Source organism: Streptomyces sp. NPDC104831, assembly GCF_055583025.1.
Genome location: NZ_JBVJOT010000011.1, coordinates 56,633 through 114,303 on the forward strand (window position 1 = coordinate 56,633; position 57,671 = coordinate 114,303).

A 57,671-nucleotide genomic window follows, 5' to 3' on the forward strand; every position below is an offset into this window, starting at 1 on the left:
GGAGACGCGCGTGTAGACGCCGGGGTGTTCCGGCTGCCCGCAGCCGCTCCCCCACGACACCAGGCCGATCAGCCGCCCCTCGGCCACGAGAGGGCCACCGCTGTCGCCCTGGCAGCCGTCGGGCCCTCCGGCGAGCTCGCCGGCGCACAGCATCGTGGTGGCCTGGTAGGCGCCCTCGGGGCCGCCCGGGTAGGCCTTGGCGCACACGTCGTCGGGCAGTACGCGTACGCGTGCGGCACGCAGTCGCCGCGCATAGGCTCCCTCACCGGTCGTGTCGCCCCATCCGGACACCAGCGCCTCCGCGCCGGGCCGATAGGCCGCGTCCCCCGCGCGGGCCATGGCGATGACCGCGCTCCCCGGCAGCGGCCTGGCCAGCACGGCGATCGCGTAGTCCCCGGAGTTGGTCGTGCGGTCGAACCGGGGATTGAGCCGGATCTCCCGTACGGCGATCTCCTCGCCCTCCGATGACAGCAGGTCGGTGCGGCCGGCGATGACCTTCAGGTCGCGCACCCGGTTCGGCGGCACCCCGAGGGCTTCTTCGCTCAGGCAGTGGGCCGCCGTGAGCACCGTGGTCCGTCCGATGGCCACGGCGCCGCAGAACTGCCCCGCCCGGGTTCCGCCGAACAGGTCACGGCTGGCCAGTGCGACCGTCCACGGCGCCTGGGAGACGTCGATCGGGAAGCCCCCGACGACCACGCTGCCTGCGGCCGGGTGGGCCGGGCCCACCAGGGGTACGGCGGCCATGGCGGCCGCCAGCGCCAGTGGCCGGATCAGTGCCCGGGCAAGGGAACGGCGCATGCGGGCTCCTCACTCCAAGGTCTTCCTGGGGCACCCAGAGTGATCCACCGCGCCGGATCGCGCAGCACGAAGGCCCGGCTCCCGCGACGGGAGCCGGGCCTTCGGCGTCGTACGGCCGTGACCTAGTCGAGGTAGTCGCGCAGCACCTGGGAGCGCGACGGGTGGCGCAGCTTCGACATGGTCTTGGACTCGATCTGGCGGATGCGCTCACGCGTCACGCCGTAGACCTTGCCGATCTCGTCGAGGGTCTTCGGCTGGCCGTCGGTGAGACCGAAGCGCATGGAGACGACGCCGGCCTCGCGCTCGGACAGGGTGTCCAGCACGGAGTGCAGCTGCTCCTGCAGGAGTGTGAAGCTGACCGCGTCGGCGGGCACGACGGCCTCGGAGTCCTCGATGAGGTCACCGAACTCGCTGTCGCCGTCCTCGCCCAGCGGGGTGTGCAGGGAGATCGGCTCACGACCGTACTTCTGGACCTCGATGACCTTCTCCGGGGTCATGTCGAGTTCCTTGGCCAGCTCCTCCGGGGTGGGCTCGCGGCCCAGGTCCTGGAGCATCTGGCGCTGCACGCGCGCGAGCTTGTTGATGACCTCGACCATGTGCACCGGGATACGGATGGTGCGGGCCTGGTCGGCCATGGCGCGGGTGATCGCCTGACGGATCCACCAGGTGGCGTACGTGGAGAACTTGTAGCCCTTGGTGTAGTCGAACTTCTCGACCGCGCGGATCAGACCGAGGTTGCCTTCCTGGATGAGGTCCAGGAAGAGCATGCCGCGGCCGGTGTAGCGCTTGGCCAGGGAGACCACCAGACGGAGGTTGGCCTCCAGGAGGTGGTTCTTGGCGCGGCGGCCGTCCTCGGCGATGATCTCCAGCTCGCGCTTGAGCTTCGGGGCGAGCTTGTCGGAGTTGGCGAGCTTGTCCTCGGCGAAGAGACCGGCCTCGATGCGCTTGGCCAGCTCGACTTCCTGCTCGGCGTTGAGGAGGGGGACCTTGCCGATCTGCTTCAGGTAGTCCTTGACCGGGTCGGCGGTGGCGCCGGCCGCGGCGACCTGCTGCGCGGGCGCGTCGTCCTCGTCCTCGTCGGACAGGACGAAGCCGGCGCTCTCGGTGCCCTCGGGCTCGTCGGCGACCTTGGTGTCCTCGAGAACCTCGTCCTCGAGAAGCTCGACGTCGTCCTTCTTGGCGGTGGTCTTCTTGGCGGCCGTCTTCTTCGCGACGGTCTTCTTGGCGGTCGCCTTCTTGGCGGCCGTCGTCTTCTTCGCGGCGACCTTCCTGGTGGCGGCTTCCTCGGCGGAATCAGCTGCGGGCGCGGCGGTGGGCGCCGCGGGGGCGGCCGTGGTGGCGGTGGCCTTCCGGGTGGTCACCGTCTTCGCCGCGACCGTCCTGGTGGCGGTGCGCTTGGCCGGGCTCTTCGCTGCGACGCTCTTGCGGGTGCGCTTGGGCTCTGCGGCACTGACCATCAGCGTCACACCCTCTTCCTCAAGAATCTGGTTGAGGCTGCGCAATACGTTCTTCCACTGAGTGGCCGGGATCTGGTCAGCTTCGAAGGCCCGACGCACATCGTCGCCGGCGATCTGCCCCTCAGCCTTTCCCCGCTCAATGAGCGCCATGACAGAGACGGACTCGGCGATCTCCGGCGGGAGCGTACGGGATGTGCTGGCCGACACGAACAACCTCTCGGAACGTTGGAAAACGGCTTCCGGCACCGTCCACTGCGGACAGGAGCCGACCACCGGCCTGGGGATGGGCCGACGGCGCGGGCGGGGGCCGGGGAGATGCACAGCGCCATGCATGGCGTCCGTATTCCCTCCGCGGCTGTCACCTCTTAGGTCATCGCGCTGTCCCCGCGAGCGTTACGCCCATTCTGCGTGGCCCGAGTCACACCCCGTAAGTAGTCAAAAGCGGTCAGATACGCGCAGATGAGATCATCGGTGGCCTTTGCCCCGGTCGCCCCTCAGACCGGGGGCCTGTCGCACGGCCGGACGCCGCCGGACAGAAGGTCCGGCGAGGTCCGGCGGCGGCCGGTACCCGGGCCCGGCGCCGCCGCGAGCACCGCCAGGACGCCGCACACTGGCGACCGCACCACGTCCCTCGCGGGTCAGTGCTCGCGCGGGGCGGGCACAACGCGCTCCACCTCGGGGTGGACCGTGAGCAGCTGGCGCATCGCCGTCTCCGCCGCCGTGCCGTCACCGGTGCCGAGGGCGTCGACGATCCGCGCGTGCTGGGCGAGCGACGCCTCACTGGGGCGGTCACATGCGGTGACCGGGCCGCCGGAGACGTGGAGTGCCGCCGAGACGATGCCGGAGAGGTGCTCCAGCATGCGGTTGCCGGCGATCTGGATCAGCATCGCGTGGAACTCGGTGTCCGCGCGCGCGTAGGTGAGCGCGTCGCCCTGCGCCATGGCGTGGCTCATGATCTCGACCATGTCGCACAGGCGCTGCTGCACCTCCTCACGCCCGTGGCCGGCGGCGAGGCGGGCGGCCAGCGGCTCGATCGTCCAGCGCAGCTCGCTGAGCTCCCGGCGCTGGTCGTCGCGCTGCGGCCCGAAGGCCCGCCACTCGATGATGTCCGGGTCGAGGAGGTTCCAGTCGCTGACGGGACGCACGCGCGTGCCGACGTTCGGGCGGGCGCTGACCAGGCCCTTGGCCTCGAGGACGCGGAGGGACTCGCGGACGACGGTGCGGGAGACCTCGAAGCGCTGGCCGATCTCCTCCGGCACCAGCGGGCGGTCCGCGCCCAGGTCGCCGGAGACGATCATCTGTCCCAGCTGCTGGACGAGTTGGCCGTGCAGTCCGCGTCCGCGGCTGGCCGCGGCCCGCCGGCCGACACGGCCGAGTTCGGGTTCCCCGGCGTCCCAGGCGGACGTGCCGACGCGGTCGGCCGCCGGGCCTTCGGCGTAGGGGTAGCGGTCGAGTTCGCCCGGGCCGACCAGACCTGAGTCTGCGGAGCGGGCGGCGGTCATCATGGTGTGCGCAAGGGTACTCACGGATCCTTTGTCGGCGTCGCCTCCAACTCCCTTGAGGTCTTTGGTGAAAAGCACACGAAAGGGTGATCGCTCACCCCGTCGCAATTGACGCCTTATCGGAAATAAATGTGCTTTCTGCGAGGAGTTGTGAGCAGAGCAGGGTCGGAAGTGCGCGAAGCACGGTCAGCGAAGCCGGGTCCGCAGCGCCGTGAGCAGATACGCGCAGAGGAGCGCCGCGAGCGACAACGCCAGTGCTCCGGCGAAGGGTTGGGCGAGGATCCGCGCGGCGGCGAGCAGGTACCGGTCGCCTCCGAAGGGCCACTGCAGCAGGAAGAGCTCCCGCATCCGCACGGGAAAGTCCGCCGCCAGGCGCACGGCCGGGCCCTGGAACGCCTTGTGGACAAGGGGTACGAGGAGGACGGGCACGGCCAGCACGGCGGCCAGCCCGGCCGTGGTGGACCGGAACACGCCGGCCGCCAGCACACCGGCCCAGGCGCAGCCCACGATCAGCCCGAACCAACTGGCGGTCAGCGGGAGCCAGTCCGGGGGAGCTTCCGTCAGCTCCCGCCCGTAGACGAGGTAGAGCACTTCGGCGTCGCAGCCCAGGGTGAGGAAGGCGAGCAGCCACGCGGTGGCTCCGCTGACGAGCAGTTTCGCGGTGAGCAGCCCCAGTCGGCGGGGGACGGTGCCGCGGTCCGCCGCCAGGGCGGGGTGACGGAACTCGTCTCCGAAGGCCAGCGCGCCGAGCAGCCCCGCTCCCAGCGCCGCGGGGGGCAGCGGCAGCCCACGCGGCCAGGCCGCGAACAGGCGTGCCTGCGGGGTGTGGCCGGTGCGGGCCAGGAGTACGGCGGTGAGCGCGGACACGACGAGTACGGCGCCGCAGGTGAGGAAGCCGGTGCCGACGCCGGCGGCGCGCCGGATCTCGTAACGGAGCGGGCGGAGGGGGCTCGGGGCGGGGCGGACGGAGATGGGGGGCGGGAGGGGGGAGGAGGTGAGGGGCGCGCGGTCGTCGGGGCGGCCCGCCGGGCCGGCCGCCTGCCGGGCGCCGGGGCTCCTCGCCCCCGGCAGACGGAGACGGGCCCCGAGGATGGCCGTCGCGGGGATGGACGTGCCGTCGGTCCGCGGCTTGGAGGGGGACGCGTCCGCGCCACGCCCGGTCTCCTGAGTGGTCGTCGCGTCGGCGGGCCGGCCGCCGTCGCGCTTGCCCGCGGACTCGGTGCGGCGGTGCCACGGTCGTGCGGTACTTCCCGGCGCCTCGGCGGACGGGCCGTTCGCGCCGGGCGCGGTGCCGGGGTGCGCCGGGCCGTCGGCCGGGGAGGCGGCGGTGGCCGGGGCCGCGTCGCGGGGCGGAGTGCTGGAGACGGCCGCGGAGTGGTCCCATTCGGTGTGCCGTGCGGCGGACCCGGAACGCCCGCCGCCGGTGTCCCGCGCCCACTGCGGGGCCGAACGGCCGGGGGCCGTCCGCCCTTCGGCCATCGGGGACAGGCCGGCCATCACCCGCTTCGTCTCCGATGCCGGCGGTTCGGACGGGGCGTGTTCCCGCGTCCCGGCCTGGCGGCGGGATGCCGTCGCGTCTCCCGGCGAGGGTTCCTGGACCGGGGCGTGCGGCCCGGACACGCCGCGGTCGAAAGCCGTTGAGCGGGGGGCAGCCGGGTCCTGTTCCGGGCGGGGCCGCCGGTCGTGATACGCCGAGTCCGGTCCGGCCGGCCGGCCGTCGGGGTGTCCGCCCTCGCCTCTGACGGCGCCGGCTCCGGGGCCCATGTCGCCGACCTCGTCGGCCAGTTGGTGGACGAGGATGCCGTGGCGGAAGGCGATCTCACCGATGTCGGCGGTCGTGCTGCCGTACACCGACAGGCGGTTGCCGCCCTCGCGTACGACTTCGACGGAGCGGCGGGCGGTGCGGGCGTCCTTGGCGAGCAGGGCCGCGAGGCGGGCCGCGTGGGGGCTGCGGACGGCCACTCGCCGACGCAGCCTGGTACGGGCGAAGGCCCTTGCCTCCTGGTCGGCGACGAGCCTGCCGCCGTCGAGCGTGACGACGCGGTCGGCGGTCCGTGCGGCCTCCTTGGGCACGGCCGTGGTGAACAGCACCGTGCCGCCCTGGTCGGCGTGGGCCCGCAACATGCCGTGCAGCCACTGGGCCTCCCGGGCGGGGAGGCCGTCGGCGGGCTCGTCCAGGACGAGCGTGTGCGGGTCGGGCAGCAGGGCGCAGGCGAGACCGAGTCGGCGGTCCATGCCGCGCGACAGCGTGCCGAGGCGTTCCTCGCGGAAGCTGACGAGGCCGACCACTTCGAGCACCTCGTCGGCCCGTCGTGCGGGAACTCCCGCCGCCGCGCACAGCATGCGCAGATGGCCGCGGACCGAGCGTGCCGGATGACCGGGCACGTCGCCGAGGAGTACGCCGACTTCACGCGACGGGTGGGCGATCCGGTGCAGGGGCCGGCCTCTGAAGCAGGTGATACCGCGCCCCTGTTGGAGCTCAAGCATCAGTTTGAGCGTCGTGGTCTTCCCCGCGCCGGCGCGTCCGAGGAGCGCGGTGACTTGCCCGGCACGCGCTTCGAAGGAGACGTCGTCGACGGCGGGCGGATGCGCCTTGCGGGAATTGCTGGTCAGTCCGAAGGCCTGGATCACCTGCAGCAAGATAGCGCGACATGTCTGGTTTTTCGGGTATAAGGCGATTTACGGGAAGGTGCCGCGCGACCTGACCCCCGCTTTGTCCGCCGTTCGAAGGAGCCCGCGGTCGACGCGAACACCCCACGGCTGACGGCTGACGGCTGACGGCTGACGGCTGACGGCTGACGGCTGACGGCTGACGGCTGACGGCTGACGGCTGACGGCTGACGGCTGACGGCTCAGGAGATCACCGTGCCGCTTTCCCGTGGGTCAGACCTCGGGGCGCAGCATCGGCGGGTTGAGCAGCGTGGCGCCGCCGGCCCGGAAGAGCTGCGCCGGCCGGCCGCCCTGGCGCGTGGTCGTCCCTCCGGTGGGGACGAGGAAGCCGGGGGTCCCGGTCACCTTGCGGTGGAAGTTGCGCGGGTCCAGGGCCACGCCCCACACCGCCTCGTACACCCGTCGCAGCTCGCCGACGGTGAACTCGGGCGGGCAGAAAGCGGTGGCCAGCGACGAGTACTCGATCTTGGAGCGGGCGCGTTCCACCCCGTCCGCGAGGATCCGGGCGTGATCGAAGGCGAGGGGTGCCACGGGCTCGCCGTCGCGGCCGTAACCGCCTTGTTCGAGCAGTTCCTCGACCGGGGCCCAGCGGGCGTTGCTGGCGTCGCCGCCGGCCCGTGGTGCGGGCAGGTCGGGTGCGAGCGCGAGATGCGCCACGCTGACGACGCGCATGCGCGGATCCCGCTCCGGGTCGCCGTAGGTGGCGAGCTGCTCCAGGTGGGCCCCGTTGTCCTGCGCCGGGGCCGCGGGGTCGTGGGCGCAGAGCCCGGTCTCCTCGGCCAGCTCGCGCGCCGCCGCCTGGGACAGATCCTCGTCGGCCCGCACGAAGCCTCCGGGCAGTGCCCAGCGCCCCTGGAAGGGAGGCTCCCCCCTGCGTACCGCCAGCGCGCACAGGGCATGGCGGCGCACGGTCAGCACGACCAGGTCCACGGTGACGGCGAAGGGCGGAAACGCTGACGGGTCGTAGGGCATGCCGCGATCATAGTCGTCTTCCTGACGATAAACACTCCCCGCGATGGCCGCACCGGTGCCGTTCCGCTTCCTTGCGGTGCGGGCGCGGGACCGGGTCGCCCTTCGCCGGCCGGGTGGTCCTGCGCGCGGTCGTCCTCCTCCCCTGCGAGGTCACGCGCCCGGTTGTGAAGGGAGCGCCGATGGCACCCGACCCGCTGAGGCCGTGTTGCCGCCCCTGCTTGACGCCGCGCGCGGGTTCACGCCAGCCCGTGTTCGTCACCGGGACGCCGATCGACTGGTCGAGGTGTTCGCGCGGACCTTGCCGGGCGCCCAGGGCGAGCCGGTGGACGGAGCGGGCCGGTGCCGAGGAGGTGGACGGCGGTGGTGGTCAGGCGGGGCACGGCGCGCACCGGCCGGCGGTCATGCGTCGCCCTCGGGCCGTGGGCGTACGCCGTTCGAGGGGGCGCCGCCGGTCGCGGTGTCTTCGGGGCGGGTGGCGCGCGTGCGCCCGATGCTCGCTCCGCGGGTGCCGGGCCGGGTCGGTCCGGCCGGGGCCGACCGGGGGCGGGAGTCGGCCGGCCTGCGCCGGTCGGCCTTGGTCCGGGCTGCGTGACGGTCGTCGTCACGGGCCGCGCTGCGCGACCGGCGCCTGCGCTGCCCGCCCGGCCGGGAACCGCAGCCGTGGCCGTCCGCCGGGGTCCCGGGTGCCGGAGCCGGGTCCTGAGCGGGCTCGGCGGGCGCCTGCCGGGATTCCGGAGCCTGGAGGGGCTCGGCGAGTGCCTGCCGCGGTGCCGGGTCCGTCCGGCCGGTGGCCGGCTCCGGTGGGTCCGACGGGTTCTGGGCGCGCAGGCAGCGGCGGACCGCTTCCGGGTCGAGTCCTTCGTTGCACGCCTGGTGCAGCAGGCGTGCGAAGAGGTAGTCGGGGTCCGCGCCCAGCGCCATGGCCAGTGCCTCGCGCGCCTCCAGTTCGTCGCCCGTGGACCATGCCACCCAGCCCGCGAGGGTCAGCGGCGCGGCGGCGTGCTCGCTGTAGGGGCCGACGCAGCGGCGGGCCAGGGCGCGCCAGAGCCGCAGTGCGGGGCCTGCCACGTCTCCTTCCATCCAGGCGGCGGCCCTGTCGCGGGTCATGCGGTCCTGGAGCCCGAGGATCAGGGCCGCCGCCTCGTCGGCGTCGAGGAGGCCGTCGTCGCGGACGTCCGCCGGGTGGGTGCCGGACACCGGGGTCGTCGCGGCCAGGCGGTGGATGACCCGCTCGGCGAGGAGGAGGGTCTCCTCCGCCACGCCCCGGCGGGTCGTCTCGTCCAGGATGCGGGGCACCAGGCTCATGCCCGCCGCGTCGAGGGCGATCTCCTGGTCCAGCGCCGCGGTGGACTCCCAGGGCTGCAGCCGGGCGCGCAGTTCCTTCAGCGTGCCGCGCACCTGGAGGCCGGCGTAGGTGGCCGCCGCGGCGAGTACGGAGGTGCCGGGCAGGCCCATCGGCGAGCCTTCCTCGGGGCAGCAGCCCGTGACCGGGCAGCAGTACGACCAGAAGCGTCCGTCCGAGACGCACAGGGCCTCGACGACCGGCACGTCGAGGCTGCCGCACTCGGTGCGCATCAGCTGGGCGAGCCTCGTGAGCCGTTGTTTGACCTCCCGGCCGGTCTCTCCGGGGCCCGGTTCCTGGCAGACGTAGGCCACCATGCCCTCGGGCCGGGCGCCGCGCCGCTCACTGCCGGTCACCAGTCCGCGGGCCAGCTGCCGGGCGGCGGCCTCCCAGTCCTCCTCGCTCGCGGGGATGCCGAGCCGGGCCCGGCCGCCGAACCTGCCGCGGCCTTGCCGGTCGTGCAGGGCGACGAGCACCATGCTGTCCTCGGGGCGGTAGCCGAGCAGGTAGGGCAGGGCGTCGGCCAGTTCGGCGGGGGTGCGCAGGGTGACCTGCGCGGTGTGGTCGACGGGTCCGGCGGACGGGTCGTGCCCGGAGATGTCGTCGTTTCCGAAGGGTCCGGCGGTTTCGCTGTGATTCGTCATGCGCCGACGATCTCGCGGATCCTCGGATTCCGCTTGACCCTGTGGATAACTCGGATCAGGGACACGACAACGCCGTCCTGGTTGTCCACAGCCCCGGCCCGGGCCCGCCCGGTTGTCGGTCCCGTCCTGTTGTATGGAACGCATGGAACACACGAGCAACGCGGATCTCCGAGCAGAGGCCGATGCCGTTCTCGCCCGGCTCGTCGGGGATGCCACGGGCGCCGCCCGGCTGCGCGAGGACCAGTGGCGCGCGATCGAGGCGCTGGTCGCCGACCGGCGCCGGGCCCTGGTCGTCCAGCGCACGGGCTGGGGCAAGTCCGCGGTGTACTTCGTCGCGACCTCGCTGCTGCGGGCAAGAGGCAGCGGTCCCACGGTGATCGTCTCGCCGTTGCTCGCGCTCATGCGCAACCAGGTGGACGCGGCGGGCCGGGCCGGCATCCACGCCCGGACGATCAACTCGGCCAACACCGAGGAGTGGGACGCCGTCCAGGCGGAGATCGCGGCGGGCGGGGTCGACGTGCTGCTCGTCTCGCCGGAGCGGCTGAACAACCCCGACTTCCGCGACCAGGTGCTGCCCAAGCTGTCCGCCGCCACCGGTCTGCTGGTCGTGGACGAGGCCCACTGCATCTCCGACTGGGGCCACGACTTCCGCCCCGACTACCGCCGGCTGCGCACCATGCTCGGCGAGCTGCCCTCCGGCGTGCCCGTGCTGGCGACCACCGCCACGGCCAACGCCCGGGTGACCGCGGACGTCGCGGAGCAGCTCGGCACGGGCGGCGCGTCCGACGCGCTGGTGCTGCGCGGGCCGCTGGACCGGGAGAGCCTGAGCCTCAACGTGCTGCGGCTGCCGGACGCCGCGCACCGGATGGCCTGGCTCGCCGACCACCTCGACGACCTGCCGGGTTCCGGCATCGTCTACACGCTCACTGTGGCCGCCGCCGAGGAGGTCACCGCCTTCCTGCGGCAGCGCGGGCACACCGTCGCCTCGTACACGGGCAAGACGGAGAACGCCGAGCGGCAGCAGGCGGAGGACGACCTGCTCGCCAACCGCGTCAAGGCTCTGGTGGCCACCTCCGCGCTCGGCATGGGTTTCGACAAGCCGGACCTCGGTTTCGTCGTCCATCTCGGCTCGCCCTCCTCCCCCATCGCCTACTACCAGCAGGTCGGCAGGGCCGGGCGCGGCGTCGCCCACGCCGAGGTGCTGCTGCTGCCGGGCAAGGAGGACGAGGCCATCTGGGAGTACTTCGCCTCGCTGGCCTTCCCCTCCGAGGACCTGGTCCGGCGCACCCTCGACGTCCTCTCGCGGGCGGACGGGCCGCTGTCGCTGCCCGCCCTGGAACCGCTGGTCGAGCTGCGCCGTTCCCGTCTGGAGACGATGCTGAAGGTCCTCGACGTGGACGGTGCGGTGCGGCGGGTCAAGGGCGGCTGGACGGCCACCGGGCAGCCGTGGTCGTACGACGCCGAGCGCTATGCGTGGGTGGCCCGGCAGCGCGCGGCCGAGCAGCAGGCGATGCGCGAGTACGCGACGACCACCGAGTGCCGGATGGAGTTCCTCCAGCGCCAGTTGGACGACGAGGGCGCCAAGCCGTGCGGCCGCTGTGACAACTGCGCGGGGCCGCGCTTCACCTCGGGCCTGTCCCCGGCGGCCCTGGAGGCGGCGCGGAGCGACCTCGGCCGGGCCGGGGTGGAGGTGGAGCCCCGGCGGATGTGGCCGACCGGGCTCCCGGCCATCGGTATCGCCCTCAAGGGGCGCATCCCCGCGGGCGAACAGGCCCTGCCCGGACGGGCCCTCGGGCGCCTGTCGGACATCGGCTGGGGCAACCGGCTGCGTCCGCTGCTCGCGCCGCAGACGCCGGACGCGCCGGTGCCGGACGACGTGGCGCGAGCCGTGGTCGACGTGCTGGCCGACTGGGCGCGTGGGCCCGGCGGCTGGGCCTCCGGCGCGTCCGACGCCCCGGCCCGGCCGGTGGGCGTGGTCACCATGGCCTCGCGCGGCCGGCCCCGGCTGATCCACTCCCTGGGCACGCACATCTCCGAGGTCGGTAGGCTGCCCCTGCTCGGCTCGGTGGAGTACGCAGGGGACGCGCCCCGCATGCCGCGCAGCAACAGCGCACAGCGGCTGAAGGCCCTCGACGGGGCGTTGACGGTGCCGCCCGCCCTGGCGGCTGCGCTCGCCGCGGGCGAGGGTCCGGTGCTGCTGGTCGACGACTTCATGGAGACGGGCTGGACCCTGGCGGTCGCGGCCCGTCTGCTGCGCAGGTCCGGAGCGCGTGGCGTGCTGCCACTGGTCCTCGCCGTCCAGGGGTGAGCACCGGATCAGCGCTGGTCCGGGCCGCCGCGTGCCGTTCGCGGCGGCCCGCCGGCGCGGGGGCGGACGGCGCAGGCGTCGACGGTCCGGCCTTTGGGTAGGGATATAAGCCACGCACTACCAGATAACCCTCGGCGGCACCAATTGCTCGTTGCCGCAACCCAGTTCGACAGGAAGAATTGAAGTCCGCCACCTGCACGACTCACCCGTGATCCGGTTGGGCTCCGCTGCGGTGCGCGCTCCCCCGCATCCACCTCGCCCGCAGCACGGGCGCGTAGCCGAAGGGAGGAACGTGACCTTCGGATTCGCATCGTCCTCGGCGGCCTCGTTGTCGACGCCCCCGTCCGCCGCTTCCGCCAGCCGTCTGCTCGAACCTGCGGAGTGGGCCGCCGCCGGAATCCCTCTGCTGCGCAACCCCCGTGAGGTCGTCAGCGGCCTGCACACCCGCCACCACCCGAAGCCGCTGACGGCGGTCGTGGCCGTGCTCGACCCGGACGAGCGGCTGCGGGCGAGCGCCTCGTTCACGCGCCGGACCGCCCCGGCCGACGGCTGGATGTTCCGCAACGCGCTGCTGGCCCAACTGCGCAGGGTGATCCCGCACGACCTGCGTCGCCGCACCCCCGTGCGCACGGCCGTCCTGCTCTACTGCCGTGAGGGCGACGCGCGTTGGACCGAGGAGGACGGTGCCTGGATGTGGGGGCTGCGCGACGCCTGCACCCTGCACGGGTTGCGCTGCGGCGCGTACATCACGCTGACCCACGACGGCTGGCAGGTGCTCGGCGAGGGACGCGGCGGGCGCCGGCCCAACGCGCACTCGGCGCCGGAACCGTTCGCCGCGTCGCAGTCCCCGCCGCTCGCGCCGCGTACCGGCGGTCCGGTCTCCGACGTCCTGCGCCGGGCGGCGGCCCGCTGACCGGCGCGGTGCGGGCGGTACGACGAAGCGTGCCGCCGACCGGCCGGATGCCCGTGCGGCCGTCCGGCCGGTGCGCGACGACCGGGCCGCGCAGCGTGCGCGGGAAGTCTCAGCAAGGGGCACCCTGTGGGTACACCTGTCCCGGCTCCGGCCCCTGCGGGTCCTGTGCCTGTCGGAGGGCGCACCGGTCGCCACGGCCCCCGGTCGTCCGCCGGGATCACGCCGCGGAGGCACCCGGCGACCGTTGCCGGTCGCACCGGCGGGGCGCGCGTCCGGTCCGGCAGGCACCGCCGTGACGGCCCGGATCACTGCCCGGCACGACCGCTGCCGGCGCTTGCCGGGCCGCCCGCGGAAGGGCAGCCCCTACCGTCACGGCCCGTTGTCCGGGCACGCCGAAAGCCGCGCCGTGCGGATCCCGCCCGAGCGGCCCCTTCGGCACCTCGGTGTCCCGAGGTGCCGGACGCGCCTCAGACGCCCGCGCCCAGCACCGAGTTGATCTGCTGCGGGTCGCCGCAGACGATCAGCAGTGCACCGGCACGGGCGTGGGCCAGCGGGAGGGCGGTGGCGGCCACGGAGGCGGGGCCTCCGTTGACGGCCACGACGACCACCGGGCGGGAGGCGGCACGGGAGGCGACGGCGGCGTCCGCGTAGAAGACGTCGTCACCTGCGTCGTGCTGCGCCCAGTAGGACGTTTCACCGAAGGACAGTTCGTGTTCGGCCCACGGGTGCTGGGCACCCGTGGTGATCACGAGCACGTCGCCGGGGGCGCGGCCCGAGTCCAGGAGCAGGTCCACCGCCTCCTCGGCGGCGTCGAGCGCACCCTCGGCCGAAGCCGGGATCAACTGGATCTGCGGGCTCGCCGCGGCGGCGGGAGCGGCCGGGCCGGAGGGGCCGGGCTGGGCCGGAACCACGTCTCGCGGTGTGCGCTGCGCCGGCGGCGTGGGCCGCAGAGGGCCGGGACGACCGGGGCGGGACGGAGCCGCGGGGCGGGGGCCGGGTACGGGGCGGGGGGTCGGCGCGGTGCGGCCACTGGCCGGAGTGGCGCGGGGACCCTGGGCACTCTCGTGAATCTGAGGCTCCTCGGGAATGAGAGGCATGAGCTGATTTTTATCAAACGTTGGTGCGGTGCGGATGACCGGGTGGCACATCAGTGCGAGCGGAACCGTCAGAAATCGAAGCCGAGCTGACCCTCAATTTCCGGAACGCTTCCGTCCGCCCAGTTGCGGACCTTCTTGAGGTGCCGCCACTGAGGCAACGCATCAAGATACGCCCATGACAAACGGTGGTGCGGGGTGGGCCCCCGCTCCGCCAGCGCGGCCTTGTGCACGGGCGACGGATACCCGGCGTTGTCCGCAAATCCGAAGTCTGCATGGTCGACACCCAGTTCGGCCATCATTTTGTCGCGCTGAACCTTGGCGATCACCGACGCCGCCGCGACGGCCACACACGACTGATCGCCCTTGATCACCGTGCGGACCTGCCAGGGAGCGCCGAGGTAGTCGTGCTTCCCGTCGAGGATCACGGCGTCGGGGCGGACCGGCAGGGCGTCCAGGGCGCGCACCGCGGCCAGCCGCAGCGCTGCCGTCATCCCCAGGTGGTCGATCTCCTCGGGGGAAGCATGCCCCAGCGCGTAGGCCGTCACCCATGCCCGCAGGGTCTCGGCGAGTTCGGTGCGCCGTTTGACCGTGAGCAGCTTGGAGTCGGTCAGGCCCTCGGGCGGGCGGCGCAGTCCGGTGATCGCCGCGCAGACCGTGACGGGACCGGCCCACGCGCCGCGCCCCACCTCGTCGACACCGGCAATGACCTTCGCTCCGGTCGTGGCGCGCAGGGAGCGCTCGACGGTGTGAGTAGGCGGTTCGTACGGCATGGCGCCCTTAGCGTACGCTCCCGGGATCGTCGCGCGACACCCCGGTCTCCCCGTGGGCGCGAGGGGTCCCGGCGCGGGCCGTCAGGCTCCGTAGGGCCGCAGCAGCGGGAGCATCAGCAGGTCGACCATCTCTTCGAGATCTTGATCGTCCCATTCGCTCGCGCACACCTTCGACCGGTACATCATCATGGCCGGGATGGCGTCGAAGACATAGCCGTTGGCCGCGTCATCCCGGACCTCTCCCCGCTCTATTCCGCGGACGATGACCTGGCGCACCAGCTCCACGGTCGGCTCGACCACGCTCCCGAGGATCACCCCTTCGAAGCGCTCCGCCTGCACCTGATCGCATTCGTGAATGACCGAACGCAGTGCGGCGCCGGGCCGTGAGTACATGATCTGCCGCACCTGCCGGCACAGGGTGAGGAGGTCCTCGCGCACGCTGCCCAGGTCCGGGGCCTTCTCCACCCGGGGCAGCCCGGACACCAGGGCGTCCGCGACCAGGTCCTCCTTGGAGGGCCAGCGGCGGTAGACCGCCGCCTTGCCGGTGTGGGCGCCGGCCGCGACGCCCTCCATGGTCAGGCCCTTCCAGCCGACCGTACTGAGCTGTTCCAGGGCGGCGTCCAGGATCGCCCGCTCCAGCACCGCACCGCGCCGGCGTGGGGAGGCCGTCCCGGCGGACGCGGCCGTACAGCGCGAGGTAACCATCTGTGTTTCTCCAGCTTGCGAGGTGAGCGGGACTTCCGGGGCAGTGGCGCCGCGCCGCGGCAAGGGGGACGCGGGGCGCGACGCGCGGCTGAGTGAACGCTTGCGTTCACTGTCGGAGACTCACTACCGTGGGCGCGACAGTGAACGCGAGCGTTCACTAATGCCTGTATGGGGGACCCATAGTGACAACCTCTCAGCTTCTCGCAGACGACCAGAAATCGGGCGCGGCCCGCCGGGCGGGGCACCCCGGCATCGCCCTCACCGTCATCGCGGCCTGTCAGCTCATGGTGGTACTCGACGCGACGATTGTGAATATCGCCCTCCCGCACATTCAAGAAGCGCTCAGCTTCAGCACGACCGACCTGACGTGGGTGGTCAGCGCCTACACGCTCACCTTCGGCGGCCTGCTGCTGCTCGGCGCGCGGGCCGGTGACATCCTCGGCCGCCGCCGGGTGTTCATGGCGGGCATCCTGCTCTTCACCTTCGCCTCGCTCCTGGGCGGCCTGGCCCAGGAACCCTGGCAGCTGCTGGCCGCGCGGGCCCTGCAGGGAGTGGGCGGCGCGATAGCGTCCCCCACGGCGCTGGCGCTGATAACGACCACCTTCCCCGAAGGCCCGGAACGCAACCGGGCCTTCGGTGTGTTCGCCGCCGTGTCCGCCGGCGGCGGTGCCATCGGCCTGCTCGCGGGCGGCATGCTCACCGACTGGCTCGACTGGCGATGGGTGCTGTTCGTCAACGTGCCCATCGGTGTGCTGATCGCGTTCCTCGCGCCGCTGTACATCAACGAGTCCGTGCGCCATCCGGGACGCTTCGACCTCGCCGGCGCCCTCACCTCCACGATCGGCATGGCGTCGCTGGTGTACGGGTTCATCCGCGCCGCGGAGGACGGCTGGCGGGACGGACTCACGATCGGGTCCTTCGCCGCGGCCGTGGTGCTGCTGCTCGCCTTCGTCTTCATCGAGCTGCGGGCGAAGGAGCCGATCACCCCGCTCCGGATGTTCGCGGACCGGAACCGCTGGGGCACCTATGTGATCATGCTGTGCCTGGCCGCGGCGATGTTCGGCATGTTCTTCTACATCGTGCTCTTCGTGCAGAACGTGCTCGGCTACAGCGCCATCAAGGCCGGTTTCGCCTTCCTCCCCGTGACGGCCGCGATCGCGGTGGGCGCGGGCCTGTCGCAGCGCTTCCTGCCGGTGTTCGGTCCCAAGCCGTTCATGATGGCCGGCGCGGCGCTGGTGACGGCCGGGCTGGCCTGGCAGACCTTCATCAAGCCCGACAGCACCTACACGGGCGGAGTGCTGGGCCCGATGCTGGTGTTCGGCTTCGGTATGGGCCTGACCTTCGTGACGGCCACCGTCACCGCCGTGGCCGGTGTCGCCCAGCATGAGGCGGGCGCGGCCTCGGGTCTGCTCAACGCCATGCAGCAGGTCGGCGGTTCGCTCGGCCTGTCCATCCTGACGACCGTCTTCGGGTCGGCCAGCACCGACGAGGCGAAGAAGCAGCTGCCGAAGTTCCTCGCCGACGGCTCGCCGGAGCAGAAGGCGCAGTTCGCCACGACGCACCAGCTGCCCGCGCCGTGGGGGCACGACGTGCTCGCCCACGGCATCTCCACCGCCTTCGTCCCGGCCGCCGCGATGGCGGCACTCGCCTTCGTCACCGCCGCACTGGTGCTGAGGGTCCGCAAGAGCGACCTGGACTCCCTCGCCGGCACGGCGGGCCCGCACCTGGGCTGATCCGGGCCACATCGCGCGAAGCCGCGGCCGGCCGGGCCCCTGCCGGACAGCGGACGGCGCCCACGGGGACCCGGCCGGCCGCGTCACGGTCGCCAACGCCCGCAAGAGAAGGAGGCGCGGAGCCGGGCCCGGTCCGGCTCCGCACTGCGGCAACGGCAACGGCGGACCGGACACCATCTCGCACCCCTCCGTCCCCGTCATCGCACCTGCGGCCCGCCCGTACGCGAACACGGCAGGCGACGGACACCGGGACAACGAGCGACGGTGACGCACGGTTCCCATCACCGCACGGAGAGTCCTCGCCGGCGCGACCAAGGCCGGGCCCGGGCGCCGGCAGGGGCGGTCAGACGCCGGTGGGGCCGGTGGGCACCCAGTCCGGCAGTGCCTCCGTGTGACCGGCCCACTCGGCGGGCGGGCTCCCCGCCCGGGCGGCGGCCAGCACACCGCCCACGATCGCGCAGGTGGTGTCCACGTCCCCGCCGACCTGGGCCGTGGTCCAGAACGCCGTCGGATAGTCGCCAAGGGAGCGAGCGGCGGACCAGAGGGCGAAGGGGACCGTGTCGTGGGCGGTCGTACGGCGTCCGCAGCCCAGGACGGCCGCGACGGTGCCCGCGTCGCCGTAGTCGAGCATGTCCCGGGCGCGGCGCAGGCCCTGGCCGACCGCGCTCTTCGGTACGAGGGCGATGACGCCGTCGAGGAGGGCCTCCGGGGCGGGCGGACCGTCCGGGGAACCGGCGAACGCCGCCGCGGCGGCCACGGCCATGGCCCCGACCACGGCCTCCCGGTGCTGATGCGTGGTGTAGGCCGAGATCTCCGCCTGGTGGGTCGCCTGCTCCGGATCGTCCGCGTACCACGCCCCGAGAGGCGCGATCCGCATCGCCGCGCCGTTGCCCCAGGAGCCCTGGCCGTTGAACAGCCCGGCGGCCAGCCGGCGCCAGTCCTCGCCCTCCCGGACCAGGCGCAGCAGCCGGTTGACCGCGGGGCCGTACCCGCGGTCGAAGTCGTGGTGCTCGGCGAAGGAGCGGGCGAGCGCGTCCTGGTCGACGCGGTGATGGGCGGCCAGGACGGCGACCACGGAGCAGGCCATCTCGGTGTCGTCCGTCCACTGCCAGCGGCCCGGCGGCAGCTCGCGGCGCTTGAGCAGGGGAAGGTTCGCGGGGACGAAGAACTGGGAGCCCAGCGCGTCCCCCACGGCCAGTCCGCGCAGGCTCGCCAGAGCGCGCTCCAGGCGTCCGGGGGAAGAGGAGTCAGCGGTCATCGCCCTGCCAGCCTATCCGGTGACCCAGTGCGGCACCGGCTCGCGCCAGCGTTCGAAGGGCCGGTCGAGTGTGTACTTGCCGTCCTCTCCCAGAACGAGCATCCGCATCTCGGCGTTCCCGGGATTGGACAGCGACTCGAATTCCGCGACCGTCCAGTGGAACCAGCGCATGCAGAACAGCCGCATGGCGAGCCCGTGGGTCACCAGGAGCACGTTCGGGGGGTGGTCGGGGGCCTCGAAGCTGCGGTAGAGGCTTTCCAGGAACCCGCCGACCCGGTCGTACACGTCGGCGCCGGACTCGCCCTGCGGGAAGCGGAAGAAGAAGTGCCCGTACGCGTCCCGGTACGCCTTCTGCAGGCGCACGTCGTCGCGGTCCTGCCAGTTCCCCCAGTCCTGCTCGCGCAGCCGGGGCTCCTCCCGGACGCGTATCAGCTCGGGGTCGAGCCGGAAGGCGCGGAGGGTCTCGTGGGTACGCCGGTACGGGGAGACGTACACGCTCACCCGCTCCCTGCCGAACAGCTCGCGGAGCCGCTCCCCGGTCTCCTCGGCCTGCCGCCGTCCGCGCTCGGTCAGCGCGAGGGCGTGGTCGGGCTCGCGCTCGTACACGGAGTCGTCGACGTTGCCCGTGGACTCGCCGTGCCGGACAAGGACGATGCGCCGTGGTCGTGCCATGCCGAAACCCTAGATCGAACGGCGGCCGGTCGAGCACTCCTACCGGCTCCATACGGCGTAGGTCACACGAATCCCGCGCGCCGGGCCGCTCCAAAGGCGCCGTACGGCCCTCTTGGCGTGCGTTCGCCCGTCAAACCCTCGCGCGCCCCGGACCACCCCGCGCGCTCCGGATCGCCTTCGCACGCCTCGTACCCTTCTTCGCGCTCCCCTCAGACCGTCCAGGACGGCTCCAGGTCCACGATGTCACCGGAGAGCGCCGCGATGTCCGCCTCGGTCTGGGCGCGCAGGGCGAGGCGTTCCACGCGCTCGGTGCGGTATTTGCCGTGCTCGGCCGCCGAGCGCCACATCGACAGGATCAGGAACTCCTGCTCGGGCGCCTCGGCGAACATGCCGCGGATCATGCCGGGCGAGCCGGCCATCGCCGGGTTCCAGACCTTCTCCTGCATGAGCGTGAAGTGCTCCACGCGCTCCTCGCGGACCGTGCACAGGGCCACGCGGATCAGATCGGCGTCGGTGAAGCGCGGCTCGAATCCGGTCTTCACGTCGAAGCGGTACTCGAACAGCTTGACCTGGGCGTCCTTGAAGGTGCCGGACTGGGCCGCGGCCAGGCGGTCGTGCGAGCGGGCCATGAAGGAGTCGTAGAAGGCCCGGCTCTCCCAGAAGGCGAAGAGGTGCGCCACCCCCGGCCGCTGCCGGCTCCAGCCCCCGCCCTGCCCCCGGAAACCCGGCTCCCCCGGAAGCCCCGCCCATTTCCGCTGCCCCCGCTCGAAACCCCGGCGGTCCGTCACGGTGCAGCGAATCCACTTGACCAGCACCGCGCCATCGTACGGCCAGCGGACGTGGCGCCGGTCACGCCTTGGGGAGATCGTGCGCGCGTACGCGGCCGCGTACGTGGCACGATAAACAAGAAACCCCGGCCGCACCGGAGTTGGGGTCGAGCCACAGGGGGAGAGGGAAGCCTGATGACCGGCTTCAACAAGGGAATCCGCAAGGTCGAGGTCGCGCTCAAGTGGGACCCCAGTCCGGCGGGTCACTCGCCGACCGATCTCGACATCATCGCCGCGACCTTCATCGCGGACGACGCGTACGGGGATCCGGCCTATCTGGTGCACTTCGACAGCCGCTCGCCGGACGGCACGATCACCCTCAACCGTGACAGCACGGACGGCAAGGGGTTCGGCTGGGACGAGGTCATGACGCTCGAACTGGACCGGCTCGACGGCCGCTACGCGCGCGTGGTGGTGGGCGCCGTCATCCAGCAGCGGTACGGGCACAAGGCGTTCGCCGACGTCCTGCGTCCCGCCCTCCGCATCCGCGAGGGCTACACCGTGCTCGCCGAGGACGACTTCGGCTCGGTGTCCGGGGCGACGGCCGCCGCGATCGCCGAGTTCGTCCGGGACGGCGCCGGTGAGTGGACCTTCCGGCCCGGCCTGCGCGGCTTCGACGGGGACCCGGCGACCTTCACCCAGGTGATGGGCCGGGCGCACCGTCCCTGACGTTCTCCCCGCGCACGCGTAAGGGGCGCCGGCCCATGGCCGGCGCCCCTTACCTCACGGACGGCGTGTCATCAGCTGCAACCGCTGGTCGAGCCGCAGCCCTCGCAGATGTAGCAGGAACCGGCCCGCTGCATCTTCGTACCGCAGGAGAAGCACAGCGGGGCGTCGGCCTGGATGCCCAGCTGCATCTCCACCAGCTCGGCGCTGGTGTGGGCCTGCTTCGGGGCGGGCTTGGCCGCCTCGGTCTCGGCCTTCGGCGTGGCGACCGCCTTCAGCTCCTGGGCACGCGGCGCCGACTGGGCCAGGCCCTCGACGTCGACCTCGTCGTCGGCCGGCTCGTAGGAGCCGGTCTCCAGGTGGCGCTGGCGCTCCTCGGCGGAGTGGATGCCGAGCGCGGAGCGGGTCTCGAAGGGCAGGAAGTCCAGCGCCAGGCGGCGGAAGATGTAGTCGACGATCGACTGCGCCATCCGCACGTCGGGGTCGTCCGTCATGCCGGCCGGCTCGAAGCGCATGTTGGTGAACTTCGAGACGTACGTCTCCAGGGGGACGCCGTACTGGAGGCCGACGGAGACGGCGATGGAGAAGGCGTCCATCATGCCCGCGAGGGTGGAGCCCTGCTTGGACATCTTCAGGAAGACCTCGCCGAGACCGTCGTCGGGGTAGGAGTTGGCGGTCATGTAGCCCTCGGCGCCACCGACCGTGAAGGAGGTGGTGATGCCCGGGCGGCCCTTGGGGAGGCGCTTGCGGACCGGACGGTACTCGACGACCTTCTCGACCTTGGTCTCGACGGCCGCGGGCTCCTCGGCCTTCTTCTCGTCCGCCGAGTCCTTCGTCTTGGCGGAGAGCGGCTGGCCCACCTTGCAGTTGTCGCGGTAGATCGCGAGCGCCTTGACGCCCAGCTTCCAGGCCTCGAAGTAGATCTCCTCGACCTCCTCGACGGTCGCCGTCTCCGGCATGTTGACCGTCTTGGAGATGGCACCGGAGATCCACGGCTGGATCGCGGCCATCATGCGGACGTGGCCCATCGGGGAGATGGCGCGCTCGCCCATGGCGCAGTCGAACACCTCGTAGTGCTCCTGCTTGAGACCGGGGGCGTCGATCACATTGCCGTTCTCGGCGATGTGGGCGACGATCGCCTCGATCTGCTCCTCCTGGTAGCCCAGGCGGCGCAGGGCCTGCGGGACGGTGCCGTTGACGATCTGCATCGAGCCGCCGCCGACCAGCTTCTTGAACTTCACCAGCGCGAGGTCGGGCTCGACACCGGTGGTGTCGCAGGACATCGCGAGACCGATGGTGCCGGTCGGCGCGAGGACGGACGCCTGGGCGTTACGGAAACCGTTCTTCTCGCCGAGGCGCAGCACGTCCTGCCAGGCCTCCGTGGCGGCGGCCCAGACCGGGGTGTCCAGGTCGTCCATGCGGACGGCCGTGCCGTTGGCGTCGGCGTGCTGCTTCATGACGCGCTTGTGGGCGTCGGCGTTGCGGGCGTAGCCGTCGTAGGTGCCGACGACCTCGGCCAGCTCGGAGGAGCGGCGGTAGGCCGTACCCGTCATCAGGGAGGTGATGGCGCCGGCCAGGGCGCGACCGCCGTCGGAGTCGTAGGCGTGGCCGGTGGCCATCAGCAGGGCGCCGAGGTTGGCGTAGCCGATGCCGAGCTGGCGGAAGGCGCGGGTGTTCTCGCCGATCTTCTGGGTCGGGAAGTCCGCGAAGCAGATCGAGATGTCCATCGCGGTGATGACCAGCTCGACGACCTTCTGGAAGCGCTCGGTCTCGAAGGACTGGTTGCCCTTGCCGTCGTCCTTCAGGAACTTCATCAGGTTCAGCGAGGCCAGGTTGCAGGACGTGTTGTCCAGGTGCATGTACTCGCTGCACGGGTTCGACGCGGTGATCCGGCCGGACTCGGGGCAGGTGTGCCAGTTGTTGATCGTGTCGTCGTACTGGATGCCCGGGTCGGCACAGGCCCAGGCGGCCTCGGCGATCTTGCGGAAGAGCGCCTTGGCGTCGACCTCCTCGATGACCTCACCGGTCATGCGGGCGCGCAGGCCGAACTTGCCGCCGTCCTCGACCGCCTTCATGAACTCGTCGTTCACACGGACCGAGTTGTTGGCGTTCTGGTACTGGACGGACGTGATGTCGTCGCCGCCCAGGTCCATGTCGTAACCCGCGTCGCGCAGGACGCGGATCTTCTCCTCTTCCTTGACCTTGGTCTCGATGAAGTCCTCGATGTCGGGGTGGTCGACGTCGAGCACCACCATCTTGGCGGCGCGGCGGGTGGCACCGCCGGACTTGATGGTGCCGGCGGAGGCGTCGGCGCCACGCATGAAGGAGACGGGGCCGGAGGCGTTGCCGCCGGAGGAGAGCAGCTCCTTGGAGGAGCGGATGCGGGAGAGGTTCAGGCCGGCGCCGGAGCCGCCCTTGAAGATCATGCCCTCTTCCTTGTACCAGTCGAGGATCGACTCCATGGAGTCGTCGACGGACAGGATGAAGCAGGCCGAGACCTGCTGGGGCTGCTTCGTGCCGACGTTGAACCAGACGGGGCTGTTGAAGCTGAAGATCTGGTGCAGGAGGGCGTAGGCCAGCTCGTGCTCGAAGATCTCGGCGTCGGCGGGAGAGGAGAAGTACTTGTAGTCCTCACCGGCCTTCCGGTACGTCTTCACGATGCGGTCGATCAGCTGCTTGAGGCTGGTCTCGCGCTGCGGGGTGCCGACGGCGCCCCGGAAGTACTTGCTGGTGACGATGTTGACCGCGTTCACCGACCAGAAGTCGGGGAATTCGACGCCACGCTGCTCGAAGTTGACCGAGCCGTCGCGCCAGTTGGTCATGACGACGTCACGGCGCTCCCACGACACCTCGTCGTACGGGTGCACGCCGGGGGTGGTGTGGATGCGCTCGATGCGCAGTCCCTTGCTGCCCTTGGTGCCCTTGGCGCGGGAACCTCGTGCCGGACCGCTCGCCGTCTCTGTCATGCCGCCTCCCTACGGGCGAAAACGCCCTGAAATGCCCCCGTTGTTCCCGTGGGCACATGTTTCTGTCTGGCGTCGCGGGCAGCCGCAGCCGCCACCCGCAACAGGTCTTCGTTCGCCGCCGCACGACCGGAACCCGGTTCTCCGTCCGGATTCCGGTCCGTCGGTCAGTCGGCGGCGTGCGCGGGCTCGGGAACCTGCTTGGTCCCGGCCGGCCCGCGATGGTCTTCCTGGCTCCCCGCGCCGGCGTCTTCCTCGTCCGCGGCGGGGCGTGTCGCCTCCCTCAGCTCCGCGATCGCGGCCTCGAAGTCCTCGAGCGAGTCGAACGCCCGGTAGACGGAGGCGAACCGCAGATAGGCGACGAGGTCCAGCTCCTGCAACGGGCCGAGTATGGCCAGCCCCACGTCGTGGGTGGTCAGCTCGGCGCTTCCGGTCGCCCGCACCGCCTCCTCGACCCGCTGCCCGAGCTGGGCGAGCGCGTCCTCGGTGACCGGCCGTCCCTGGCACGCCTTGCGCACGCCGTTGATGACCTTGGTGCGGCTGAACGGTTCGGTGACTCCGGACCGCTTCACCACCATGAGCGAGCACGTCTCCACGGTCGTGAAACGACGGGAGCAGTCGGGGCACTGGCGGCGCCTGCGGATGGACGTGCCGTCGTCGGTCGTACGACTGTCGACCACGCGGCTGTCGGGGTGCCTGCAGAAGGGGCAGTGCATGTTTCTCCAACCCTCCTCACAGCAGACTCGTCAGCCTCGCCCGACCCACAGGCCTCGCGAAGCAGCCCTAAGCATAGGCGATCGAAGAGCCGCCTCCGACCGGGGGGACCACAACTTGTGGGCCGCTGTAGCCATCCAACCACTACATGTGGGGATCGACTCATTCACCAAGGCAGACACGCGTGTCGCGCTGGACAGGTACCCGGAGTACCGGCGGCCACCCGCCGGAACACGGGGGCGCACCGCCGCCCCACGGCACCGTTCACGGGGATACGGTGGGCGCGACAGGCAGGGCGCGCGGCACTTCCGCACAGAAGGGACCCCGGATACCGGACTGTGGCATTCCGGATGGCAGACTGAGGGCGCCGCCCGCGCGGCGTGCGACTCCAGCGGTGAAGAGTACAACAATGGGCGCTTTTGTCCGTCGAATGTCGCGCTAGCTATACACCTGGAGACCCGGTCACGTCAGGCGAAAGGCACTTTTTCACTCGAACGTGTGTTTGGCGCAACCTTTCGAAAGCAACTACCGTTGTGCAGCAGGGAGACCATCGAGAGGGGCCGCCGTGACCACCACCGCAGACAGTGCCACCATCACCGCCCAGGACCGCTCCCAGGGCCGAGTCGAGCCGGTACACGCGATGAACGAAGCCACGAATCCCGAGGGGAACAAGCGCTCCCTGCCGGGCCGACCTCCCGGCATCCGGGCGGACAGCTCGGGGCTCACCGACCGGCAGCGCCGGGTGATCGAGGTCATCAGGGACTCGGTGCAGCGGCGCGGTTACCCGCCGTCGATGCGGGAGATCGGCCAGGCCGTCGGGCTCTCCAGCACGTCCTCCGTCGCCCACCAGCTGATGGCACTGGAGCGCAAGGGCTTCCTGCGCCGCGACCCCCACCGCCCGCGTGCCTACGAGGTCCGCGGATCGGACCAGGCCGTGACCGTGCAGCCCACGGACACCGCCGGCAAGCCCGCCGCGTCGTACGTCCCGCTGGTCGGCCGCATCGCCGCCGGTGGCCCCATCCTCGCGGAGGAGTCCGTCGAGGACGTCTTCCCCCTGCCCCGCCAGCTCGTCGGCGACGGCGAACTCTTCGTCCTGAAGGTCGTCGGCGATTCCATGATCGAGGCCGCGATCTGCGACGGCGACTGGGTCACCGTGCGCCGCCAGCCGGTCGCCGAGAACGGCGACATCGTGGCCGCGATGCTCGACGGCGAGGCCACTGTCAAGCGCTTCAAGCGCGAGGACGGCCACGTATGGCTCCTCCCCCACAACGCGGCCTACGAGCCGATCCCCGGCGACGACGCGACCATCCTGGGCAAGGTCGTCGCCGTGCTGCGGCGCGTGTGACGGCCGCGGCGAACGAGCCCCTTCGGCTCGCTCCCTGACCGGGCCCCGGAACCCCTGCGCCGGTTCCGGGGCCCTGCTCGTGCCGGCGGCGGCCGTCAGGGCGCCGCGCCCACCCGGAGTGGCCGTCGACCGGCCTCCGGGGGTCACTTCCCCTCGGCCTCCTTCGCCGCGGCGTCGATCGCCGCGAGCGACCTGCGGACCTGATTGCGGTCCGTGGTGTACCAGAAGTCCGGCAGTGACGCCTTGAGGTAGCCGCCGTAGCGCGCGGTCGCCAGCCGCTGGTCCAGCACGGCCACCACGCCCCGGTCGCCGGAGGCCCGGACGAGGCGGCCGGCGCCCTGCGCCATGAGCAGGGCCGCGTGGGTGGCGGCGACCGCCATGAAGCCGTTTCCGCCGGCGTCCTCCACCGCCTTCTGGCGCGCGCTCATCAGCGGGTCGTCGGGGCGCGGGAACGGGATCTTGTCCATGACGACCAGCTGACAGCTGGGACCGGGGACGTCGACGCCCTGCCAGAGCGAGAGCGTGCCGAACAGGCATGTCCGCGGGTCGGCGGCGAAGTTCTTGATCAGCTCGCCGAGCGTCTCCTCGCCCTGGAGCAGGATCGGGAACTCGGGGATGCGGGAGCGCAGCTCCTCCGCCGCGAGCTGGGCGGCCCGCATGGACGAGAAGAGGCCGAGGGTACGCCCGCCGGCCGCCTGGATCAGCTCGGTCAGCTCGTCCAGCATGTCCGCGCGGTCCCCGTCGCGCGCGGGCCGCGCCAGGTGTTTGGCGACGTACAGGATGCCCTGCTTGCGGTAGTCGAAGGGCGAGCCGACGTCGATGCCCTTCCACTGCGGCAGGTCCTCGCCCTCGGTGCCCTCCGGGCCGAGGCCCAGCGAGGCGCCGACGCCGTTGAAGTCGCCGCCCAGCTTGAGCGTCGCCGAGGTGAGGACGACGGACCGGTCGGCGAAGAGCTTCTCCCTGAGCAGGCCGGAGACCGACATGGGGGCGACCCGCAGGGACGCTCCGAACCGGTCGTGCCGCTCGTACCAGACGACGTCCCACTCCGAGCCGTTCAGGACCCGTTCCGCCACGTCGTGGACCGTCTCGACCGAGGCCAACGCCTGCTTGCGGACCGCGTCCTCGTCCTGGACGGACTTGTCGCGGGTCGCGCCGATCGCGGAGATCACCGTACGGGCGGCGTCCCGCAGCTGCATCAGGGCGTAGCCGAGGTCTTCGGGGATCTCCTCCAGACGGCCCGGGAGCGCCAGTTCCATGAGCCGCTCGAAGCCCTCGGCGGCGGTCTGGAGCTGATCGGCGGCCTTCTCGTTGACGAGCTTGGCGGAGCGGCGCACGGCACGGTTCACCTGGCCGGGCGTCAGTTCGCCGGTGGCGACGCCGGTGACGCGGGAGACGAGTTCGTGCGCCTCGTCCACGATCAGCACCTCGTGCTGCGGCAGCACCGGGGCGCCCTCGATGGCGTCGATGGCCAGCAGGGCGTGGTTGGTGACGACCACCTCGGCGAGCTTGGCCCGCTCGCGGGCCATCTCCGCGAAGCACTCGGCGCCGTACGCGCACTTCGACGCGCCCAGGCACTCCCGCGACGACACCGACACCTGGGCCCAGGCGCGGTCCGAGACACCGGGGGTGAGGTCGTCCCGGTCGCCGTTCTCGGTCTCGTCCGCCCAGTCCCGCAGCCGCAGCAGGTCCTGGCCCAGCTTGCTGGTGGGCGCGGCGGCCTCGAACTGGTCGAAGAGCCCCTCTTCCTCGTCCTGCGGCATGCCCTCGTGCAGGCGGTGCAGGCACAGGTAGTTCGACCGGCCCTTGAGCATGGCGAACTCCGGCCGGCGGCGCAGCAGCGGGTGCAGGGCGTCCACCGTGCGCGGCAGGTCCCGCTCCACGAGCTGGCGCTGCAGGGCGAGCGTGGCCGTCGCGACGACCACCCTCTCGCCGTGCGCGAGCGCGGGCACGAGGTATCCCAGCGACTTGCCGGTGCCGGTGCCGGCCTGGACCAGCAGGTGGGAGCCGTCGTCGATCGCCTCGGCGACCGCTTCGGCCATGGTCACCTGGCCGGGGCGCTCCGTGCCGCCGACGGCGGCGACGGCGGCATGCAGGAGTTCGGGGAGGGAGGGCTTCGTCATAGCCTGACCACCCTACGGCCCCGCGGTGACAAACGGGGGGCTGTCGCGGGGGCGGGGGGCGGGATCACGGCCGGGGCTCCTGGGGTGGTGGCGGGGTGGCGGGCACGCGCGGGTGGCGGCCCCCCGGAAGGGGGGGCGGCGGCTTCGGGGTGGTGGCGGCGCGTCGCGGCCGTCGGCCGGCCGGCGATCCCCTTTCCCTGGCGGGACCGGACACGCGCCGGATTCGTACTCCCGTCCGGGAACACCGCGGCACCGCCACTCGTCTCTCATGGTGAGCACGCGATCACATGCCGCTACAGCACATCGCGCAGGACCCGGTCCCGGATCACGAGGGCGGCCCGCTTGCCGGGCAGGTCGACCTCGGCCGCGAACCGGAAGCCCGCGCTGAGGAAGGCGGCGATGGAGGGGATGTTGCGCAGGTCGGGTTCCGCCACGACGCGGGGGCAGGCGGGGCGCCGGTCCAGGATCAGGTCGGCCACGGCCCGGAGCAGGGCGGAGCCCAGCCCTCGCCCCCGGTCCGCGGCGTCGCCGATGAGCAGATGGATACCGGTGTCGTGGGGACGGGCCGGATAGCTGCGGGCGAGCGGGTCCAGGTCCGCCCGGTAGATCTCCCAGTAGCTCATCGGCGTGCCGTCGAGTACGCCGAGACACGGCACGCAGCGTCCGTCGCCGTGCAGCTGGGCCCGCAGGTGGTCCTCCGTCCGCCGCGCGGGCCCGGCGAGTTCCCAGAAGCCGGCCACCTCCGGGTCGTTCATCCAGCGGTGGACGAGCGGCAGGTCGTGATCGATGCGCACGGGCACCAGCCGGAAGGAGCCGGCGGGGGTGGTGACCGGGCCCCAGGTGGTGACCCGGCCGAGGGGGTCCGCCGTCGTCTCGGCACGGAGGGCGAGGAACTCCGGGGGCAGTCGCAGGTCCAGCGTGTCCTCGCGGTCCGGGTCGTCGTCCTCGGCGGTGAACGGGCCGAACGGGGAGGGGCGGGGATCCGTGGCGGCGGGCCACGGGCCGGGGCCGTAGGGGCGGGCGGGGGCCGGGCCGGTCGGGGCGGTCGCGTCGATGGAAGGCACGGTGCTCTCTCCTCTCGGGAGGCGAGGTGGGCGGGATGTGTGCGGCGCTCAGTTGTGAAGGGGGTTGGCGATGGTGACGTAGACGGACTGGGTGTCGACCGGGCCGGCGAGTTCGTCGAGGCCGTGCAGCCGGGTCAGCAGGTTGGCCTTGCAGCGCAGCACGGGTGAGTCGAGCAGGCGGCCGGGCAAGGCGGTGCGCGACGGGGCGGGCCCCGAGGCCAGACCGGTCAGGAAGCGGCGGAAGGCCGCGAGGAGGAGGCGCTCGTCGGCGAGGCGCTGGGAGCCGAAGGCGCCGATCAGGCCGAACACGTTGTTGACGGCGAGGTAGTAGACGAGGCGCTCGTCGGCGACCTCGTCCCGGACGAAGGTGTCGCTGCGGTCGCCGAGACCGTGAAGCCGGGCGGTCAGTTCGGCGCGCCGGGACTCGCGGAAGTAGTAGCCCTGGTTGTCGCGGTAGCGGCCACCGGCGGGCCAGCCGTCGGCATCCAGCAGGAGCAGCGTGTTCTGCTGGTGCGCTTCGAGGGCGATGCCGGCCTCGCCGTCCAGCCAGAGGACGGGGCGGACGACGTGCTCCAGGTAGCGCAGGAACCACTCGGCCGCCACCACGCCGACGGGCCGGCCGGTTCGTGCCGCGAGCCGTGCGACGAGGCGGGCCAGGCGCGACCGCACCGGCCACGTGGCGCGCCGCGGTGCGGAATCGTACGGCGGTCCGGCGAGGGGGCGGGGTGACACGAGTCCGGCGACGCAGCCGACGTCGTCGGCCGGGGTGAACGGGTTGTGCCGGATCATCACGTCGAGTCCCGGCACGGGCCCGCCGTCCGGGGCGTCCACGGCGAGCCAGGCCGGGTCGCGCACGATGTCGAAGCCGGGGTGCGCCGCCCGCCACTGCCGGGCGAGGCCGGTGCGCAGCAGCCGGTGCGCCTCGACTCCCCGGTGGAGTTCCTTGCGCAGGTTCTCCCGCCGGGAGTTGGTGATGCGCAGGGCCAGCGAGAGCTTGAGCATCGCGGGGGCGCCGGGCCGGTGGACGGTTCGCACGGAGGAGGTGGGGTGCCAAGGGGTGCCGAGCGGTCCCAGGTCGCGGAGGAGCCCGGAATCGAGCAGTGCGGCGACGGCCGGGCGGTGCCGTACCTCGCGTGCCTGCCAGGGGTGCAGCGGCAGGGCGGTGTAGCCGTCGGGCAGTGGCAGTTCGGTGCCGGCGAGGCGCCGGATCAGACGGCCGGCGGGAACGGGACGGCCGCGCTCGGTCCAGGCCGAGTCGGTCGCGAGGAGGCAGGGGGCGACGGCGAGCCAGTGCAGGGGGAAGGAGCCGTGCGTCTCCGGTGAGTACCGGTCGGCCTCGGCCTCGGTCAGGCCCTCCCGGCTCTTCGGGGTCGGATGCATCGGGTGCCCGAGGAGGAGGGCCTGTTCGGCGCTCAGGAAGAGGTCCGGGGTGTCGGCGGGGTTCTCGCGCCGGTGCCGGATGAACCCGGCGGTGCGGCGGACGGAGTCGGCGACCCGGGTCACGAGATCGCCGCCGGCCGGAGGGCGGGTGGCGCGGCCGGCAGCGGCGTACCGGGCGTCGGTGGCGCCGCCGTCGGGGCCGGGGCGAGGGCGCAGGCCGCGCCCGTCGCCGTCGCTTCCGGGGCGGCAGCGGGTGCCGGCCGTGGGCGCCGGGCCGGTGCCATGGCCCCTGTCCCGGCCGGTGCGGGCGTCGGGGGCGTCCGGGTCCGTGGTGGCCGGTGGGCTGGTGGGTTCCCTGCTCAGGAGGGCCGCGAGGGTGACGGCGTCGATGGGCGGGGCGGTGCCGGGCGCGGAGGTGAGGCGGAGTGGGCCGAGGCGGTGCCAGCCCGTCGGGGACCAGTACCGCACGGGTGCGACCAGAGCGGTGCCGCTGGCGGGCAGCGGGATGTGGAGGCTTCCGGCGACGGGAGCGGCGAGACCGGTCTCGCGGATCCAGCACCGCAGCAGGTTCTCCACGGCTGCGGCCTCGGCCGCGTACCGCGGGTCGGGGTCTTCCAGCGGGTCGGGGTCGCTCAGCGGGGCGGGACCGGGCGTGGTCCGCCGCCCGGTGTCCGGCTCCCGCCGCGTCTGCCGGGGGACCGAGTCGGTGAGCGGTACGGCGGCGGGCCGGGGGGTGCGGTCTCCGTGGTCGTCGGGGGCGCCGGAGCGGCCGTCGAGGTGGGGAGTGGCGTTCATGACGGCTCCTCGGGGGCTGGTGGTACGGGGCGGGTGCGGGCTGGTTCCGCCGGCCGTTCGGCCGCCCTGCCGGGCGGCGGACGGTGGCGCCTGAGCGGCCACGCGGCCGACGCGGGCGAGCGGGTCGCACGGGACGGCACGAGGCGGCGGCCGGTGCCGGGCCGGACGCGGTGGCCGACGGCCGGTGCCGGCCTGGATGCCCGGCAGGAGGGCGAGGGGGGAGGTGACGCGGTGACGGTCTGAAGGGCGGTCCCGGTGGCGTCGGGCGGGTGGGGTCCTCAGCTCCTGTGCCGGATGGGGCCGGGGTGGCGTGACCGGTGCGGGCCGTGGATCTCGTGGTCGCGGGCCGCCGCCGCGATCGCGTCGGTCAGGCGGTCGAGGACCGCCTCGGCCTGTTCGTCGCTGATCGTCAGCGGCGGCAGCAGCCGGACCACGGAGGTGTGCCGGCCGCCCAGTTCGACGATGAGCCCGCGCCGAAGGCACTCGCGCTGGACGGCGGCGGCGAGTCCGGGCGCGGGCGGGTACGGCGTGCGGCAGGCGCCCCACCCGGCCGCCGCCGCACCGCCTGCACCGAGGCCGGCGGGGGCCTCGGGGACCCCGGGGGCGTCGGGGTCCGTGCGGCCGGTACGGGCGCCGGGAATCCCGCGCCCCCCGAGCGGGGCGTGGGCGCCGGTGCCACCGTCGCCTGGAACACCGTGACCACCGGCCCCGCCGGGACGAGGCGGCCGGCCGGAACCGCCGCGACCGTCCGAACCCTGGCCGGACGCCCCGTCAGGCCGCGCCTGACCACCCACGCCACCGAGGCCGGAGCCACCGGGACCGGCCGGGCCGGTCGGCTCCCCGGCACCGCGAGCCGCCTCCCGAGCGGCTCCGTCCGCCTCCGGATCGACCAGTTCGATGCCGATCATCAGCCCCCGGCCCCGTACGTCCCCCACACACGCGTGCTCACGGCCGAAGTCCGCGAGTGCCCTCAGCATGCGGGAGCCGAGGGCGGCGGCCCGTTCGGCGAGGGCGTTCTCGCGGACGTAGGCGAGGGTTGCGGTGCCCGCGGCCATGGCGAGCTGGTTGCCGCGGAAGGTGCCCGCGTGGGCGCCGGGTTGCCAGGTGTCGAGGTCGTCGCGGTAGACGATCACGGCCAGCGGGAGGCTGCCGCCGATCGCCTTGGACAGGACCATGACGTCGGGGGTGATGCCACTGTGGTCGACGGCCCAGAAGGCGCCCGTGCGGCCGACGCCGGTCTGGACCTCGTCGGCGATCAGCGGGACGGACCGGTCCGCCGTGATCCGGCGCATCCGGCGCAGCCAGTCGTCCGGCGCGGGGAGCACTCCGCCCTCGCCCTGGACGGGTTCCAGGATCATACCGGCCGGCAGGGGCACGCCGGACTTGGGATCGTCGAGGAGGGACTCGGTCCAGCGGGCGGCGAGTTCGGCGCCGGTCGGGCCGCCGATGCCGAACGGGCAGCGGTAGTCCTGCGGGTAGGGCAGGCGGGCGACCCGGACGTCGGGGGCACCGCCGGAGGCGGCCAGGGCGCCGGCGGTCATGCCGTGGTAGGCGCCGGCGAAGGCGAGGACGCCGGTGCGGCCGGTCGCGGTCCGGACCAGTTTGAGGGCGGCCTCGACGGCGTCGGTGCCGGCCGGTCCGCAGAACTGGACGCGGGCGCGGTCGGCGAGGCCGGGCGGGAGGGTGCGGAACAGCTCGGTGACGAACGCGTCCTTGACCGGGGTGGCGAGGTCGAGGACGGAGAGCGGGGCGCCCGAGTCGAGGACCCCGCGGATGGCCTCCAGGACGACCGGGTGGTTGTGGCCGAGGGCGAGGGTGCCCGCACCGGAGAGACAGTCCAGGTAACGGCGGCCGTCGGCGCCCTCGATGGTGAGCCCTCGCGCCCGGACGGGAACGACGGGCAGGGCGCGGGCATAGGTGCGCGCCGAGGACTCGCGCGCCGACTGGCGCCTGAGGATGCCCTCGTGCACGGCCCGCGCTTCTCCCGGCGAGTCTTCCGCCATCGACTCCGTAACGGCCACGGCGCGCTGTCCTTCCGGCTGGTCAAAGGCGAGTTGGTCGGGACCGGGCACGGACGGCTGGTCCCACCGCCTACAACCTCCGACCGTTCGGCCGGTTACGGGGTGGCCCGGAGATCCTTGGGCGGAAGGTGAGGTGAGGCTTCCCATCGCGCTCCCGGGAGCGGGTGGACGGCCGACGGACCGGGACGTGTAGCCGGGCGAAACCCCTTGCGGCACGACCCCGTTCGGCAGCCTGTGACGGAACCGTTGCCGCCCGGGCGGAACTCCCCCACAGCGACCGCATAGTGTGTGATGCCGTTCCCAGAAGGTCGCGGGACCGGCGTGAACCGTCCACGAGTTCGCCGCCGGTGCCGGGGCCGAAGCGCCGAGTTCCTTCACAGCAGGGGGAGTCAAGACCATGCGATCCATACGGCCGTCGTTCACCGCTCGGCGAGGCAGGGGCGGTCGCCGCACCCCGGCCTCGCTGACGGCGGTCGCCCTCGTCTCGGCGCTGGCGCTGACCGCCACCGCCTGCGACAGCGGCGGCACCGACGACGGCAACCCGGGCGCCAACGCGAGCGCGGGCGGCACCGGTGACGGCAAGATCCACATCCCGGACGACCTCAAGCGCCGTCTCAAGGACCACGGGATCGACCTCGACAAGTGGAAGAACGGCGCCTGGAAGAACTGGAACAAGGACGACTGGCTGCGCGAGGCCAACGACTTCGTCAACCCGGTCATCAGCGGTCTGTGGGACCCGGACCGGATGCGGGAGGCGGACGACCCGGACCGGGGCGTCGACGACAACGACATCTCCGGTGACCAGGGGGTGACGGACCCGACGCCGCAGCCGGTGAAGGCGCAGGCGGTCAGCGCGCCCTACCACGCCAACGCGGCCACCTCGGGCAAGCTGCTCTTCGACGCGCCCGAGGGCACCATGGTCTGCTCGGCGACGGTCGTCCAGGACCCGGCGCACCCGGGCAAGTCCAACCTCGTGTGGACGGCCGGTCACTGTGTGCACGCCGGGAAGAAGGGCGGCTGGTACCGCAACCTGGCGTTCGTGCCGTCGTACAACGACCAGGCGCTGCCGGCGGCCGAGCTGCAGAACGCCGGCCGGTCGCAGGTCGCCCCGTACGGCGTGTGGTGGGCGGACGCGGCGAAGACCTCGCAGCAGTGGATCAGCGAGGGCGGCAAGACGGGCGGTGCCGGTGCCGCGTACGACTTCGCGGTCATCCATGTGACGCCGGAGCAGGGCAGCGACGGCAAGTCGCTGGAGGAGACGGTCGGCGGGGCGCTGCCGGTCGACTTCGACGCGCCGGCCGTGGCGAAGGTGAACAGTGTGACGGCGTCCGGTTACCCGGCGGCGGCGCCGTACGACGGCGGGCTGCTGTACCGGTGCCAGGACAAGCCGGGCCGGCTGTCCCTCGAGCAGTCCGACCCGACGATGTACCGGATCGGGTGCACGATGACCGGTGGCGCGTCCGGCGGCGGCTGGGTGGAGACCGGCGCCGACGGCAAGCCCGCGCTGGTGTCCAACACGTCCATCGGCCCGGTGAACGCGGGCTGGCTGGCCGGTCCCCGGCTGGGCGAGGTGGCCAAGGGCGTCTACGACTCGGTGAGCGAGCAGTTCGCCGGGCATTGAGCCCGACGGCGCCGTGCACGGGACGAGGGCCCGCCACCCCGCGGGGGGTGGCGGGCCCTCGTCCTGCCGTGGGTCAGGCGGAGACCGGTGCGTACGGTGCCAGGTCCGCCGCCAGTTCCGCGTGCACCCGGACCTTGAGCAGGGTGCCCTCCGCGGTGTGCTCCTCGGAGATCACCTCGCCCTCGGCGTGCGCACGGGCGACCAGCTTGCCGTGGGTGTAGGGCACCAGGGCCGTGATCTCCACCGCGGGGCGGGGCAGCTCGTCGTCGATCAGGGCGAGCAGTTCCGCGATGCCCTGACCGGTGCGCGCCGAGACCGCGATCGAGCGCTTCTCGACCCGCAGCAGCCGCTGGAGGACCAGCGGGTCGGCCGCGTCCGCCTTGTTGATCACGACGATCTCGGGCACGTCGGTGGCGCCGACGTCCCGGATCACCTCGCGCACGGCGGCGAGCTGCTCCTCCGGGGTCGGGTGCGAGCCGTCCACCACGTGCAGGATCAGGTCGGAGTCGCCGACCTCCTCCATGGTGGAGCGGAACGCCTCGACCAGGTGGTGCGGCAGGTGCCGGACGAAGCCGACGGTGTCGGCCAGCGTGTACAGCCGGCCGCCCGGCGTCTCGGCCCGGCGGACCGTCGGGTCCAGGGTCGCGAACAGCGCGTTCTCGACCAGGACTCCGGCGCCCGTGAGGCGGTTGAGCAGCGAGGACTTGCCGGCGTTGGTGTAGCCCGCGATGGCGACGGACGGCACCTTGTTGCGCCGGCGCTCCTGGCGCTTGACCTCGCGGCCGGTCTTCATCTCCGCGATCTCCCGGCGCATCTTCGCCATCTTCTCGCGGATCCGGCGCCGGTCCGTCTCGATCTTGGTCTCACCGGGGCCACGCGTGGCGAGGCCGCCGCGACCGCCACCCATCTGCCGGGACAGCGACTGGCCCCAGCCGCGCAGCCGCGGCAGCATGTACTGCATCTGCGCGAGCGCGACCTGCGCCTTGCCCTCGCGGGACTTGGCGTGCTGGGCGAAGATGTCCAGGATCAGGGCCGTACGGTCGATGACCTTGACCTTGGTCACGTCCTCCAGCTGGATCAGCTGGCCCGGGCTCAGCTCACCGTCGCAGATGACGGTGTCCGCGCCCGTTTCGAGGACGATGTCACGCAGCTCGGCGGCCTTGCCGGAGCCGATGTAGGTGGCCGCGTCGGGCTTGTCGCGGCGCTGGATGACGCCGTCGAGGACGAGCGCGCCCGCGGTCTCCGCGAGGGCGGCCAGCTCCGCGAGGGAGTTCTCCGCGTCCTGCGCGGTGCCGCTGGTCCACACGCCGACGAGCACGACCCGCTCCAGTCGGAGCTGGCGGTACTCGACCTCGGTGACGTCCTCCAGCTCGGTGGACAGGCCGACGACACGGCGCAGGGCCGCGCGCTCGGAGCGGTCGAACTGGTCGCCGTCCCGCTCGCCGTCGATCTCGTGGCTCCAGGCGACGTCCTCTTCCATCAGGGCATCGGCCCGAAGACCCTCGGGATAGGCGTGCGCGAGGCGCTTGGTGTCCTGGGAAGGGGAAGAAGAGGAGGTCATTGGATCCTTACGTCGATGGGGTTGCCGTTGCGGCGTCGGTGCGGCGGTCACAGGGGGCCGCTCGCCTGGTTCAACGTACGGGTACCCCGGGAGATTCCCGTGTCCCGTCCCGTGCGCCGACTCGTAGATGGTCGCACGGGACGGTGCGTCTCGTCACCGGGTTATCGCCGGAGGTGGGGCTCGGCCGCCTTGGCCGCCGCGGTCGGCTTCCAGTCCGGGTGGCCGGGCATCGGCGGGGTCTTCTCGCCGTACAGCCAGGGCCGCAGGAAGCCGTCGAGGTCGCGGCCGGCGACGGCCGAGGCCAGCCGGACGAAGTCGCCGGTGGTGGCGGTGGCGTCACGGTGCTCGTGGACCCAGAGCCGCTCCAGCCGCTCGAAGGCCGGCCGGCCGATCTCCTGCCGCAGGGCGTAGAGGATGAGGGCGGCGCCGTCGTAGACGTTGGGCCGGAAGAGGTCGATCTTCTGGCCGGGGGCGGGCGGCTTGGGGAGGGCGGGCGGGCCGCCGGCCTCGCGCCAGCGGTCGGAGGCGCCGTACGCGGCCTTCATCCGCGCCTCCAGGGGACGGTTCGCGGTCTCCTCGCTGTACAGCGCCTCGTACCAGGTGGCGTGCCCCTCGTTCAGCCAGACGTCGGACCAGGCGCGCGGGGTGACGCTGTCGCCGAACCACTGGTGGGACAGCTCGTGCACCATGATCGATTCCAGGTACCACTTCGGGTAGCCGGGCTCGGTGAACAGGCTCTTCTCGAAGAGGGAGAGGGTCTGCGTCTCCAGTTCGAAGCCCGTGGACGCCTGCGCCATGAGCACGCCGTACGTCTCGAAGGGGTACCGGCCGACCTTGCCCTCCATCCAGGCGAGCTGGCCGGGCGTCTTCGCGAGCCACGGTTCGAGCCTCTCGCGGTCGGCGGCGGGGACGACGTCGCGCAGGGGCAGCCCGTGCGGTCCCTCGCGGCGGACCACGGCGGAGCGGCCGATGGACACCTGGGCGAGTTCGGTGGCCATGGGGTGCCGGGTGCGGTAGGTCCAGGTGGTGGTGGAGCCGTCCCGGTCCGCTCCGACGGGCAGGCCGTTGGCCACGACCGTGTAGGCGTTGGGCGCGGTGACCCGGAAGGTGAACACCGCCTTGTCGGAGGGGTGGTCGTTGCAGGGGAACACCAGGTGGGCGGCGTCGGCCTGATTGGCCATGGCGAGCCCGTCGGCGGTGCGCACCCAGCCGCCCTGCTGGCCCTCGCCGTAGACGGGGTCGCTGGTGTGCCGCACGGTGATCCGGAACCGGCGGCCCTCGGTCAGCGGGTGGCGCGGGGTGAGGACCAGGTCCTCGCCGGCGCTGGTGAAGCCGGCCGGGAGACCGTCGACCTCGACCGAGCGCACGGTGCCGTGGGTGAAGTCCAGGTTGACGCGCTCCAGGTCGGCGGTGGACCACGCGTCGATCGTCGTGACGGCCTCCAGCGGCTTGTCGCGGGCGCCGTTGTAGGTGAGGGCCACGTCGTACGAGGCGACGTCGTAGCCGGGGTTGCCGAGGTACGGGTAGAGGCGGTCGCCCACGCCGAGGGGTCCGGCCGGGGCCGCGGCGGCGACGAGACAGAGGGAGACGGCGGAGGCGAGCAGGGCCGCCGTGCGGTACCGGCGCTTTCCGGAGCGGGTCCGGTGCGCGGCGGTTCCGTGCTCGACGCCGGGGTGGAGGTGGTACGGGGAGGTCTCGCGCCGGGCCGCCGTACGGAGGCGGGGGCGAGGGCGGGGACTGAGCGGCATGGACCACCGCTACCAGTGCGCCCCCTCCCCACGACGGCGACGCGCGTCCGCCCCACCCGAACGGGTAACCCGGGCGCCGTCGTCAGGAGGCGGGGCGAGGGGGGGGCGGTGGCCGGGGCCGGGGACCGGAGGGGAGGACACGGACCGGATGCGGGGGCCGGGACGACGAGCCGGCCGGGCACCGCCGTCGGAGCGCTCGGGCCGGGCGCCGCCGAGCGGCCGGGGCCACCGGAGCGGGCGCCATCGCCGGACGCCGGCGCCGATGCCGCGTCCAGGGACCGGGGCCGCGCGGAACGGATGCCGCCGCCACCGACCGGGGCGATGCGCAGGACGAACGCCGGCGCCGGCCACCAGGGCGACCGGCCGGCCGGGGCCGCCGCCGAGCGGCCGGGGCCGAGCAGCGCGGGTGCCGTCGCGGAAACCGGTGCCGGGCAGGACCGGTGGCGCGTCCGGCAAGCGGGGGCGAGCGGAACGGCCACCGCGGCCGGGGGCGGGGGTCAGGCGCGGGCGGATGCCACCGGCAGGGGCCGGGCGGACCAGCACCCCGGGCGCTGCCGTCGAGGACCGGGGGCGAGCGGAACGGAGGCCCCGGCCGGCGGCCGGGACGACGTGCGGGACGGGTCCCGCCGTCAGGGACGCGGGCAGCGGGGCGGCCGGGACCGGCGGCGTCAGGTGGTGGGTGTCTGGTGCTGGGCGCGGCCCACGTCGTACACCCCCGGTACGTCCCGCATGGCGCGCATCAGGGCCGGGAGGCGCGAGGCGTCGGGGAGTTCCAGGGTGTAGGTGTGGCGCACCCGCTGCTGGCTGGGCGGCTCGACGGTGGCGGAGACGATCTCGGCGCCTTCCAGGGCGATGGCCTCGGTGAGGTCGGCCAGCAGATGGGGGCGGCCGAACGATTCAGCGACCAGGGTGACCCGGCACTCGGCGGTCTCGCCCCAGCGCACGCCGGTCTCGGCGCGGCCCAGGCTCTTCATGTGCGCCACCGCGGCGCACTGCGCTCGGTGCACGGTCACCACTCCCCCGCGCACCACGAAGCCGGTGATCTCGTCCGGCGGTACGGGCGTACAGCACCCGGCGAGCCGTACGGCGGCGCCGGGGCGGTCCGCCAGGACGTCGGCGCGCCGGGAGCGCGGGGCGGAGCCTTGGTCCGCGGGGCGCGCGGGCGCTGCCCCGGGGCGCCCCCCGGTCGTGCGGCCCGGGGCAGCGCCTTCGCCGTCGCGGCCCGGGGCCGGGCGGGACGCGGTGGCGGCCCCGGCGGGGGCGGCCCGGTGACCGTCCGGCTCGGCCGTGCCGTCGTCCGTGTCGGTGCCGCCGCCCGGGTGGGTGGCCAGCCAGCGCTGGATGGCGATGCGGGCGGCCGGTGTGTGGGCGTGGTCCAGCCATTCACGGGAGGGCTCGGAGGCGGGGTCCTGGCCCATCAGGAGCTGCACGGTGTCGCCGTCGCGCAGGACCGTGCTGAGGGTCGCGAGGCGGCCGTTGACGCGGGCGCCGATGCAGGCGTGCGCGTCCTCGCCGTACTGCGCGTAGGCGGCGTCCACGCAGGTGGCGCCCTCGGGCAGGCCGAGGGTGCCGCCGTCGGGGCGGAAGACGGTGATCTCGCGGTCCTGGGCGAGGTCCTCGCGCAGGGTGGACCAGAAGGTGTCGGGGTCGGGGGCGGCCCGCTGCCAGTCGAGGAGGCGGGAGAGCCAGCCGGGGCGGGTGGGGTCGACGCGCTCGCCCTCGGCGGAGGAGGCGTCGGGCGCGGGCGCGTCGGGAGCGGGCGCGTACGGGTTGCCGAGGGCGACGACGCCGGCCTCGGCGACCTTGTGCATCTGGTGGGTGCGGATGAGGACTTCGACGACCTGGGCGGCGGCGGGGGTGCCCCCGGGCGCGTCGGCTCGCCGCTGGGGGCGGGCGACGGCGGTGTGCAGGGACTGGTAGAGGTTGAACTTCGGTACGGCGATGAAGTCCTTGAACTCCGAGACCACCGGCGTCATACAGGTGTGCAGTTCGCCGAGGACGGCGTAACAGTCCGCGTCCTCGTTCACCAGCACCAGCAGGCGGCCGAAGTCCGTGCCGCGCAGCCGGCCGCGCTTGCGGGCCACGCGGTGGACGGAGACGAAGTGCCGGGGCCGGATGAGCACCTCGGCCGGGATGTCGGCCTCGCGCAGCACCCCGCGCACCTCCTCGGCGACCTCGGCGAGCACGTCGCCGGGGCGGGCGGCGTTCTCCGCGATGAGCTCGCGGGTGCGGGCGTACTCCTCGGGGTGGAGGACGGCGAAGACCAGGTCCTCCAGTTCGGTCTTGAGCGCCTGTACGCCGAGGCGTTCGGCGAGCGGGATGAGGACGTCCCGGGTGACCTTGGCGATCCGCGCCTGTTTCTCGGGGCGCATCACGCCGAGCGTGCGCATGTTGTGCAGGCGGTCGGCGAGCTTGATCGACATCACGCGCACGTCGTTGCCGGTGGCGACGAGCATTTTACGGAAGGTCTCCGGTTCGGCGGCGGCTCCGTAGTCGACCTTCTCCAGTTTCGTGACGCCGTCGACCAGGTAACGCACCTCCTCGCCGAACTGCTCCCGTACCTGCTCCAGCGTCACCTCGGTGTCCTCGACGGTGTCGTGGAGCAGTGAGGCGGTCAGCGTCGTGGTCTCGGCGCCGAGTTCGGCGAGGATGAGGGTGACGGCGAGCGGGTGCGTGATGTACGGCTCGCCGCTCTTGCGCGTCTGGCCGCGGTGCGAGGACTCGGCCAGGACGTAGGCGCGGCGCAGTGGTTCGATGTCGGCGTCGGGGTGGTGGGCGCGGTGCGCCTCCACGACATGGCCGATCGCGTCGGGGAGCTTGTCCCGGGTGGCGGAGCCGAGCAGCGCGGCGCGGCCCAGCCGGCGCAGGTCGAGCCGGGGCCGGGCCTTTCTGCGCGTCGCCGCGGGTGCCGCGGACGCGGTGAGCGACTGCGGCACCGGGGGCACCACCGGACCAGCGGTCGCAGGGTTCGTGGCCTCCGCACTCATGGGCACCTCCGGCTCGTGGACCGGCGGACGGAGCCCCCAGGGCGCACGCGGCTCGGGGTTGGCGACGTTCCCCCGTCCGTGCCGGTGCTTGATGCTATCGAGCCCGCCACCCCCGACCGACCGCCTCCGGCCGAGCGTGAAACGGATCACCCATTCGAGCGACGGGATGGAGGTTTAGGTTTTCGGTCAGCCGAACACGCGGGCCAGCCACTCGCCGTCGATCTCACCCTCGGCGACGATCACGGCGGGGCCCGTCATCTCGATCTCGCCGTCGGGCCGCTCGGTGACGACCAGGCGTCCGCCGGGCACGTCGACGGTGTACGTCGCGGGGGTGCCGGTGACGGCCGGGTCGGTGCCGTCCCGGCGGGCGGCGGCCACCGCGACGGCGCACGCGCCCGTGCCGCAGGAGCGGGTCTCGCCGGAGCCGCGCTCGTGCACGCGCATGGCGACGTGGCGGGGACCGCGGTCGACGACGAACTCGACGTTCACGCCGTCCGGGTAGGCGGTCGCCGGGCTGACCGGCGGCGCGGTGTACAGGTCACCGGCGTGCGCCAGGTCGGCCACGAAGGCCACCGCGTGCGGATTGCCCACGTTGACGTTGCGCGCGGGCCAGCTGCGCTCGCCGACGGCCACCGTGACGTCCCCCTCGGGGAGGCGGGCGCGGCCCATGCCGACGGTGATGTCACCGTCCTTGGCGATGTGGACGGTCTTCACGCCCGCGCGCGTGGCGATCGCGACGTCACCTTCGGCCACATGCCCGGCGTGCTGGAGGTAGCGCGCGAACACACGCACTCCGTTGCCGCACATCTCGGCGACCGAGCCGTCGCCGTTGCGGTAGTCCATGAACCACTCGGCCTCGTCGGCCATCGCCCGGGCCTCCGGGTGGGCCGCCGACCGTACGACGTGCAGCACGCCGTCGCCTCCGATGCCCGCGCGGCGGTCGGACAGCGCGGCCACGGCGGCCGGGGACAGGTCGAGGGCGTTCTCCGGGTCCGGGACGATCACGAAGTCGTTCTCGGTGCCGTGACCCTTGAGGAAGGCGATCCGTGTGCTCATTCCTCGATCGTACAGAGCGGACCGTGACCCTTTGCGGGGTGCTTCAGCGCAGTCGGGCCACTCGCCACACGGCGAGGACCACCGCGAGGACCACCAGCAGGACGTAGCCGACGACGACCCGCCAGTCCGGGCGGCGGCCCGAGCCGCGCGGGGGCAGGCCCGGCCAGGTGTAGCCGACCCGGCGGGCGGCCATCATGCCCCAGCCGGCGGCGCAGGAGCAGATCAGCAGGCCGAGCATGGCGATGACCGCGCCGCTGTCGCCGAAGTCGAAGGCGAGCGGGAAGGCGAACATCAGGGAGCCCACGGCGGCCAGGCTCACGATGGGTGCGAGCTGCCAGATGCGCAGCCGGCGCTGCGGGCGCAGCTCGACCTCGACCTCCGGACCACCGGGGTACATCTCCTCGGGCTCCGGTCCGTCGGCGGTGACGCCGTCCGGGGCCTCTTCGGGTCCGTCGTCGGCGAGCCGGTCGTCCGCCATGCGGTCCACGGCCAGGGGATCCACGGCCAGGGGATCCGCTGCCGGCGGGTCCGTGCCCGGGGTGTCTTCGGCCGGATGGTCGCCCGTCCGGGGGCGGCGCTCGGCCGGGTGATCCCCGCCCGGGCCGGAGTCGTCACTCTCCGTGGTGACGTGCTCGGTGCTTCGTGCGGTGTCGCGAGGGCCGGCCTCCATCGCCACGCGCCCTCCCAACTAGGCTCCACTTGGTCGATCGAAGCTCGATGATGGCACGACGCCACAGGCCGCGATGGCCGGCGACGCATCCCGATGCCATGACGTGATCAGGCTGTAACCGGTCGTTCGACCAACGCCAGGGCCTGCTGCGGAAGTTCCCCCCGGTCGGCGGCGGCCCCACTCAACCAGTGCACCCGGGGATCCCGCCTGAACCACGAATCCTGGCGGCGCGCGAAGCGCTTGGTGGCGCGCACGGTCTCGGCCCGCGCTTCCGTTTCGGTGCACTCCCCGGCCAGCGCCGCGAGGATCTGCTGGTAGCCGAGCGCGCGCGACGCCGTGCGCCCCTCGCGCAGGCCCTGCGCCTCCAGTGCGCGCACCTCGTCCACGAGGCCCGCCTCCCACATCCGGTCGACGCGCCGCGCGATGCGCTCGTCCAGTTCCGGGCGGGCGACGTCCACGCCGATCTGGATCGTGTCGTACACCGAGTCGTGGCCCGGCAGATTGGCGGTGAAGGGCTGGCCGGTGATCTCGATCACCTCCAGCGCGCGGACGATCCGGCGGCCGTTGCCCGGCAGGATCGCGCGGCCGGCCTCGGGGTCGGCGGCGGCCAGCCGGGCGTGCAGGGCTCCCGGGCCGCGCAGGGCCAGCTCCTCCTCCAGCCGGGCCCGGACCTCCGGGTCGGTGCCGGGGAACTCCAGGTTGTCGACGGCTCCCCGGACGTACAGACCGGAGCCGCCGACCAGGACGGGCCAGCGGCCCTCGGCGAGCAGCGCGTCGATGCGCGCGCGGGCCAGCTTCTGGTACTCGGCGACCGAGGCGGTGACCGTCACGTCCCAGATGTCCAGCAGATGGTGCGGGACGCCACCGCGCTCTCCGGGCGTCAGCTTGGCGGTACCGATGTCCATCCCCCGGTACAGCTGCATGGAGTCGGCGTTGACGACCTCGCCGCCGAGTTGCTGGGCCAGGAAGACACCGAGATCGGACTTGCCGGCCGCGGTGGGTCCTACGACGGCGATGACGCGGGGGGCGACGGGTGCACTGCTCACCGCACCAGTTTCGCAAACGTCCGGGCGGGTCCTCGAACGAGTGGGGTGATGCCGTCCCCGCACCCGGGTACGCGGTGTCCGCGGTGGGTAGGCACCGGGTGACGCGCGTTTTCGCCCCTACGAGTACCGTATGAAGTGGATATGACCGTGTTCGCACGGTTGCCCGGCAGGCCGGAGGCGACGGCCGGACGGGCCGGGGCGAGGGAAGGTGGACCATGGGTCTGTTGGACAACATGAAGGCCAGGCTGGGCCCGGCCGTGGACAAGGTGTCGGACCTCGCTCGGCAGCACGGCGACAAGGTCCAGCACGGGATCGACAAGGCCGCCAAGGCCGTCGACGAGCGGACCAAGGGCAAGTACAGCGACAAGATCCAGACGGGCACGGGCAAGGCCAAGGAGGCCATGGACCGCCTCGCGCACAAGAGCGGTCCCACGGCGGCACCGCCGCCCCCCGACCCGACGACCCCGACGCGCCCGGAGGGCCCACCGCCGACCTCGTGACCGGGGGACGCGGGAACCCCCGGAGGGCCGGGTGTCCCGGCAGGGCCGGGCCCCTGGGGGCTGTGGGCCGTGTCGGTGTCAGGACCAGGTGGCGACCAGATAGCCCACCCCGTACGGCGCGTCCTCGTACAGCAGCGCGCCGGTGAGGTGGGCGTCCTCCGCAGCGCCGGCGAGGATCTGCCAGGGGGCGCGGCCGGCCGCCTTCAGTTCGCGGGCCAGGTCCGGGTCCAGCGCGCGCAGGGCCGCCAGGTCCGCCGCGCCGAGTGCCCGGGCGGCCTCCGCGTCGAAGGGCGCGGCGCGTTCGTCCAGGTAACCCGGCGCCTTGAGGCTGCGGCAGGCGCTGGCGTCGCCCATCACCAGCAGCGCCACCCGCCCCGCCCCGGCGGCCAGTTCCCGGCCGGTCTCGGCGCAGCGCCCGGGCTCCAGCGTGTCGGCGACGCCGAGCCCCTCGACCGGGGCGCCGGCCCAGCCGGTCCGCTCCAGCAGCCAGGCGCCGACGGCCAGCGAGGCGGGGAGTTCGCGCTCCGGGGCGACGCCGGTGGGGCGGCCCAGGCGCACGTCCACGTCCACCCCGAAGCCACGGAAGGTGCCCGGGGTGCCCTGTGGGAACGGGCCGAGCTCCTCCGGCCCGGCGGTGCCGACGACCACCAGCAGGTCGGGGCGGGCGGCGGCGAGCACCCCGAGCGCGTCCGAGCAGGCCGCGCGGGCGGCGTCCAGTTCCGGTGCGGCGCCCGCGGCGACCTCGGGCACGAGCAGCGGCGGGCAGGGGCAGACTGCGGCGGCGACAAGCATGGTCGGCAGGTTAACGCCCCGCCCGGGGCCGCACCGACCGCGGTCCTCGGCCGGCACGCCGGTCGGCGGGCCGGGCCGCGTTCCGACGCGTCGGGCGGGCCGGCGGGCCGCCCCTCCCCCGCCCCGCACACCCAGGGCCCCCGCCGCGTGCACGCGACCCGGACGGCACCGGCGCAGGCCCCTCCTCCTGTCCCTCCGGACGCCCGAGCGCTCGTACGCCTGGACGCCCACGGCCGCGGGGCCCCGCCGGACGTCCGTACGGGCCGCCCGACGCTCGGCGGTGCCCCCGCCCGCCGGCCGGCCGTCAGTCGCAGCCGCAGCCGCTTCCCGCGGCCACCGGCAGCGGCTCCGGCACGCCGATCTTCGGCAGGCCCAGCATCACGCCCGCCGGCTTGGCGGCCTCCGCCGCGTTGCGCTTCTCCCAGGCGTCGCCCGCGCGCGTGCGGCGCACGGCGAGGACGGGGCCCTCGGCGAGGAGGTGGTGCGGGGCGGCGTACGTGACCTCGACGGTGACGACGTCGCCGGGGCGGACCTCCTGGTCGGGCTTGGTGAAGTGGACCAGGCGGTTGTCGGGGGCGCGGCCGGAGAGGCGGTGGGTGGCGCCGTCCTTGCGGCCCTCGCCCTCGGCGACCATCAGCTCCAGCGTGCGGCCGACCTGCTTCTTGTTCTCCTCCCAGGAGATCTCCTCCTGGAGGGCCACCAGCCGTTCGTAGCGCGCCTGGACGACCTCCTTGGGGATCTGGCCGTCCATGGTCGCGGCGGGGGTGCCGGGGCGCTTGGAGTACTGGAAGGTGAAGGCCTGGGCGAAGCGGGCCTCGCGGACGACGTGCAGCGTCTGCTCGAAGTCCTCCTCGGTCTCGCCGGGGAAGCCCACGATGATGTCGGTGGTGATCGCCGCGTGCGGGATCGCGGCCCGCACCTTCTCGATGATCCCCAGGTACCGCTCCTGGCGGTAGGAGCGGCGCATCGCCTTCAGGACCGTGTCCGAGCCGGACTGGAGCGGCATGTGCAGCTGCGGCATGACGTTCGGGGTCTCGGCCATGGCCTCGATCACGTCGTCCGTGAAGTCGCGCGGGTGCGGGGAGGTGAAGCGGACCCGCTCCAGTCCCTCGATCTTCCCACAGGCGCGCAGCAGCTTGCCGAAGGCCTCGCGGTCGCCGATGTCGGAGCCGTAGGCGTTGACGTTCTGGCCGAGCAGCGTGATCTCCGAGACGCCCTCGCCGACCAGGGTCTCGATCTCGGCGAGGATGTCGCCGGGGCGGCGGTCCTTCTCCTTGCCGCGCAGCGCCGGGACGATACAGAAGGTGCAGGTGTTGTTGCAGCCGACGGAGATCGACACCCAGGCCGCGTACGCGCTCTCGCGGCGGGTCGGCAGCGTGGAGGGGAACGCCTCCAGCGATTCGGCGATCTCCACCTGCGCCTCCTCCTGGACGCGGGCGCGCTCCAGCAGGACGGGCAGCTTGCCGATGTTGTGCGTGCCGAAGACGACGTCCACCCAGGGCGCCTTCTTCACGATGGTGTCGCGGTCCTTCTGCGCGAGGCAGCCGCCGACCGCGATCTGCATGCCGGGGCGCGAGGTCTTCTTCGGCGCGAGCCGGCCGAGGTTGCCGTAGAGCCGGTTGTCGGCGTTCTCCCGGACCGCGCAGGTGTTGAAGACGACGACGTCCGCGTCCCCGTCCGACCCCTCGGGCGCCCGTACGTATCCGGCCTCTTCGAGCAGCCCGGCCAATCGCTCCGAATCGTGGACGTTCATCTGGCACCCGTAGGTGCGGATCTCGTAACTCTTGGGGGCGGGAACGTCCACTGCCGGGCTCCGGTCGCTGCTGCTGGTCATGCGTTCCAGGGTAGGCGGTCCGCGAGCGGCGGTGTCCCGGAGTTCCCAGGTGGCACGGCCGCCCGGCGCGGCGGTCAGGGACGTTGACACGCCCGCCCCGGCCCCCTGTGACGGCAGTCACAGGGGTTCGGTCGTGAGGTGTCCGCGAAGGCCCCGTGGGGCAGGAGAGGTTTTCCGCCAAAGGGCGTCCGAAAGCCCGGACGCGCGTGTGCAAAAGGGCGGACGACCTGCTTAGGTGGGTCGGCAGCTTGCCCCCGGGACACGGTCGTCTCCGTACCGGCAAAGCCTTCCGGGGTCACACCGGACCACTTCACCGGCGAGGAGGTCTTCGAGCGAGTGAGACGCCACAGCGAGTCCGCCGTCGCCCCCGACGCCTCCGGGACGGGGAGCCGCCGCGGCCCTTCCGGCCGGTGAGACCAGCGAACGGGGGTGACGGCAGATGAGGAGAACGAGCGAGCACACGGCCCTGCAACGCCGGTGTGCCGCGATTCTGCGTGATCTCGGGGTGGATCGGTCGCTCACCCTGGAGGCGCTCCGCGCGCGGGTGGAGGAGATGAGAGGCCGTCCGCTCGTGCTCAGGGAGCTGCCCGAGGAGGCGGCGGCCACCGGGGCCTGCGGGTTGTGGCTGGGCACCCGGGACGCCGACTACGTCTTCTACGAGACCAGGACGGCCCCGCTGCACCAGGAGCACATCATCCTGCACGAGATCGGCCATGTGCTGTGTGACCATCACCGCGGCTTCACGGACGAGGGCGCACGGCTGGCCGGCCGCCTCCTGGACGCTCCCACGCCCCATCTCGTCAGGCGGCTGATGGCCAGAACCAGTTACACGACCGTCGAGGAACAGGAAGCCGAGATGATCGCCAGCCTGATCCAGAGCGCCGGGAAGACCGGCCGGGTGGCCGGCCCCCTGGGGCGTCTCGGCGCGTTCCTGGGAGTGACCGCCGATGCCGGTGAGTGAGCTGGCGGCCCGGCTCGGACTCGTCGGCGTCATCGTCCTGTGGTGCGCCCTCGTCCTGCGGGCGCGGCCGGCGCTGCGCGAGCCCCGGCTGCGGGGACTGTGGATCACCGTGCTGGCCGCGACCACGGCCATCACGCTCTTCCAGCGCGGGGTCGTCACCGCGCTGGCCTCCGTCGGCGTCCCGGTCCACACGGTGTCGCTGCTGCGCAATCTGACCGGTGTGCTCAGCGCGGGGCTGGTCCTGCTCTTCGTCGTGGACTGCCGGCGCTCCCCGCGGCTCCGCACCTCGGTCGCGGTGGGGCTGACGGCGGCCCTGCTGTCCCTGCTGGTGCTGGATCTGCTGGGGGCCGGCCAGCCGGTCACGGGGGCCGCGTCGGCGCAGCGGCCCGCGTCCGCGACGACCGCCTACTGGCTGATCCTCAGCGTCGCCCACCTGCTCGGCGACGCCGTCGCCGTCGTGGTCTGCTGGCGGTACAGCCTGCGCACGACGGAACGCGATCTGGTGTGGTCGCTGCGGCTGTTCGCGGCGGGCAGCGTCCTCGCCCTCGTCTTCTGGTGCGGATACCTCGGTCATCTCTACGGCCTCGCCCCCGCCCTGCTGCCCTGGCTGTCCATGGTGATGGGCGCGCACGGCCTCCTGCGGGCGGCGTCGCTGCTGGTCCCCACCGCGACCGCGCTCACCCGGTCGGCCGCCGCGCTGCGGACCTCCTGGCGGCTGTGGCCGCTGTGGCGGGACCTGGTGACGGCGGTGCCGCACGTGGCGCTCGCCAGTCCCCGGCGGACCCGGCTCCAGGAGGTGCTGCGGCCGCGCTATCCGCTGGTGCTCCAGGCGCACCGGCAGACCATCGAGACGTACGACGCGCTGCTGACGCTCCAGCAGTACGTCCAGCCGGACGCCTACGAGAGGGCGCACCGGCACGCCCGGCGGGCGGGGGTGCCGGAGGACCGTCTCGCGTGCGCCGCGCTGGCCGGCGCCGTGGGCCAGGCCCGCCGCGCGGTGCTGGTCGGCGTGCCGCCGTCGGACCCGCGCCCGCTGCCCGGTGTCACCCACGGCAGCCCCCAGACGCTGCTGGGGATCGCCCGGATGTGGCCCGCCATGACCGACGCGCTGCCCTGTCGCGCGCGGACCTCGCCGGCCGCCGGGCACGCCGAACCGCGCTGACGGCGGCCGGGCTCAGCCGGCGGCGGCGCCGCGTGGCGTGATCCGGTAGTCGAAGCCGAGGGTCCCGGGGTCGAGGGCCGTCGCCCCGCCGTCCACGGTGAGCACCGCCCCGTTGACGTAGGAGGCCGCAGGGGACAGCAGCCAGGCGATCGCCTCCGCGACCTCGCGGGGCTCGCCGGGGCGGCCCTGGGGCAGCAGCCTGGTCGCCTCCGCGTAGGCGTCCTCCGTGCCGCCGGGCAGGTGCTCCTCCTCGGCGAAGCGGGCCATGCGCCGGTCGGCCATCTCGGTGCGCACCCAGCCCGGGCAGACGGTGTTGGCGCGCACGCCCTGCCGGCCGTAGTCGACGGCGACGGAACGGCACAGCTGCAACAGGGCCGCCTTGGAGGTGGCGTACGGGGCGTTGCCGGTGCCGTTGCGCAGCGCGGACACCGACGCCACGGCGACCACCGCGCCCTTGGACTCCAGCAGGTGCGGGATGGCGGCGCGCAGCAGGAGCAGCGGGCCGGTGAGGTTGGTGCGCATCACCTCGTCCCAGTCGCGCAGCGACATGTCGCCGACGGCGCCGCCGCGCCCGATGCCCGCGTTCAGCACCACTCCGTCGAGCCGTCCGTACGCGTCCAGGGTCGCCCGGACGAGCCCCTCGACCGCGTCGGGGTCCCCCATGTCCGACGGATGCGCCAGCGCGCCGGTCTCCCGCGCGAGGCGCTCCAGCGGCTCGGTCCGCCGACCGGAGACGACCACGTGGTGCCCGGCCTCGGCGAGCAGCCGGGCCGTGGCCTGCCCGATGCCCGAACCCCCGCCGGTCACGACGACAACCCTTTTGTCCTCCACCAGTTCCGGCCCCTTCACCAAGATCGACGAATTCGCCCAGCGGGTCCGAGCTTAGGGCCCGGTGATCTTCGGGTGACGAGTTCCGGCCAGCGCACCGGGGCGGCATGGCGATCCGTCCCGCGCGGCCGGCTGCGGTACCGGTGCACGCGCGACCGCCCGCCGGAGGGCGATCGCGGCGCCGGGGCCGCGCATCCCCTCTTCACCGGCGAGTTCACGCCGAGTTGCCGCCCGGGACCGGCGGGCGCCCGGGGCGGTGCCGGACGCGCCGTCGTGCGCCTGGGCAGCCGCCGTGGCGCCCGACGCCGCCGGAGGCCTCCCGGCCGGTGGGCGTCATACCGGTCGTCATCAGGAGAAGCCGTGTGCGCGATGCCCTGTGAATCGTAAGATCGGGGATCTCGTGGGGGGAGGTGGTCAATGGGCAGGCGGCGCCCTGACACGCCGACGCTGGAGGAGGTGGCCGCCCGCGCCGGAGTGGGCCGGGGCACGGTCTCCCGCGTCGTCAACAACGCGGCGGGGGTGAAGGACTCGACACGCCAGGCCGTGCAGCAAGCCATCGCCGAACTGGGGTACGTGCCCAATCTCGCGGCCCGGACCCTGGCCGGCCGGCGCGCCGACGCGATCGCGCTCGTCGTGACGGAGCCGGACTGGCGGCTGTTCGCGGAGCCGTTCTTCTCGGAGATCGTCAGCTCGCTGGGGGACGCGCTGGCCGACACCGGGATGCAGTTGCTGCTGACGATGATCCGCTCGGACACCGAACGGAAACGGTTCCTGGAGTACGCCCGCGGCGGCCGGGTCGACGGCGCGCTGCTGATCTCCGTGCACGCCGACGACTCCCTGCCCGACATGCTCGCCGAGGCCGGGCTGCCGACGGTCATGCTGGGCCGCCGCTCGGGCGACGAGCACGTCAGCTACGTCGACGCGGACAACGCCGGGGGCGCCCGCAGCGCGGTCACCCACCTGCTGGCCACGGGGCGCAAGGCGATCGCCACGATCACCGGGCCGCTCGACATGTACGCGGCCCAGTGCCGGCTGCGCGGCTACCGCCAGGCGCTGGCATCGGTCGGGCTGGGCACCGACGCGTCCTGGATCGCCGAGAGCGACTTCACCGAGGAGAGCGGCCGGCGTGCCATGGCCGCGCTGCTGGAACGGCACCCGGAGATCGACGGGGTGCTCGCCGCGTCGGACACCACGGCGGCCGGTGCGCTGGGGGCGCTGCGGGCGGCGGGGCGGCGGGTGCCGGAGGACGTCGCCGTCATCGGTTTCGACGACTTCCCGCTGGCCGAACAGACCGAGCCCCGGCTGACCACGGTCCGCCAGCCCCTGACCGACATCGGCCGGGCCATGGTCCGGCTCCTGCTGGAGGAAATCGACGAACCGGCGGTGGCCTGGCGGCACGTCATCCTCCGGACGGAACTGATACGCCGCGATTCGGCCTGACGGGAGACCGGCTCGGAGGGTGCCCGGACGGAGGTCCGGGCACCCTCCGCACACGGCCGCGTGTGCGGGCGGGCCGGCGAAGGCGCGTCGCGGCCGCCGGCAGGGACATGCGCCCACCTCCACTCCGGGAAGGATCCGCGCGGCCCCGGCAAGGAGCGCACCCACGGAAGCACGGCGCCTGACGCAGACACGCACTGCCCCAGGGCCGGTTCGGTGGCGGCTCGGCCGACGGCAGCCGGGTACGGCGACTGCCGGCTCAAGGCGAGACGAGCACGGAGACATGGACGGACAGGACCCGGGCAACCCCCGCGCACGGCCTCCAGCGACGAGCCCACCGACGGGAACACGGGACCTGACGCAGGCACGGCTCCGCGGTGGTTCGGCCGACGGCAGCCGGGTACGGCGACTGCCGACTCACGGCGAGACGAACACGGAGACATGGACGGACAGGACCCGGGCAACCCCCGCGCACGGCCTCCAGCGACGAGCCCACCGACGGAGGCACGGGACCTGACGCAGGCACGGCTCCGCGGTGGTTCGGCCGAGGGCAGCGGGATGGGGCGACATGCGGGCGGCGGTGCCCACGTGCGGCGGCGCGAACGGCTCACGGCGCGGCGGCGGCGACGGTGCACAGCGGCGCCGCCCGCACCACGCGCGTGCGGACGGCCGCTTACGCCCCCGCACCGGTCGGCCGCCCCTCCGCCGCGCCCCTGGCGAACGGGGGCACGTGCGGCCGCGTCGAGGGCCGCCCCGAGGTGTTGTACGCCGCTGTCGTCGGCCACGCGTCGCCGTCAGGCCGCGCCGTCCGAGGCCGCGTGACGCGCCAGGCCGCGCGGCGCCGTCAGCCGCCTTCGACGCGGCCCCGCACCCCGCCGGCCGCACCGCGCCCGCCACGCCCCGAACCGGCCGTCGCCCCCGATTCCGGGAGCGCTCCCAGTCAGCGGCGCCGGGAAATCGTCGGGCCTCAGCCGTCCCCACCTGCGCCTTCGAAACCTCTTCGACACATTCCCCGCGCGACACCTTGTCAGGGGCATGAACTCTCCCTACAGTCCCTGCCCAACGGAGGTAATGGGAGCGCTCCCATTCTGCGCTGGGAGCGCTCCCGCATCCGACCGTCCCCGAGAGGACCCGCATGCGACCGTCAACGCACTCCGCCCGTGGAGCGAGTGGCCTGATCGGCGCGCTGCTCGCCGCGCTCGCCGCACTGGCGGCCCTGCTCACCACGGCCCCGGCGGCCCAGGCCGACACCGCGATCTGCGAACAGTACGGTTCGACGACGATCCAGGGCCGTTACGTCGTCCAGAACAACCGCTGGGGCACCAGCGAGGCCCAGTGCATCAACGTCACGGACAACGGCTTCCGGATCACCCAGGCCGACGGCTCGGTGCCGACGAACGGCGCCCCGAAGTCGTACCCGTCCGTCTACAACGGCTGCCACTACACCAACTGCTCGCCCGGAACCAGCCTTCCGGCCCAGCTCGGCACCATCTCCAGCGCACCCACCAGCATCTCGTACTCCTACGTGAGCAACGCGGTGTACGACGCCGCGTACGACATCTGGCTCGACCCCACGCCCCGTACCGACGGCGTCAACCGGACCGAGATCATGGTCTGGTTCAACAAGGTGGGCTCCGTCCAGCCCGTGGGCTCGCAGGTCGGCACCGCCACCGTGGCCGGGCGCCAGTGGCAGGTGTGGTCCGGCAACAACGGCTCCAACGACGTGCTGTCCTTCGTCGCCCCGTCGGCGATCAGCAGCTGGAGCTTCGACGTCATGGACTTCGTCCGGCAGGCCGTCTCCCGCGGGCTGGCGCAGAACAGCTGGTACCTGACGAGCGTCCAGGCCGGCTTCGAGCCCTGGCAGAACGGTGCCGGACTCGCCGTGACCTCGTTCTCCTCCACCGTCAACACCGGCGGCAGCGGACCCGGCGGTCCCGGGAACCCCGCGGCCTGCCAGGTGACGTACGGGACCAGCGTCTGGTCCGGCGGCTTCACCGCCGACGTCACCATCGCCAACACCGCCGCCACCCCGGTCGACGGCTGGCAGCTGGCGTTCACCCTGCCCGCGGGGCAGCGCGTCACCAGTGCCTGGAACGCGGGGCTCACGCCGTCGTCCGGCGCGGTCACGGCCACGAACCTGGCCCACAACGGGCAGATCGCGGCCGGCGGCCGGGTGTCCTTCGGCTTCCAGGGCACGTACAGCGGCACGTTCGCCAAGCCCGCCGGATTCAGCCTCAACGGAACCGCCTGCACCACCGCGTGACGCGCGCCCCCGCGTCCCGTCCCCCACGCACCCTGCCCGAGGAGCACACATGAGGAATCCACCGGACGAGACCCTCCCGGGGCGTACCGTCCGCCCGATCCAACGGAAGGAGACGATCGTGGCCCGACGCGGCAGGCTCCTGTCGGTCGTGGCGGCCTTGTCGACCCTGCTGGCCGCGCTCGGCCTGGCCCTGCTGGGACAGGGCAGCGCGAAGGCGCACGGGGTGGCGATGCTGCCCGGCTCCCGTACGTACCTGTGTTACCTGGACGGCCGTACGGGAACCGGCGGGATGAACCCGTCCAACCCGGCGTGCAAGGACGCGCTGGCCAAGAGCGGGGCGACGGCGCTGTACAACTGGTTCGCCGTACTCGACTCCAACGCCGGTGGCCGGGGGGCCGGTTACGTTCCGGACGGCACCCTGTGCAGCGCCGGCGACCGGTCGCCGTACGACTTCTCCGCGTACAACGCCGCCCGCTCGGACTGGCCGCGCACCCACCTGACCAGCGGGGCGACGATCCAGGCGCAGTACAGCAACTGGGCGGCCCACCCGGGTAGCTTCCGGGTCTACCTCACCAAGGCCGGCTGGTCGCCCACCACTCCGCTGCGCTGGGCCGACCTCGAACTGGTCCAGACCGTCACCAACCCGCCCCAGCAGGGCTCGGCCGGCACCGACGGCGGCCACTACTACTGGGACATGAAGCTGCCCTCCGGGCGCTCCGGTGACGCCCTGATGTTCATCCAGTGGGTCCGTTCGGACAGCCAGGAGAACTTCTTCTCCTGCTCCGACGTCGTCTTCGACGGCGGCCACGGCGAGGTGACGGGCATCGGCGGCTCCGGCACCACGCCCACACCGACCCCGACACCTACCCCCACCCCGACCCCGACCCCGACCCCGACGCCCACGGACCCGCACACCGGTTCCTGCATGGCCACATACTCCGTGGTCAGCGCGTGGAACGGTGGCTTCCAGGCGTCCGTCGAGGTGATGAACCACGGGACCGCGCCGCTCGACGGCTGGGCCGTGGCCTGGAAACCCGGCACCGGCACCAAGATCAGCAGCCTGTGGAACGGGACGCAGAGCACCGCCTCCGACGGCACGGTCACGGTCCGCAACGCGGACCACAACCGGGTGATACCGGCCGACGGCACCACCACGTTCGGCTTCACCGCCACCTCCACCGGCAACAACCTGCCCGCCGGAACGATCGGTTGCGTCACGGCCCAGGGCACTTCCTGAGGACCGTGCGCCAGGCGCCGCCTCCCCGGCCCGCACCCGGGGAGGCGGCGCGTTCCGTTTGCCGCCGTCCCACCGAGGAGGGCGTGCGTCCTGTTTCGGCCACCCGGATGGGGACATTGACAAGGCGGGTACGCACACCGAAGCATTGCTGGGCACGTCTACGGCACCTCACTAGTTCCCGGGCGGCACACGCGGCCCGTCGTCAAGGCAGGTACCGATGACCACGAACCAGCTGTTCGCCCTCTTCTGCGACCTCGCCCTCATCATCGTGCTCGCCCGAATACTGGGCGCCGTGGCACAACGCTTCTCCCAGCCCGCGGTCATCGGGGAGGTGCTCGCGGGCATTGTGCTCGGCCCCACTCTTCTCGGCCATTCCGCGCCGGAGTTCCTGTTCCCCACCGACATACGTCCGATGCTCACCGCGCTCGCCGATGTGGGCATGGCCGTTTTCATGTTCATCGTGGGCCTGGAACTGGACCGGAAGATCCTGCGCGGCACCGGAAAGCTGGCCGCCACCGTGGCGGTCTCCTGCATTCTGCTGCCGTTCGGACTCGGCAGCCTGCTCGCCCTGATGCTGGCCGACGACCACGCCCCGGACCACCGGCTGAGTTTCGTGCTCTTCATGGGCACGGCGATGTCGGTGACCGCCTTTCCCGTCCTGGCCCGCATTCTCACGGACCGGAAGATGCAGCACACCCCGATCGGCGGGCTGGCTTTGGCCTGCGCCGCGATCGGTGACGTGCTCGCCTGGTGCATGCTCGCCGCCGTGGTCGCCCTGGCCGGCGGAGGGGGCGGCGACCAGTGGCTCCTGGTGCTGCTCGTGCCGTACGCCGCCGTGATGGTGTGGGTGGTCCGCCCGCTGCTGCGCAGGCTGGTGGCCGCCGGCGGCAACCGGCTGACGTCCTCGGTGCTGACGGTCGTCCTCGCGGGACTGCTCGTCTCCGGTGCGATCACCGAGCGGATCGGCCTGCATTTCATTTTCGGCGCGTTCCTCTTCGGGGTGGTGATGCCGAAGGAATCCACGGAGCGGCTCCGCGCGGACATCATCGACCGGATCGGCCATGTGAGCGGTCAGCTCCTGCAACCGGTCTTCTTCATCATCGTGGGCCTGAAGGTCGATCTCTCCGACCTGGGAGGCTCCGGCTGGCTGGACTTCGCGTTCATTCTGCTCGTGGCGGTCAGCGGGAAATTCCTCGGCGCGTTCCTGAGCGCCCGGGCTTTCGGTGTCACGACACGCCAGTCGGCGGTGCTCGCCACGCTGATGAACACGAGGGGGCTCACCGAGCTGATCATTCTGACCGCCGGTCTGCAACTCGGCGTGCTCGACGAGCGGTTGTACTCCCTGATGGTCGTGATGGCCGTCGTGACGACGGCGATGGCCGGGCCGCTGCTCGCCGTCCTGCGGCCCCGCGCCCTGGCCGACCAGGAACCCGTCATCCCGGTCCGGGACGCCCAGCCGCCGGCCACCAAGCGCTGAACCCGTCCGGTTCCGGCCTGGCCGCCGCTCCGGCCCCGTCCCCGGCGGCCGGGGCGTGCGAGGCGTTCACCGTCCTCCGGTTGCGGGTGACGGCGGGGTCGGGGGATGTCCTACCGGGGCCCGGGTCGCCTTCGGGTGGAGCTGGGTCATCCGGGTCACCTTCGTCAAGAATCTCGTCAAGGACGGCAGCGGTCTCGCCTTCGACGACGGTCACCCGAGGTCGGCCACGATCCGCCGCTCGGCGCGCGCGGCCGGCTCGGCGGCACGGCGAGTCCGCGGGCGCTCAGGGGCGGGGCGCGCCGAACACCGCGTCATCGCTCCGCGCAGGAGTCCGGACGGCCTCACGCTCCGGGCGGCGGCGAACGGGGCACCCGGAGTGTGAGGCCGTCCGCCATCCGCCGCCGTCCGCCAGGACGGACCCGGTCCGGTCGCCGACGTCGATCCCGCGCAGCGACGCGGCCCGCTTCGTCGTGCCGGGCCACTCTCACGCACGCGCCCTCACCGGCCGAAGTCCGCTCCGAACGCGCCCAGTTCGTTCCGCATCTCGCGTCGGGCGCGCCGCAGCCGGCCCCAGAGTTCGTCGATGCTCTCCCGAACGGCCTCCGCCGAGTCCCCGGCGCGCGGGGCGCCGTCGTCCAGGCGGCGGAGCATGCCGTAGACCGCCCCCAGGTCGTGGCTGAGGTCGGCCACGAGGGCGAGCACCCGCTCCGGCAATCGCATCTGGGCCTCGGCGTAGACGCCGCGGTACTGGTCGCGGGCCTCCGTGAGCCGCTGCCGTACGAGCCGCAGCTCCTCGTCCCGGCCCAGCGCGTGCACCTGGTCGGTCAGCGCGGCGAGGTACTGCCGCGCCGAGGCGTTCAGGGCGACGGAGCAGGCGCGCAGTTCCTGGGCGTGCCGACGTCGTTCCCGCACCCGTTCGGCGCGGTCCAGCTCGCGCCGTCGGCCGCGGTCGGCCGCGCGCTGGGTCAGCAGCGCGGACAACAGCGTCCCGACGACTCCGACGACCGCGACCAGGGGCGCGGTCACCTCCCCGACGTCCACCCCGCCTCCACACCGTAGTTCCGCCACGTTCAGGAAAGCAGCGGTGTGCGCCGGAGTGAACGGCCGGCCCGGACCTCGCCCGGTGTTCGCCCCGCCGCCGACCAGGCAGGACGGCCGCGGCGGCGCCCCCGGGCCGCCCGGATCCGCGGCCCGCCGCGGGAGGGCCTCCCGGAAACCGGTTGGAGGTCGCCGCTCCGCCATGCCTACAGTCGCCCCATGACCACACGGACCTTCCGCATCACCGTCCGCGGCGCCTTCGACGGCCTCACCGAGGCCCAGCGCGCCGCCCTGCTCGCCGACGCCGCCGAACACGACGTCCTGCGGGCCGCGTTCACACCCGAGGGGACCCTCACCTACGACATCGCCGCCCGGCCCGCGTTCGTCTTCCGCTTCTCCGCCACGGGCGAGAAGGAGGAGGACATCCTCGCGGCGACCGAGCGGGCCGAGCGGGCGGCCACGTCCTGGCTGACCGGGCGCGGCTACGGCTTCAAGCACCTGCGGGCCACCGCCGAGGACCTCTCCCAGGCACCCCTGGGCAAGCGGCAGCGGCGCGCCGCCCGGGCGCCCGGCTCCTGAACCGCGGCCATAAACTTGAGTAGTCAAGGAGTCGGCAAGAGAAGGACGGGGCGGCAGCGATGAGCGAGGAAGCGCTGGACGCGGCGCTGCGGCTGGTACGGGCCCAGGCGGCGCTGGTACGGCGGTTCGACGCGCGGC

At 73.1% G+C, this 57,671-nt stretch carries 43 protein-coding genes and 1 pseudogene (2 of these 44 running past the window's edge); 16 read left to right on the forward strand and 28 right to left on the reverse strand.

Annotated elements, in window-relative coordinates:
* The 6 genes from ACZ63H_RS10645 to ACZ63H_RS10670 all read right to left on the reverse strand — a co-directional run.
* Window positions 1-798, reverse strand: partial view of a serine protease gene (locus ACZ63H_RS10645; RefSeq protein ID WP_469863551.1) — the 5' portion only. It extends 96 nt beyond the left edge of the window; 798 of the gene's 894 nt are visible here — the first part of the coding sequence; the start codon lies at window positions 796-798; the stop codon falls past the left edge of the window.
* 122 nt (window positions 799-920) lie between these two features.
* A complete protein-coding gene (locus ACZ63H_RS10650) occupies window positions 921-2,462 on the reverse strand; it encodes an RNA polymerase sigma factor (protein WP_469863552.1) in 1,542 nt (513 codons plus the stop codon).
* A 431-nt stretch (window positions 2,463-2,893) separates the two neighbouring features.
* On the reverse strand, window positions 2,894-3,781 hold the full coding sequence (locus ACZ63H_RS10655) for a FadR/GntR family transcriptional regulator (RefSeq protein ID WP_469863554.1): 888 nt from the start codon (window positions 3,779-3,781) through the stop codon (window positions 2,894-2,896).
* 162 nt (window positions 3,782-3,943) lie between these two features.
* Complete coding sequence (locus tag ACZ63H_RS10660) at window positions 3,944-6,388, reverse strand: ABC transporter ATP-binding protein (RefSeq protein ID WP_469863556.1); 2,445 nt, start codon at window positions 6,386-6,388, stop codon at window positions 3,944-3,946.
* A 252-nt stretch (window positions 6,389-6,640) separates the two neighbouring features.
* The gene (locus ACZ63H_RS10665; RefSeq protein ID WP_467943115.1) at window positions 6,641-7,399 is read right to left on the reverse strand and encodes an NUDIX hydrolase; all 759 of its coding nucleotides are present in this window, start codon (window positions 7,397-7,399) and stop codon (window positions 6,641-6,643) included.
* Window positions 7,400-7,798: 399 nt separating this feature from the next.
* The gene (locus ACZ63H_RS10670) at window positions 7,799-9,385 is read right to left on the reverse strand and encodes a DUF4192 domain-containing protein (protein WP_469863557.1); all 1,587 of its coding nucleotides are present in this window, start codon (window positions 9,383-9,385) and stop codon (window positions 7,799-7,801) included.
* 142 nt (window positions 9,386-9,527) lie between these two features.
* Here ACZ63H_RS10670 and ACZ63H_RS10675 point away from each other — a divergent pair, with 142 nt between their 5' ends.
* Both ACZ63H_RS10675 and ACZ63H_RS10680 read left to right on the forward strand, forming a co-directional pair.
* Window positions 9,528-11,693, forward strand: a complete 2,166-nt coding sequence (locus ACZ63H_RS10675) for a RecQ family ATP-dependent DNA helicase (protein ID WP_469863559.1) — start codon at window positions 9,528-9,530, stop codon at window positions 11,691-11,693.
* A gap of 292 nt (window positions 11,694-11,985) precedes the next feature.
* Window positions 11,986-12,606 carry a hypothetical protein gene (locus tag ACZ63H_RS10680; protein ID WP_469863560.1) on the forward strand — a complete coding sequence of 207 codons (621 nt, stop codon included), beginning with the start codon at window positions 11,986-11,988 and terminating at the stop codon, window positions 12,604-12,606.
* A 467-nt stretch (window positions 12,607-13,073) separates the two neighbouring features.
* Here ACZ63H_RS10680 and ACZ63H_RS10685 read toward each other — a convergent pair whose 3' ends face one another.
* The 3 genes from ACZ63H_RS10685 to ACZ63H_RS10695 all read right to left on the reverse strand — a co-directional run bounded on the left by ACZ63H_RS10685 (window position 13,074) and on the right by ACZ63H_RS10695 (window position 15,178).
* A complete protein-coding gene (locus ACZ63H_RS10685; protein WP_469863561.1) occupies window positions 13,074-13,703 on the reverse strand; it encodes a hypothetical protein in 630 nt (209 codons plus the stop codon).
* Window positions 13,704-13,771: 68 nt separating this feature from the next.
* Window positions 13,772-14,473 (reverse strand): ribonuclease HII, encoded by a 702-nt coding sequence (locus ACZ63H_RS10690; protein WP_469863562.1) that lies wholly within the window; start codon window positions 14,471-14,473, stop codon window positions 13,772-13,774.
* Window positions 14,474-14,554: 81 nt separating this feature from the next.
* Window positions 14,555-15,178, reverse strand: a complete 624-nt coding sequence (locus tag ACZ63H_RS10695; protein ID WP_469863564.1) for a TetR/AcrR family transcriptional regulator — start codon at window positions 15,176-15,178, stop codon at window positions 14,555-14,557.
* A 182-nt stretch (window positions 15,179-15,360) separates the two neighbouring features.
* Between ACZ63H_RS10695 and ACZ63H_RS10700 the strand changes: the two genes are divergently transcribed.
* Window positions 15,361-16,911 carry an MFS transporter gene (locus tag ACZ63H_RS10700; protein WP_469863565.1) on the forward strand — a complete coding sequence of 517 codons (1,551 nt, stop codon included), beginning with the start codon at window positions 15,361-15,363 and terminating at the stop codon, window positions 16,909-16,911.
* A 343-nt stretch (window positions 16,912-17,254) separates the two neighbouring features.
* Here the strand turns inward: ACZ63H_RS10700 and ACZ63H_RS10705 are convergent, their stop codons facing one another.
* The 3 genes from ACZ63H_RS10705 to ACZ63H_RS10715 all read right to left on the reverse strand — a co-directional run bounded on the left by ACZ63H_RS10705 (window position 17,255) and on the right by ACZ63H_RS10715 (window position 19,656).
* Window positions 17,255-18,169 (reverse strand): ADP-ribosylglycohydrolase family protein, encoded by a 915-nt coding sequence (locus ACZ63H_RS10705; protein WP_469863566.1) that lies wholly within the window; start codon window positions 18,167-18,169, stop codon window positions 17,255-17,257.
* 12 nt (window positions 18,170-18,181) lie between these two features.
* Entirely contained in the window at window positions 18,182-18,841 is a 660-nt protein-coding gene (locus tag ACZ63H_RS10710) for a histidine phosphatase family protein (protein WP_469863568.1), read from the reverse strand.
* A 209-nt stretch (window positions 18,842-19,050) separates the two neighbouring features.
* On the reverse strand, window positions 19,051-19,656 hold the full coding sequence (locus tag ACZ63H_RS10715; protein WP_469863569.1) for a YdbC family protein: 606 nt from the start codon (window positions 19,654-19,656) through the stop codon (window positions 19,051-19,053).
* 147 nt (window positions 19,657-19,803) lie between these two features.
* Between ACZ63H_RS10715 and ACZ63H_RS10720 the strand changes: the two genes are divergently transcribed.
* Window positions 19,804-20,337: a TerD family protein gene (locus ACZ63H_RS10720; RefSeq protein ID WP_469863571.1), complete on the forward strand. Its 534-nt coding sequence runs from the start codon at window positions 19,804-19,806 to the stop codon at window positions 20,335-20,337.
* 71 nt (window positions 20,338-20,408) lie between these two features.
* Here ACZ63H_RS10720 and ACZ63H_RS10725 read toward each other — a convergent pair whose 3' ends face one another.
* Window positions 20,409-23,300, reverse strand: coding sequence for a vitamin B12-dependent ribonucleotide reductase (locus tag ACZ63H_RS10725; RefSeq protein WP_469863572.1), 2,892 nt, complete (start codon window positions 23,298-23,300; stop codon window positions 20,409-20,411).
* Window positions 23,301-23,464: 164 nt separating this feature from the next.
* A complete protein-coding gene (gene nrdR, locus ACZ63H_RS10730) occupies window positions 23,465-24,013 on the reverse strand; it encodes a transcriptional regulator NrdR (RefSeq protein WP_469863573.1) in 549 nt (182 codons plus the stop codon).
* A gap of 563 nt (window positions 24,014-24,576) precedes the next feature.
* Between nrdR and lexA the strand changes: the two genes are divergently transcribed.
* Window positions 24,577-25,356: a transcriptional repressor LexA gene (lexA, locus tag ACZ63H_RS10735; protein ID WP_181793687.1), complete on the forward strand. Its 780-nt coding sequence runs from the start codon at window positions 24,577-24,579 to the stop codon at window positions 25,354-25,356.
* A gap of 143 nt (window positions 25,357-25,499) precedes the next feature.
* On the opposite strand, the gene ACZ63H_RS10740 is transcribed toward lexA, so the two are convergent.
* From ACZ63H_RS10740 to ACZ63H_RS10755, 4 genes are all read right to left on the reverse strand, one after another.
* Window positions 25,500-27,476, reverse strand: coding sequence for an ATP-dependent DNA helicase (locus ACZ63H_RS10740; RefSeq protein WP_469863575.1), 1,977 nt, complete (start codon window positions 27,474-27,476; stop codon window positions 25,500-25,502).
* 293 nt (window positions 27,477-27,769) lie between these two features.
* Complete coding sequence (locus tag ACZ63H_RS10745) at window positions 27,770-28,540, reverse strand: GNAT family N-acetyltransferase (protein ID WP_469863576.1); 771 nt, start codon at window positions 28,538-28,540, stop codon at window positions 27,770-27,772.
* A 48-nt stretch (window positions 28,541-28,588) separates the two neighbouring features.
* Window positions 28,589-30,715, reverse strand: coding sequence for an IucA/IucC family protein (locus tag ACZ63H_RS10750; protein WP_469863577.1), 2,127 nt, complete (start codon window positions 30,713-30,715; stop codon window positions 28,589-28,591).
* Between the two features lie 278 nt (window positions 30,716-30,993).
* On the reverse strand, window positions 30,994-32,718 hold the full coding sequence (locus ACZ63H_RS10755) for a diaminobutyrate--2-oxoglutarate transaminase family protein (RefSeq protein WP_469863638.1): 1,725 nt from the start codon (window positions 32,716-32,718) through the stop codon (window positions 30,994-30,996).
* Between the two features lie 415 nt (window positions 32,719-33,133).
* On the opposite strand from ACZ63H_RS10755, the gene ACZ63H_RS10760 reads away from it, so the two are divergent.
* A complete protein-coding gene (locus tag ACZ63H_RS10760; protein WP_469863578.1) occupies window positions 33,134-34,357 on the forward strand; it encodes a trypsin-like serine peptidase in 1,224 nt (407 codons plus the stop codon).
* A gap of 73 nt (window positions 34,358-34,430) precedes the next feature.
* On the opposite strand, the gene hflX is transcribed toward ACZ63H_RS10760, so the two are convergent.
* From hflX to miaA, 6 genes are all read right to left on the reverse strand, one after another.
* Window positions 34,431-35,918, reverse strand: coding sequence for a GTPase HflX (hflX, locus tag ACZ63H_RS10765; RefSeq protein WP_469863580.1), 1,488 nt, complete (start codon window positions 35,916-35,918; stop codon window positions 34,431-34,433).
* A 161-nt stretch (window positions 35,919-36,079) separates the two neighbouring features.
* Window positions 36,080-37,666 (reverse strand): M1 family metallopeptidase, encoded by a 1,587-nt coding sequence (locus tag ACZ63H_RS10770; RefSeq protein WP_469863581.1) that lies wholly within the window; start codon window positions 37,664-37,666, stop codon window positions 36,080-36,082.
* 668 nt (window positions 37,667-38,334) lie between these two features.
* Entirely contained in the window at window positions 38,335-40,653 is a 2,319-nt protein-coding gene (locus tag ACZ63H_RS10775; RefSeq protein WP_469863583.1) for a RelA/SpoT family protein, read from the reverse strand.
* A gap of 186 nt (window positions 40,654-40,839) precedes the next feature.
* The gene (dapF, locus tag ACZ63H_RS10780; protein WP_469863584.1) at window positions 40,840-41,709 is read right to left on the reverse strand and encodes a diaminopimelate epimerase; all 870 of its coding nucleotides are present in this window, start codon (window positions 41,707-41,709) and stop codon (window positions 40,840-40,842) included.
* A gap of 43 nt (window positions 41,710-41,752) precedes the next feature.
* The gene (locus ACZ63H_RS10785; protein WP_469863639.1) at window positions 41,753-42,379 is read right to left on the reverse strand and encodes a hypothetical protein; all 627 of its coding nucleotides are present in this window, start codon (window positions 42,377-42,379) and stop codon (window positions 41,753-41,755) included.
* A 107-nt stretch (window positions 42,380-42,486) separates the two neighbouring features.
* On the reverse strand, window positions 42,487-43,425 hold the full coding sequence (gene miaA / locus ACZ63H_RS10790; protein WP_469863585.1) for a tRNA (adenosine(37)-N6)-dimethylallyltransferase MiaA: 939 nt from the start codon (window positions 43,423-43,425) through the stop codon (window positions 42,487-42,489).
* Between the two features lie 215 nt (window positions 43,426-43,640).
* On the opposite strand from miaA, the gene ACZ63H_RS10795 reads away from it, so the two are divergent.
* Window positions 43,641-43,925 (forward strand): antitoxin, encoded by a 285-nt coding sequence (locus tag ACZ63H_RS10795; RefSeq protein ID WP_469863587.1) that lies wholly within the window; start codon window positions 43,641-43,643, stop codon window positions 43,923-43,925.
* Window positions 43,926-44,003: 78 nt separating this feature from the next.
* Here ACZ63H_RS10795 and ACZ63H_RS10800 read toward each other — a convergent pair whose 3' ends face one another.
* A complete protein-coding gene (locus ACZ63H_RS10800; RefSeq protein WP_469863588.1) occupies window positions 44,004-44,717 on the reverse strand; it encodes a class III extradiol dioxygenase subunit B-like domain-containing protein in 714 nt (237 codons plus the stop codon).
* A gap of 304 nt (window positions 44,718-45,021) precedes the next feature.
* Window positions 45,022-46,551, reverse strand: a complete 1,530-nt coding sequence (miaB, locus tag ACZ63H_RS10805; protein WP_469863589.1) for a tRNA (N6-isopentenyl adenosine(37)-C2)-methylthiotransferase MiaB — start codon at window positions 46,549-46,551, stop codon at window positions 45,022-45,024.
* A gap of 505 nt (window positions 46,552-47,056) precedes the next feature.
* On the opposite strand from miaB, the gene ACZ63H_RS10810 reads away from it, so the two are divergent.
* The gene (locus ACZ63H_RS10810; protein WP_469863590.1) at window positions 47,057-47,512 is read left to right on the forward strand and encodes a regulator component; all 456 of its coding nucleotides are present in this window, start codon (window positions 47,057-47,059) and stop codon (window positions 47,510-47,512) included.
* Window positions 47,499-48,674, forward strand: coding sequence for an MAB_1171c family putative transporter (locus ACZ63H_RS10815; protein ID WP_469863591.1), 1,176 nt, complete (start codon window positions 47,499-47,501; stop codon window positions 48,672-48,674). Before ACZ63H_RS10810 ends, ACZ63H_RS10815 begins: the two co-directional genes overlap by 14 nt.
* 12 nt (window positions 48,675-48,686) lie before the next feature.
* Here the strand turns inward: ACZ63H_RS10815 and ACZ63H_RS10820 are convergent, their stop codons facing one another.
* On the reverse strand, window positions 48,687-49,505 hold the full coding sequence (locus ACZ63H_RS10820) for an SDR family NAD(P)-dependent oxidoreductase (protein ID WP_469863641.1): 819 nt from the start codon (window positions 49,503-49,505) through the stop codon (window positions 48,687-48,689).
* 414 nt (window positions 49,506-49,919) lie between these two features.
* Between ACZ63H_RS10820 and ACZ63H_RS10825 the strand changes: the two genes are divergently transcribed.
* The 5 genes and pseudogenes from ACZ63H_RS10825 to ACZ63H_RS10845 form a co-directional block, all read left to right on the forward strand.
* The gene (locus ACZ63H_RS10825; RefSeq protein ID WP_469863592.1) at window positions 49,920-50,942 is read left to right on the forward strand and encodes a LacI family DNA-binding transcriptional regulator; all 1,023 of its coding nucleotides are present in this window, start codon (window positions 49,920-49,922) and stop codon (window positions 50,940-50,942) included.
* 1,132 nt (window positions 50,943-52,074) lie between these two features.
* Window positions 52,075-53,202: a glycoside hydrolase family 12 protein gene (locus ACZ63H_RS10830; protein WP_469863593.1), complete on the forward strand. Its 1,128-nt coding sequence runs from the start codon at window positions 52,075-52,077 to the stop codon at window positions 53,200-53,202.
* Window positions 53,203-53,320: 118 nt separating this feature from the next.
* Window positions 53,321-54,439, forward strand: a complete 1,119-nt coding sequence (locus ACZ63H_RS10835; RefSeq protein ID WP_469863642.1) for a lytic polysaccharide monooxygenase — start codon at window positions 53,321-53,323, stop codon at window positions 54,437-54,439.
* A gap of 217 nt (window positions 54,440-54,656) precedes the next feature.
* Window positions 54,657-55,916, forward strand: a complete 1,260-nt coding sequence (locus tag ACZ63H_RS10840; protein ID WP_469863595.1) for a cation:proton antiporter domain-containing protein — start codon at window positions 54,657-54,659, stop codon at window positions 55,914-55,916.
* Between the two features lie 148 nt (window positions 55,917-56,064).
* A pseudogene (locus ACZ63H_RS10845) lies at window positions 56,065-56,133 on the forward strand (SCO4848 family membrane protein); the annotation flags it as partial.
* Between the two features lie 281 nt (window positions 56,134-56,414).
* On the opposite strand, the gene ACZ63H_RS10850 reads toward ACZ63H_RS10845, so the two are convergent.
* The gene (locus ACZ63H_RS10850; protein WP_469863597.1) at window positions 56,415-56,957 is read right to left on the reverse strand and encodes a hypothetical protein; all 543 of its coding nucleotides are present in this window, start codon (window positions 56,955-56,957) and stop codon (window positions 56,415-56,417) included.
* Window positions 56,958-57,173: 216 nt separating this feature from the next.
* On the opposite strand from ACZ63H_RS10850, the gene ACZ63H_RS10855 reads away from it, so the two are divergent.
* Both ACZ63H_RS10855 and ACZ63H_RS10860 read left to right on the forward strand, forming a co-directional pair.
* A complete protein-coding gene (locus tag ACZ63H_RS10855) occupies window positions 57,174-57,533 on the forward strand; it encodes a DUF6204 family protein (RefSeq protein ID WP_469863598.1) in 360 nt (119 codons plus the stop codon).
* A 59-nt stretch (window positions 57,534-57,592) separates the two neighbouring features.
* Window positions 57,593-57,671: the 5' portion of a MarR family winged helix-turn-helix transcriptional regulator gene (locus tag ACZ63H_RS10860; RefSeq protein ID WP_469863599.1), read on the forward strand. 368 nt of this gene lie beyond the right edge of the window; the window shows 79 of its 447 coding nt (coding positions 1-79); it begins with the start codon at window positions 57,593-57,595; the stop codon falls past the right edge of the window.

Coding starts and splice junctions, on each gene's coding strand:
- ACZ63H_RS10685 (WP_469863561.1), bottom strand. CDS start 13,703: ATGCCTCTCATTCCCGAGGAGCCTCAGATTCACGAGAGTGCCCAGGGT.
- ACZ63H_RS10690 (WP_469863562.1), bottom strand. CDS start 14,473: ATGCCGTACGAACCGCCTACTCACACCGTCGAGCGCTCCCTGCGCGCC.
- nrdR (WP_469863573.1), bottom strand. CDS start 24,013: ATGCACTGCCCCTTCTGCAGGCACCCCGACAGCCGCGTGGTCGACAGT.
- ACZ63H_RS10755 (WP_469863638.1), bottom strand. CDS start 32,718: ATGGCGGAAGACTCGCCGGGAGAAGCGCGGGCCGTGCACGAGGGCATC.
- ACZ63H_RS10675 (WP_469863559.1), top strand. CDS start 9,528: ATGGAACACACGAGCAACGCGGATCTCCGAGCAGAGGCCGATGCCGTT.
- ACZ63H_RS10770 (WP_469863581.1), bottom strand. CDS start 37,666: ATGCCGCTCAGTCCCCGCCCTCGCCCCCGCCTCCGTACGGCGGCCCGG.
- ACZ63H_RS10760 (WP_469863578.1), top strand. CDS start 33,134: ATGCGATCCATACGGCCGTCGTTCACCGCTCGGCGAGGCAGGGGCGGT.
- ACZ63H_RS10775 (WP_469863583.1), bottom strand. CDS start 40,653: ATGAGTGCGGAGGCCACGAACCCTGCGACCGCTGGTCCGGTGGTGCCC.
- ACZ63H_RS10670 (WP_469863557.1), bottom strand. CDS start 9,385: ATGACGAATCACAGCGAAACCGCCGGACCCTTCGGAAACGACGACATC.
- ACZ63H_RS10800 (WP_469863588.1), bottom strand. CDS start 44,717: ATGCTTGTCGCCGCCGCAGTCTGCCCCTGCCCGCCGCTGCTCGTGCCC.
- ACZ63H_RS10665 (WP_467943115.1), bottom strand. CDS start 7,399: ATGCCCTACGACCCGTCAGCGTTTCCGCCCTTCGCCGTCACCGTGGAC.
- ACZ63H_RS10710 (WP_469863568.1), bottom strand. CDS start 18,841: ATGGCACGACCACGGCGCATCGTCCTTGTCCGGCACGGCGAGTCCACG.
- ACZ63H_RS10785 (WP_469863639.1), bottom strand. CDS start 42,379: ATGGAGGCCGGCCCTCGCGACACCGCACGAAGCACCGAGCACGTCACC.
- ACZ63H_RS10855 (WP_469863598.1), top strand. CDS start 57,174: ATGACCACACGGACCTTCCGCATCACCGTCCGCGGCGCCTTCGACGGC.
- ACZ63H_RS10830 (WP_469863593.1), top strand. CDS start 52,075: ATGCGACCGTCAACGCACTCCGCCCGTGGAGCGAGTGGCCTGATCGGC.
- ACZ63H_RS10750 (WP_469863577.1), bottom strand. CDS start 30,715: ATGAACGCCACTCCCCACCTCGACGGCCGCTCCGGCGCCCCCGACGAC.
- miaB (WP_469863589.1), bottom strand. CDS start 46,551: ATGACCAGCAGCAGCGACCGGAGCCCGGCAGTGGACGTTCCCGCCCCC.
- hflX (WP_469863580.1), bottom strand. CDS start 35,918: ATGACCTCCTCTTCTTCCCCTTCCCAGGACACCAAGCGCCTCGCGCAC.
- ACZ63H_RS10740 (WP_469863575.1), bottom strand. CDS start 27,476: ATGACGAAGCCCTCCCTCCCCGAACTCCTGCATGCCGCCGTCGCCGCC.
- ACZ63H_RS10825 (WP_469863592.1), top strand. CDS start 49,920: ATGGGCAGGCGGCGCCCTGACACGCCGACGCTGGAGGAGGTGGCCGCC.
- ACZ63H_RS10720 (WP_469863571.1), top strand. CDS start 19,804: ATGACCGGCTTCAACAAGGGAATCCGCAAGGTCGAGGTCGCGCTCAAG.
- ACZ63H_RS10725 (WP_469863572.1), bottom strand. CDS start 23,300: ATGACAGAGACGGCGAGCGGTCCGGCACGAGGTTCCCGCGCCAAGGGC.
- ACZ63H_RS10795 (WP_469863587.1), top strand. CDS start 43,641: ATGGGTCTGTTGGACAACATGAAGGCCAGGCTGGGCCCGGCCGTGGAC.
- ACZ63H_RS10695 (WP_469863564.1), bottom strand. CDS start 15,178: ATGGTTACCTCGCGCTGTACGGCCGCGTCCGCCGGGACGGCCTCCCCA.
- ACZ63H_RS10815 (WP_469863591.1), top strand. CDS start 47,499: ATGCCGGTGAGTGAGCTGGCGGCCCGGCTCGGACTCGTCGGCGTCATC.
- dapF (WP_469863584.1), bottom strand. CDS start 41,709: ATGAGCACACGGATCGCCTTCCTCAAGGGTCACGGCACCGAGAACGAC.
- ACZ63H_RS10840 (WP_469863595.1), top strand. CDS start 54,657: ATGACCACGAACCAGCTGTTCGCCCTCTTCTGCGACCTCGCCCTCATC.
- ACZ63H_RS10705 (WP_469863566.1), bottom strand. CDS start 18,169: ATGACCGCTGACTCCTCTTCCCCCGGACGCCTGGAGCGCGCTCTGGCG.